Origin of the sequence: Leptolyngbya sp. GB1-A1, assembly GCF_039962475.1 — a bacterium.
Classification (GTDB): Bacteria; Cyanobacteriota; Cyanobacteriia; order Elainellales; family Elainellaceae; genus Leptolyngbya_A.
The window spans coordinates 1-57,671 of record NZ_JAMPLI010000022.1; the positions used below are offsets into that span (position 1 = coordinate 1).

General features: G+C 51.4%; 50 protein-coding genes and 2 pseudogenes (1 of these 52 running past the window's edge). 31 read left to right on the forward strand and 21 right to left on the reverse strand.

Features of this window, described 5'->3' with window-relative positions:
- Nucleotides 1-1,215: 1,215 nt before the first annotated feature.
- The 3 genes from dnaN to NDI45_RS18785 all read left to right on the forward strand — a co-directional run bounded on the left by dnaN (nt 1,216) and on the right by NDI45_RS18785 (nt 4,468).
- Entirely contained in the window at nt 1,216-2,349 is a 1,134-nt protein-coding gene (dnaN, locus tag NDI45_RS18775; protein WP_348248263.1) for a DNA polymerase III subunit beta, read from the forward strand.
- Nucleotides 2,350-2,398: 49 nt separating this feature from the next.
- Nucleotides 2,399-2,734 carry a nucleotidyltransferase domain-containing protein gene (locus tag NDI45_RS18780; protein WP_348248264.1) on the forward strand — a complete coding sequence of 112 codons (336 nt, stop codon included), beginning with the start codon at nt 2,399-2,401 and terminating at the stop codon, nt 2,732-2,734.
- Between the two features lie 213 nt (nt 2,735-2,947).
- The gene (locus NDI45_RS18785) at nt 2,948-4,468 is read left to right on the forward strand and encodes a hypothetical protein (RefSeq protein ID WP_348248265.1); all 1,521 of its coding nucleotides are present in this window, start codon (nt 2,948-2,950) and stop codon (nt 4,466-4,468) included.
- A gap of 892 nt (nt 4,469-5,360) precedes the next feature.
- On the opposite strand, the gene NDI45_RS18790 is transcribed toward NDI45_RS18785, so the two are convergent.
- Together NDI45_RS18790 and NDI45_RS18795 are read right to left on the reverse strand one after the other, a co-directional pair.
- On the reverse strand, nt 5,361-5,951 hold the full coding sequence (locus NDI45_RS18790; RefSeq protein ID WP_190792241.1) for a GAF domain-containing protein: 591 nt from the start codon (nt 5,949-5,951) through the stop codon (nt 5,361-5,363).
- A gap of 123 nt (nt 5,952-6,074) precedes the next feature.
- Nucleotides 6,075-6,389: a hypothetical protein gene (locus NDI45_RS18795; protein WP_190792240.1), complete on the reverse strand. Its 315-nt coding sequence runs from the start codon at nt 6,387-6,389 to the stop codon at nt 6,075-6,077.
- A 430-nt stretch (nt 6,390-6,819) separates the two neighbouring features.
- On the opposite strand from NDI45_RS18795, the gene acs reads away from it, so the two are divergent.
- Complete coding sequence (gene acs / locus NDI45_RS18800) at nt 6,820-8,790, forward strand: acetate--CoA ligase (protein ID WP_348248266.1); 1,971 nt, start codon at nt 6,820-6,822, stop codon at nt 8,788-8,790.
- 248 nt (nt 8,791-9,038) lie between these two features.
- Here the strand turns inward: acs and NDI45_RS18805 are convergent, their stop codons facing one another.
- Nucleotides 9,039-9,239 (reverse strand): hypothetical protein, encoded by a 201-nt coding sequence (locus tag NDI45_RS18805; protein ID WP_190792729.1) that lies wholly within the window; start codon nt 9,237-9,239, stop codon nt 9,039-9,041.
- 374 nt (nt 9,240-9,613) lie between these two features.
- Here NDI45_RS18805 and NDI45_RS18810 point away from each other — a divergent pair, with 374 nt between their 5' ends.
- The 4 genes and pseudogenes from NDI45_RS18810 to NDI45_RS18825 all read left to right on the forward strand — a co-directional run.
- A complete protein-coding gene (locus NDI45_RS18810; RefSeq protein WP_348248267.1) occupies nt 9,614-10,168 on the forward strand; it encodes a hypothetical protein in 555 nt (184 codons plus the stop codon).
- Nucleotides 10,169-10,369: 201 nt separating this feature from the next.
- Complete coding sequence (locus NDI45_RS18815) at nt 10,370-10,870, forward strand: hypothetical protein (protein ID WP_348248268.1); 501 nt, start codon at nt 10,370-10,372, stop codon at nt 10,868-10,870.
- Nucleotides 10,871-10,971: 101 nt separating this feature from the next.
- Nucleotides 10,972-11,202 carry a type II toxin-antitoxin system Phd/YefM family antitoxin gene (locus NDI45_RS18820; RefSeq protein WP_190792732.1) on the forward strand — a complete coding sequence of 77 codons (231 nt, stop codon included), beginning with the start codon at nt 10,972-10,974 and terminating at the stop codon, nt 11,200-11,202.
- 40 nt (nt 11,203-11,242) lie between these two features.
- Nucleotides 11,243-11,484: pseudogene (locus NDI45_RS18825) on the forward strand (hypothetical protein); the annotation flags it as partial.
- 105 nt (nt 11,485-11,589) lie between these two features.
- Here the strand turns inward: NDI45_RS18825 and NDI45_RS18830 are convergent.
- From NDI45_RS18830 to NDI45_RS18840, 3 genes are all read right to left on the reverse strand, one after another.
- Nucleotides 11,590-12,033, reverse strand: coding sequence for a GNAT family N-acetyltransferase (locus NDI45_RS18830; RefSeq protein WP_348248269.1), 444 nt, complete (start codon nt 12,031-12,033; stop codon nt 11,590-11,592).
- Nucleotides 12,034-12,038: 5 nt separating this feature from the next.
- On the reverse strand, nt 12,039-15,224 hold the full coding sequence (locus NDI45_RS18835) for an efflux RND transporter permease subunit (protein ID WP_348248270.1): 3,186 nt from the start codon (nt 15,222-15,224) through the stop codon (nt 12,039-12,041).
- Between the two features lie 136 nt (nt 15,225-15,360).
- Nucleotides 15,361-16,650: an efflux RND transporter periplasmic adaptor subunit gene (locus NDI45_RS18840; protein ID WP_348248271.1), complete on the reverse strand. Its 1,290-nt coding sequence runs from the start codon at nt 16,648-16,650 to the stop codon at nt 15,361-15,363.
- Between the two features lie 882 nt (nt 16,651-17,532).
- On the opposite strand from NDI45_RS18840, the gene NDI45_RS18845 reads away from it, so the two are divergent.
- From NDI45_RS18845 to NDI45_RS18880, 8 genes are all read left to right on the forward strand, one after another.
- Nucleotides 17,533-18,732, forward strand: a complete 1,200-nt coding sequence (locus NDI45_RS18845) for a BMP family ABC transporter substrate-binding protein (RefSeq protein ID WP_190793156.1) — start codon at nt 17,533-17,535, stop codon at nt 18,730-18,732.
- A 221-nt stretch (nt 18,733-18,953) separates the two neighbouring features.
- Entirely contained in the window at nt 18,954-20,048 is a 1,095-nt protein-coding gene (locus NDI45_RS18850) for an ABC transporter permease (protein ID WP_348248272.1), read from the forward strand.
- 29 nt (nt 20,049-20,077) lie between these two features.
- A complete protein-coding gene (locus NDI45_RS18855; protein ID WP_190793154.1) occupies nt 20,078-21,013 on the forward strand; it encodes an ABC transporter permease in 936 nt (311 codons plus the stop codon).
- 47 nt (nt 21,014-21,060) lie between these two features.
- Complete coding sequence (locus tag NDI45_RS18860) at nt 21,061-22,083, forward strand: formamidase (protein WP_190793153.1); 1,023 nt, start codon at nt 21,061-21,063, stop codon at nt 22,081-22,083.
- 309 nt (nt 22,084-22,392) lie between these two features.
- Nucleotides 22,393-23,100, forward strand: coding sequence for an isochorismatase family cysteine hydrolase (locus NDI45_RS18865; RefSeq protein ID WP_348248273.1), 708 nt, complete (start codon nt 22,393-22,395; stop codon nt 23,098-23,100).
- 38 nt (nt 23,101-23,138) lie between these two features.
- Nucleotides 23,139-24,689, forward strand: a complete 1,551-nt coding sequence (locus NDI45_RS18870) for an ABC transporter ATP-binding protein (RefSeq protein ID WP_348248274.1) — start codon at nt 23,139-23,141, stop codon at nt 24,687-24,689.
- 47 nt (nt 24,690-24,736) lie between these two features.
- The gene (locus NDI45_RS18875; RefSeq protein WP_348248275.1) at nt 24,737-25,399 is read left to right on the forward strand and encodes a LysE family translocator; all 663 of its coding nucleotides are present in this window, start codon (nt 24,737-24,739) and stop codon (nt 25,397-25,399) included.
- A 21-nt stretch (nt 25,400-25,420) separates the two neighbouring features.
- On the forward strand, nt 25,421-26,110 hold the full coding sequence (locus tag NDI45_RS18880) for a cysteine hydrolase (RefSeq protein ID WP_348248276.1): 690 nt from the start codon (nt 25,421-25,423) through the stop codon (nt 26,108-26,110).
- 129 nt (nt 26,111-26,239) lie between these two features.
- On the opposite strand, the gene NDI45_RS18885 is transcribed toward NDI45_RS18880, so the two are convergent.
- The 3 genes from NDI45_RS18885 to NDI45_RS18895 all read right to left on the reverse strand — a co-directional run bounded on the left by NDI45_RS18885 (nt 26,240) and on the right by NDI45_RS18895 (nt 28,351).
- Nucleotides 26,240-26,698, reverse strand: a complete 459-nt coding sequence (locus tag NDI45_RS18885) for an EVE domain-containing protein (RefSeq protein ID WP_348248277.1) — start codon at nt 26,696-26,698, stop codon at nt 26,240-26,242.
- A gap of 50 nt (nt 26,699-26,748) precedes the next feature.
- Nucleotides 26,749-27,291, reverse strand: coding sequence for a late competence development ComFB family protein (locus NDI45_RS18890; protein ID WP_190793147.1), 543 nt, complete (start codon nt 27,289-27,291; stop codon nt 26,749-26,751).
- Nucleotides 27,292-27,454: 163 nt separating this feature from the next.
- Nucleotides 27,455-28,351: a M23 family metallopeptidase gene (locus tag NDI45_RS18895; protein ID WP_348248278.1), complete on the reverse strand. Its 897-nt coding sequence runs from the start codon at nt 28,349-28,351 to the stop codon at nt 27,455-27,457.
- A 178-nt stretch (nt 28,352-28,529) separates the two neighbouring features.
- Between NDI45_RS18895 and NDI45_RS18900 the strand changes: the two genes are divergently transcribed.
- Nucleotides 28,530-30,911, forward strand: coding sequence for a cation:proton antiporter (locus NDI45_RS18900; RefSeq protein ID WP_190793145.1), 2,382 nt, complete (start codon nt 28,530-28,532; stop codon nt 30,909-30,911).
- A 33-nt stretch (nt 30,912-30,944) separates the two neighbouring features.
- On the opposite strand, the gene NDI45_RS18905 is transcribed toward NDI45_RS18900, so the two are convergent.
- Nucleotides 30,945-31,160 (reverse strand): RNA-binding protein hfq, encoded by a 216-nt coding sequence (locus NDI45_RS18905; RefSeq protein WP_190793144.1) that lies wholly within the window; start codon nt 31,158-31,160, stop codon nt 30,945-30,947.
- 215 nt (nt 31,161-31,375) lie between these two features.
- On the opposite strand from NDI45_RS18905, the gene dapF reads away from it, so the two are divergent.
- A complete protein-coding gene (dapF, locus tag NDI45_RS18910; RefSeq protein ID WP_348248279.1) occupies nt 31,376-32,230 on the forward strand; it encodes a diaminopimelate epimerase in 855 nt (284 codons plus the stop codon).
- 182 nt (nt 32,231-32,412) lie between these two features.
- On the opposite strand, the gene gap is transcribed toward dapF, so the two are convergent.
- A complete protein-coding gene (gene gap, locus NDI45_RS18915) occupies nt 32,413-33,438 on the reverse strand; it encodes a type I glyceraldehyde-3-phosphate dehydrogenase (RefSeq protein ID WP_348248315.1) in 1,026 nt (341 codons plus the stop codon).
- A gap of 253 nt (nt 33,439-33,691) precedes the next feature.
- A complete protein-coding gene (locus tag NDI45_RS18920) occupies nt 33,692-35,143 on the reverse strand; it encodes a phosphatidylserine/phosphatidylglycerophosphate/cardiolipin synthase family protein (protein WP_347277902.1) in 1,452 nt (483 codons plus the stop codon).
- 32 nt (nt 35,144-35,175) lie between these two features.
- On the opposite strand from NDI45_RS18920, the gene NDI45_RS18925 reads away from it, so the two are divergent.
- Both NDI45_RS18925 and NDI45_RS18930 read left to right on the forward strand, forming a co-directional pair.
- Complete coding sequence (locus NDI45_RS18925) at nt 35,176-35,307, forward strand: hypothetical protein (protein WP_348248280.1); 132 nt, start codon at nt 35,176-35,178, stop codon at nt 35,305-35,307.
- Between the two features lie 281 nt (nt 35,308-35,588).
- Nucleotides 35,589-36,014, forward strand: a complete 426-nt coding sequence (locus NDI45_RS18930; RefSeq protein ID WP_190793141.1) for a hypothetical protein — start codon at nt 35,589-35,591, stop codon at nt 36,012-36,014.
- A 57-nt stretch (nt 36,015-36,071) separates the two neighbouring features.
- On the opposite strand, the gene NDI45_RS18935 is transcribed toward NDI45_RS18930, so the two are convergent.
- A complete protein-coding gene (locus NDI45_RS18935; RefSeq protein WP_348248281.1) occupies nt 36,072-37,070 on the reverse strand; it encodes an AEC family transporter in 999 nt (332 codons plus the stop codon).
- 116 nt (nt 37,071-37,186) lie between these two features.
- On the opposite strand from NDI45_RS18935, the gene NDI45_RS18940 reads away from it, so the two are divergent.
- The 3 genes from NDI45_RS18940 (at nt 37,187) to NDI45_RS18950 (ending at nt 39,924) form a co-directional block, all read left to right on the forward strand.
- Nucleotides 37,187-38,008, forward strand: a complete 822-nt coding sequence (locus tag NDI45_RS18940) for a M15 family metallopeptidase (protein ID WP_348248282.1) — start codon at nt 37,187-37,189, stop codon at nt 38,006-38,008.
- Nucleotides 38,009-38,129: 121 nt separating this feature from the next.
- Complete coding sequence (locus NDI45_RS18945; protein WP_348248283.1) at nt 38,130-38,831, forward strand: ATP-dependent Zn protease; 702 nt, start codon at nt 38,130-38,132, stop codon at nt 38,829-38,831.
- Nucleotides 38,832-39,096: 265 nt separating this feature from the next.
- On the forward strand, nt 39,097-39,924 hold the full coding sequence (locus NDI45_RS18950) for an SDR family oxidoreductase (protein ID WP_348248284.1): 828 nt from the start codon (nt 39,097-39,099) through the stop codon (nt 39,922-39,924).
- A gap of 148 nt (nt 39,925-40,072) precedes the next feature.
- Here NDI45_RS18950 and NDI45_RS18955 read toward each other — a convergent pair whose 3' ends face one another.
- The 4 genes from NDI45_RS18955 to NDI45_RS18970 form a co-directional block, all read right to left on the reverse strand.
- A complete protein-coding gene (locus tag NDI45_RS18955) occupies nt 40,073-40,858 on the reverse strand; it encodes an HAD-IA family hydrolase (RefSeq protein WP_348248285.1) in 786 nt (261 codons plus the stop codon).
- Nucleotides 40,859-41,036: 178 nt separating this feature from the next.
- A complete protein-coding gene (locus NDI45_RS18960; RefSeq protein ID WP_348248286.1) occupies nt 41,037-41,564 on the reverse strand; it encodes a GNAT family N-acetyltransferase in 528 nt (175 codons plus the stop codon).
- 241 nt (nt 41,565-41,805) lie between these two features.
- On the reverse strand, nt 41,806-42,960 hold the full coding sequence (locus NDI45_RS18965) for a DUF4142 domain-containing protein (protein ID WP_348248287.1): 1,155 nt from the start codon (nt 42,958-42,960) through the stop codon (nt 41,806-41,808).
- A gap of 168 nt (nt 42,961-43,128) precedes the next feature.
- A complete protein-coding gene (locus NDI45_RS18970) occupies nt 43,129-43,278 on the reverse strand; it encodes a hypothetical protein (RefSeq protein WP_348248288.1) in 150 nt (49 codons plus the stop codon).
- A gap of 141 nt (nt 43,279-43,419) precedes the next feature.
- Between NDI45_RS18970 and ftsH3 the strand changes: the two genes are divergently transcribed.
- On the forward strand, nt 43,420-45,261 hold the full coding sequence (gene ftsH3, locus NDI45_RS18975; protein ID WP_190793134.1) for an ATP-dependent zinc metalloprotease FtsH3: 1,842 nt from the start codon (nt 43,420-43,422) through the stop codon (nt 45,259-45,261).
- A 220-nt stretch (nt 45,262-45,481) separates the two neighbouring features.
- Here ftsH3 and NDI45_RS18980 read toward each other — a convergent pair whose 3' ends face one another.
- Nucleotides 45,482-45,661 (reverse strand): tyrosine-type recombinase/integrase, encoded by a 180-nt coding sequence (locus NDI45_RS18980; protein WP_199296690.1) that lies wholly within the window; start codon nt 45,659-45,661, stop codon nt 45,482-45,484.
- Nucleotides 45,662-46,028: 367 nt separating this feature from the next.
- On the opposite strand from NDI45_RS18980, the gene NDI45_RS18985 reads away from it, so the two are divergent.
- The 7 genes and pseudogenes from NDI45_RS18985 to NDI45_RS19015 all read left to right on the forward strand — a co-directional run bounded on the left by NDI45_RS18985 (nt 46,029) and on the right by NDI45_RS19015 (nt 53,005).
- Entirely contained in the window at nt 46,029-47,045 is a 1,017-nt protein-coding gene (locus tag NDI45_RS18985) for an NAD(P)-dependent alcohol dehydrogenase (protein ID WP_348248289.1), read from the forward strand.
- Nucleotides 47,046-47,275: 230 nt separating this feature from the next.
- Nucleotides 47,276-48,028, forward strand: a pseudogene (locus tag NDI45_RS18990) (PhzF family phenazine biosynthesis protein); the annotation flags it as partial.
- Between the two features lie 195 nt (nt 48,029-48,223).
- Nucleotides 48,224-48,697, forward strand: coding sequence for a GNAT family N-acetyltransferase (locus NDI45_RS18995; protein ID WP_348248290.1), 474 nt, complete (start codon nt 48,224-48,226; stop codon nt 48,695-48,697).
- A 237-nt stretch (nt 48,698-48,934) separates the two neighbouring features.
- Complete coding sequence (locus NDI45_RS19000) at nt 48,935-49,606, forward strand: VOC family protein (protein WP_348248291.1); 672 nt, start codon at nt 48,935-48,937, stop codon at nt 49,604-49,606.
- Between the two features lie 251 nt (nt 49,607-49,857).
- Entirely contained in the window at nt 49,858-50,628 is a 771-nt protein-coding gene (locus NDI45_RS19005) for a carbonic anhydrase (RefSeq protein ID WP_190794649.1), read from the forward strand.
- 515 nt (nt 50,629-51,143) lie between these two features.
- Nucleotides 51,144-52,499, forward strand: coding sequence for a C1 family peptidase (locus NDI45_RS19010; protein WP_348248292.1), 1,356 nt, complete (start codon nt 51,144-51,146; stop codon nt 52,497-52,499).
- A 23-nt stretch (nt 52,500-52,522) separates the two neighbouring features.
- On the forward strand, nt 52,523-53,005 hold the full coding sequence (locus tag NDI45_RS19015) for a cupin domain-containing protein (protein WP_348248293.1): 483 nt from the start codon (nt 52,523-52,525) through the stop codon (nt 53,003-53,005).
- Nucleotides 53,006-53,090: 85 nt separating this feature from the next.
- On the opposite strand, the gene dxs is transcribed toward NDI45_RS19015, so the two are convergent.
- The 3 genes from dxs to NDI45_RS19030 all read right to left on the reverse strand — a co-directional run.
- Nucleotides 53,091-55,001 carry a 1-deoxy-D-xylulose-5-phosphate synthase gene (gene dxs, locus NDI45_RS19020; RefSeq protein ID WP_348248294.1) on the reverse strand — a complete coding sequence of 637 codons (1,911 nt, stop codon included), beginning with the start codon at nt 54,999-55,001 and terminating at the stop codon, nt 53,091-53,093.
- Nucleotides 55,002-55,106: 105 nt separating this feature from the next.
- On the reverse strand, nt 55,107-56,873 hold the full coding sequence (locus NDI45_RS19025; protein ID WP_348248295.1) for an RluA family pseudouridine synthase: 1,767 nt from the start codon (nt 56,871-56,873) through the stop codon (nt 55,107-55,109).
- Nucleotides 56,874-56,991: 118 nt separating this feature from the next.
- Nucleotides 56,992-57,671 carry the 3' portion of a DUF362 domain-containing protein gene (locus NDI45_RS19030; RefSeq protein ID WP_348248296.1) on the reverse strand. Its footprint extends 115 nt past the window's final position, so the window shows 680 of its 795 coding nt (coding positions 116-795); its start codon lies beyond the right edge, outside the window — the gene reads right to left on this strand; it ends in the stop codon at nt 56,992-56,994.

Below are 57,671 nucleotides of genomic sequence, written 5' to 3' on the forward strand. Positions count from 1 at the left end.
TGATCACCTTATGCTAACCGCAGCAGGATTATGGAACTTCTACCTGACTGCGGCATAGGAAGAACTTGAAAGGTCGCATTGGCTAGCTCTGTTCTTATTTCCCGACAACTCTACTCCCTACCTAAATGATGGAAGAGGACTACAGGTAGTCAAAGTCCGATCGCTACACTAAGCAAGGATTTCATCGCAATTTCATCACTGCCTACTATTGTAGAAATAACTAAATGGTCATAATTTTTGCCCTATTCCTTTCAGGAGGGGCTTTTTCTTTCTCTGAAGCTTGTGGGTACACGAGAACTACCAACAAGCTTGATTCCCTGGGGTAGAGCTAAGACCGGGAAACTTATACAGGGATGTTTCTGACAGGGATAGGTAATTGAACGAGAGCGCGAATTACAGCGTCTATTTCAAGCTATCTAATTAAAGATAGGAAAGAGAAAGCTTGCAACAATAGAAAGTGACACAAAAAACTGTGATTTGAGTACTTAACTCTGACACTTTCGCTGAAATTATCCGATAGGTTTGATAGAGCGTTTGATAGAAACAAGCACAATGGGCAATTGCATCGTCTTAGCAGCAGGTGAACTTTGCAATTGCAGCGATCGTGAACAACATAATAGCGATCGTTTAACCTGAGCGAGCAACTGTCACACTTCCATTTAAAAAGTTTTGGTGAAAACTACCATTACCAAAAACAAACTTTACCATAGAAGGTTAAGAAATGTTAAGCAAATCTGGCCTGTGGAAAACTTGCGTCTTTCCTGTGGAAAACTTGTTGAAAAGTAGTGGAAAAGCTATTCTTTAAAGGGGATAGCGAAAGTGAGTATAATTACCTATGTGATAAAAGCAGCAGTTTTCCCACAGGTTTTCCACAGGAACGATCACTTGAACCTCAACTCATCTAAGCATTTCGCAACTTTTCCCTATTTTCCACAGGCTCTATTACTGCTAGATCTCTTTAAAACTATTTAAGAATAATCAGATCAAACGATCGAGCGATCGAGCAAAAAGGCTTGATTGAATGCGAATCGACAAGGGTGTTACGATCTGCATCCAGATTGGAAGCGTGTAGGCAAACCCTGAGAAATCCTTTACTCACTTTCTCAGATCCACGCTATATTTCTGCCAGCATGGGTTCTTTGGCCTAGCAACCCGAAGTCAAACCGTGTTCCGCCTGTCTGCGATTTCCTCCCCCGTTTACGTTCACTTCCGTCCATGAAACTCATCTGCACCCAAAGCGAACTGAATACGCATCTCTCCCTGGTCGGTCGCGCGGTTCCTTCCCGTCCGAGTCATCCGGTTTTGGCAAATGTCCTGTTGACCGCGAATGACGAAACCCAGCAGGTCAGTCTAACAGGCTTTGATCTGAGCCTGGGCGTTCAAACCAGTTTTGCGGCACAGGTTCAGGAGGCAGGAACGCTAACGCTTCCGGCAAAGCTACTGTCAGACATCGTTTCTCGGCTGCCCGAAGGCGAAATTACCCTGTCTGACGAGGGCAACGAAGCTCTGGTGACGCTCACCTGTTCATCGGGACGCTATCAGGTGCGGGGTATGGGGGCAGAAGATTATCCAGAACTGCCTGCGATCGAGGATGGAAACATCGCCCAGCTTCCCGTCGAAGCACTGATTGAAGGGCTGCGCGGTTCGCTCTTTGCGACCAGTTCTGACGAATCGAAGCAGGTGCTCACGGGCGTTCACATTACCGCAGAAGCCGACGGATTAGAATTTGCCGCCACCGATGGACATCGCCTCTCCGTGGTGCAGACCGTTAGTGAGGATAATCAAAACGAGGCGGAGTTTGGCGTCACCGTGCCCGGCAAGGCACTGCGGGAGCTAGAGCGGATGCTGCAAACTAATGGAACTGGAACAGCGATTACGGTACGGTTTGACCAGGGACAGCTTGTCTTTGTCTGGGAAGGCAATCAACGCCTCACCAGTCGCCTGCTCGAAGGGCAGTATCCCAACTATCGCCAGCTTATTCCTCGCCAGTTTTCCCGCCAGATGACACTCGATCGCCGCCAGGTCATTAGCGCACTGGAACGAATCGCAGTCCTGGCAGACCAGAAAAATAGCATTGTCAAACTTAGCCTCAACAGCGTTGTGCAGGAGCTTGTCCTCTCGGTAGACGCGCAGGATGTAGGCAGTGGACGGGAAGCGATCGCCGCTCAAATTTCTGGTGACGATCTGGAGATTGCCTTTAACGTGAAATACCTGCTGGAAGGGCTGAAGGCATTGAATACCACAGAGATACAGATGCAGTTTAATACGGCAACTAGCCCCTCCATTCTGACCCCAGTGGGCGGCGTGAAAATGACTTATTTGGTCATGCCTGTTCAGGTTCGGAGCTAGTGCTTGGCGATCGCTTAAGTTGTGTCTAATTTAAGCTTGGGGAATACGAATGCCTACAGTGAAGCCTAGCCGTGGAACTTTGGATGTCCTGATTCCCTTACGGGACTATCTCAAGCAGGAATATCAAGATCGCCTCGATCGCATCATTCTCTTTGGGTCACAGGCAAGAGGTGACGCAACCGCAGCTTCAGATATTGATGTGCTGATTGTGCTGAAAGATCCGGTTGATGCGAGTGCAGAAATTGATCGAACCAGTCAGTTTATTGCTCAACTGTGCCTGGAACACAATCTGCTAATTTCTCGACTCTTTATGCCGCGATCGCGCTTTGAAACGGAAAACTCACCGTTACTGCGAAACATTCGCTCGAATGGGACTGTATTGTGATTTCAAAATCACAAGCCTTGATTGATAGAACTTATACCAGCGATAAGAGTGACCTTCTGACAACTCAGATGCCTCTAAATGCATTTTTTCCTTGACCTATTTGCACTTAGAAATGCTTGGATATCTTGATGAAGATGTCAGCTGTTCAATTCTATTGCTTGCGAAATATTGTATTAGTGCAGGCAGCTTCAGTATATTTTAGGAGACAATCTGATGTCAGCCAATCTAACTGTTTATTGTCTTAATAATCTCACGGATTATGCAGAATTTGAGCGACTGTGTAATGATTTAATGTTGTTACAAGGATACTTATCTATTGAGCCGCTTGGTGGTTTCAAAGACAAAGGACGAGATGCAATACATGTTAGTAAATCCCAAGAGATAACAATATTTGCTTATAGTGTACGTGAGGATTGGAAGGACAAACTCATGGAAGATGCAGAAAAGATTTATAAGCATGGTCATGTTTGTCATGAATTGATTTTTATTACAACTTCTCAACCAACTGCAACTGAACGAGATAAAGCCATCAATGATGTCCGTAGTAAATATGGCTGGAATCTAGAAGTTTATGGACTTGAACGTCTTAGAATGTTGCTAGACACAAGTTATCCTGAAACTAAAAATAAATATCCCCAAATCTTTCCTCCCAATTTTTTTGCTAATCAGACATCTCTTATGGGAAAGGTACTAGAAGCCTTTAATAGAGAGATGCTTATGCTAAAAGAAAATTTGGGGCATCCGAATGGAATTGCCTTATCAAAACTTGCTTGCATGGCAGTCGAACAAGAAGGAGATTTTAACGCTGCTATCGAAGCTATCGCTTTGCTGTTTAGACTGGCTTATGCAGTTAACGAAAAGAGATTTCTAGGTATGTCTTTTGAGGAAGAAGAAGAAGATGTAATCTTGCGTGGTTTACTGGTAGTTAAACCAATCACTAAAGGCTTACAAAGAGCAAATGTCATCAGCTCAACAATAAAAGCTCTAAAGTGTTTTATAGAAAATGACTACAGTTTACTAAAAAGAGCAAATGAATGGTCAAGAATGTTTGCTCTTGTAGGTGAATCACTATTATTTTCAAAATTATCGGATTACAGTCAAATACCACATAAATCTTTTGGTACAGTTGCAACAATCTGGAATGCAACATGCTTAGAATTCTATTCTGAAGGGATGGAATCGGAAGCAAAAGAGATGACCAGACTGTTGGTTAATACTCTAGTTGGATTAGCTTTTGCTGTTTACTCTAAGGGAGTTGTCTTTCCAGAGCCGCCAAAAGTTTTATATTACTCTGCCTGTGGTGAGAGACTGCTAGAACCAGGGCATCATGTAGACTTGCTTCCTATCATTTCTTTGCTCAATACAATTGCAACTCTACCGATTGAGCTATTTATCTACGCTTTTGAGTCACTGCAGCATTCTACTGGAATAGCTTCACCTCAGGAAGCTAGTGAGGGTATTATAGAGCTTTCAGATGCACTCGAAGCAATCAAACGATGGGCTGTTGTGCCGGGACCAGCAATAGTTTGCGGAGTTTTTCTGAAAACTCAACAAGATATAGAGACATTCAACCGTGAACTGCAAGTAGTACATGAACGTGGAATGCAGGTAAGCTTATGGCTTGCTGAATTTCTTATGGTGGAACGTGCTCTTGCTTTGCGAGAAAATTTTTGGGGAGGACTTGAACCCGAACAAGTCATTAATAGGCTTCGTCGCCCTGGTAGGACTTCCTAATCACATATAAATATCTACTAAAGTCAAGCCAAATCCCGATTACCACTGCCCCGTCTCCGGTAGAAAGAAACATTGGTATTGTTAGCAGAGAAGAATTTTGGTAGGCGTTAACGGATAGCTACCTTAAGTTCTTCGAATCGTCACGCTTGATCGAATTCGTGCTGATCTGGCACTCTTTTGCAGTATTCAAACAAACCCCAACTCTCGCTAGAGGAAAGCGGCGTTTTTGAAGCTTCCAATACCACTTAGAGCTTGGGCATTGGAGCGATCGTGGGCTTGCTGGGCAGTAAGGCAATCGACAAATCGCCTTCAGACGAGGACGAAGCAGAAAAATAGGCGATCGATTGAGTTCCAGGCTGCAATGGTTAAGCCTTAAGCTCAGAACTTGCAGCTTGGAGCTAAGAATTTTGGATGCTGGAGCCAAATGTGAAGCCAATCTTGCAATATTGCAAAACATTCAGATGACCCAGCAGGCAACGGAGTATGCTCAGCTCTTAAACGAAGCCCTGGCAATTAGTCAAAGTGTCCGTCATGAGCTTGAGCCATATCTGAATCTGCTGAAATCGTGAGTCTGAATCAGGAAAAGGGTAGGGTAACCCAGCTATCTGCTAGAGATTCATGATTTTCTTGCTATCTCTTTACGGCAACTTTGACTAAATCAGGGAGATGCCCATTAGGCTGATAGCAGGGTGAGTGACTACCCTACCCAAGACCGGGGCAGGCAGTTATGGGGGCTCATGGACTGCTTGCTTCCCCTTGGGTACTCGTCAAGAGTCGCAGAGCGATTTGAACGAGTGATATAAACTACCACAGCAAAAACCGATTCAATTTCGGTCATCTTCAAACATCGGCGCTAAGGTTTTGCAGTGAGAAAAGTATGCTGTGTTCCAGGCTAATCCTCAAGCAGAGCTGTTTTGCGGCGATCGATATTCACGATCACAGAAGACGTTGATAGCGTTTTTGCACCCTGCTGCATAGTCTGCACGTCGATTTCTCGCCAGTCTTTCGGACTCTGGCAGTGATGAGCAACCAGTAATCCCCACAGACGCACCTGCTGATTTGATTCATCTTGCAGCGGAACCAGAATCGGCACGACGAGATTCGCTCGTACCTGCATTCCTTTCAGGAAACTCCGATGGCACTCGGCGATCGGTTCAGTGTCAATATCAGATATGGCTCGAACTCTGCCTTTTAGATATTGCTCTGCATATTCGCCGTTAAAGCACTCGTCGGGTCCGGTTTCGCCGTAGATGGAATATTTTGTGTCGCTTAGAGCTTCAAAGGTGACGCGCCCTTCCCATTCTCGATAGAAGTAATAAAGGGCAACGCGATCGACTTGAAGCTGTTCGCGCAATTCGTTGGCTGTTTTTTGGACTAAATCATCGCGCTCAAGATTGTGCGACAGCCGTCGAATCAGCTTTTGCAAGCCCTGATCAAAGGAAGTCTCAGACGCAGACGATGAGCGATCGAAACGATTTTGCACAGACTTAATGATGGAAAACAGTAACAATAAACCAGCGTACTTCTAATCTAGCTCTGGTTTAGCTTTAGGGCAATCACTCGATAGCAAGAGGTTGATGCAAAGCAGTTTCCTGGCAAGAATTAACTATCCGGCAGTTTTTAAAAGCTGATTGAGCTGCTGCACGAGCGGATCGCGCTGCTGTTGCTTAATCCGTTTGTAAGCGATCGCTAAACCCATTGCGAGACGGTCTTCGATCGCGGCTGCGGTTTGCTTTGATCGACAGGAATTCGCTAGCTTCTGGTAACTTTCTGCTCGGAACAGCGTGATGACTAACTCTTGAAACAATGCTGCATCAAAACAGGAAATCGTTTCCCGCAGTTCTGAGTCAGCAATCAGCAGTTGCTTTGCCTTACAGCGAATGACTGCCCGCATTGGCTGAATCGGTTGAGCAAGTTCCATAAACTGTCTTTGCATTTGAAAGAATGCTGTGAAGTATATCGTCTTACCAAAATCAGACTCAATCTTCTCGCGATAGATCTAAGAGATCTCAACCTGTAGCAAAGGAGGGAGATTTGAATCGAGTGCTATTCAGATCTCGATTGCGACTTTTCAAATAGGCTCTGCCGGGCTGCTCGCACCGGTTAATGTCTCCTCACTTTAGGTTGAGGATGAGCGTTAGACATGACTAATGCCGATTAGTTTAGCCAATGCAACTTTACAATCTGCCAAACGCAAAACCTAATTCTCTGCTGCGTTCAGAACTTGAAGAATCCCTAATTAATTGACTCAAAAGGGACACCAGCCCAGTATGTTTTTAGATCGGGGCACTGCGGGCAAGACTCTAACTGTCCCAGCTTCGGCATTTTATTGCGTTTATTTTAGATGCGCTATGAGTGAATCCACGATCGAATCCATTCTGCAAGAAAATCGTTTATTCCCCGCGACTGCCGCATTTGCCCAGCAGGCCCAGATCAAGAGCTTGGAGGAATACCAGCAGCTCTATGATCGCGCCAAAGCTGACCCAGAAGCGTTTTGGGCAGAACTGGCAGAACAGGAGCTGCACTGGTTTCAAAAGTGGGACAAAGTGCTGGACTGGCAGCCACCGTTTGCCAAGTGGTTTGTGAATGGCAAAATTAATATCTCCTACAACTGCCTCGATCGCCACCTGACCACCGAGCGACGCAACAAAGCTGCGCTGATCTGGGAAGGCGAACCGGGCGATTCGCGCACGCTCACTTATGCCCAGCTTCATCGGGAGGTCTGTCAATTTGCCAATGTGCTGAAGCAGTTGGGCGTGAAAAAGGGCGATGTAGTGGGCATTTATATGCCGATGATTCCCGAAGCAGCGATCGCGATGCTTGCCTGTGCCCGAATTGGTGCGCCGCATACAGTGGTGTTTGGCGGATTTAGTGCGGATGCCCTGCGCGATCGGCTCAACGACGGCAAAGCAAAGCTGGTGATCACCGCAGACGGAGGGTGGCGGAAAGATGCGATCGTGCCCCTCAAAGAACAGGTGGATAAAGCACTGGCAAATGGGGCGGCTCCAAGCGTGGAAAACGTGCTGGTGGTGCAGCGAACGGCGCAATCGATTCAAATGGAACCCGGACGCGATCACTGGTGGCATGACCTGCGTCCGAATGCTTCGGCAGACTGTCCCGCAGAGCCGATGGACAGCGAGGATATGCTGTTTATTCTCTATACGTCGGGCAGTACGGGCAAACCGAAGGGCGTGGTTCACACCACGGGCGGCTACAACCTCTACACCCACATAACCACCAAGTGGATCTTTGATCTGCGCGATACGGATGTTTACTGGTGTACGGCAGATGTGGGCTGGATCACCGGACACAGCTATATCGTTTATGGTCCATTGTCGAACGGGGCAACCACGCTGATGTATGAAGGTGCGCCGCGTCCCTCTAATCCGGGCTGCTTCTGGGATGTGATCGAGAAGTACGGCGTGAATATTTTCTATACGGCTCCCACGGCGATTCGGGCGTTTATCAAAGCGGGGGAAGAGATACCGAATGCTCGCAATCTGTCTTCGCTGCGGCTTCTAGGAACGGTGGGCGAACCCATTAACCCCGAAGCCTGGATGTGGTATCACCGTGTGATTGGCGGCGAACGCTGTCCGATCGTCGATACGTGGTGGCAAACCGAGACGGGTGGTATCATGATCTCCCCGCTTCCGGGTGCCATTCCGGCAAAACCGGGTTCTGCAACTCGTCCGTTCCCCGGCATTCTGGCAGAGATCCTCGATCTGGAGGGCAATTCGGTTCCGGCCAATGAAGGCGGCTATCTAGCAGTCAAGCACCCCTGGCCTGGCATGATGCGAACGGTCTACGGCGACCCCGATCGCTTCCGACGCACCTACTGGGAACACATTCCGCCGCGAGAGGGCAACTACTTCTACTTCGCAGGTGACGGGGCACGGCAGGATGAAGACGGCTATTTCTGGGTGATGGGTCGTGTGGATGACGTGATCAACGTGGCAGGACACCGCCTGGGCACGATGGAAATTGAGTCTGCGCTGGTGTCTCATCCTGCTGTGGCAGAAGCCGCTGTCGTCGGCAAACCCGATGAGCTAAAGGGAAGCGAAGTCGTCGCCTTTGTCACCCTGGAAGGAACCCACTCGCCCAGCCCAGAACTCGCTGCCGAACTGAAAAAGCACGTCGGTCAGGAAATTGGCGCGATCGCCCGTCCAGGAGAAATTCGCTTCAGCGATGCCTTGCCCAAAACGCGATCGGGCAAAATCATGCGGCGACTCTTGCGCTCTCTGGCAGCTGGCGAAGAAGTTTCTGGCGATACTTCAACCCTGGAAGATCGATCGGTCTTGGACAAGCTGCGGCAGGGAGTTTAGCTTGAGGCTGTAGTTTGTTGAGTTTTAGAGTCTGTTTGATTAGTCGCAAAGCTCCTGCATCGCCCCCTAAATCCTCCAATGCTAGGGGACTTTGAAACGTTAAACCTATCTGTTGCAGAAGGATTGTCTGCGTTGGTTCGGTTTCCCTCAGAACTGGGGGGTTCGGGGGGCGGTTCGGCGCAGGGGGATGACTTTTAAGGTTCTTAAAGTTTTTGGGGCGATCGTCTCGCCCCTTTCGTTTTGCTAACTTATTGCTCCAGCACACTCATAAATTTTCCTGGGGCAAAGGGAGCCGGAATAATGGGGGTGAAGTGAACCCGGTCGTTCACCAATCGCCTCACATAGAACTCGTTGATCTTGTGATTCACCCAGTCCCTTGAGCCAACAATCCAGACCTGACCTTTTTCGTCAGGCGAAAGCGGCAGCAGTTCATTGAACTCTGTAGTCATGATATTTTTACCTCACTGATGCAGTGTGAACTGTAGAGAAGAAAAGCCTAAGGCGTGGTTCCCAACCACTCATTTCGCATCAGCGAGGCACGATCGAATAAAATCAATGCAGCCTAGCCTCCTGCCAACTCAGGAAGTTAGGTTAGCTGGTTAGGCAGTGTTCCCGCACTCCTAATCAGCGTCCTCACCTTAAGCTTTGTCTACTGGTACTGAAAAACCAGTGTTGATCAGGATAGGGCAAAGACTTGATACGCACAAGCGTACTGGAAGAATTTATCCGAACTCGCCCCCCTAGCCCCCTAATTCTGGGCGGAACCGGACTTTTGCTAAGGTGTCCTGATAGATGGGCGATCGTCCTGATTTTGGTAATAGCTATGAATCATCTTGGCACGAAGACTTTGCAAATAATTAACGATTCTGAAAAGCTAATTCAAATTGAGAGAAGCATTAGTCAGGTAATTCGTTCCGAACCTAAATCAGCATTGATTAGAGATTTAATTCTCATAAAAACAGCAGAATGGATCGCTGTTCCTACATTAAGCTTTCCAAATTTTAACTTGATTTTAGAGTATCAAAGTCAGACACAACTGAATACTGATAACAAGAATTTGTATGGTGTTATTCTACCGATATTTGGTATCCCTTTTTCTGTTTGTGAAGTTCCTTTATCATCCGAAGGAATTCAAGAATTCTACTCTATTTTAGGGGCTTCACCCTTTAGCCCTGTATTATTTAGTGGAGACCAAAAACCCAATTGGATGATTATATGCATGGAATCAGAGTTTTACATCATTGTAGGGACATTTGAAACAGTCGAACACTTGCTTGGATGCACATACGCGGAAGCCTTTAGACACTTTCGTACTTTCATCAATGGGTTTAACAGATCTGAGTCAGCATCCCCGCTATCACAAAGGTTCTACACCTAATATAGTTTTGTTAACAGTCAGCTTGAAAAGTATCAGCAGGCTAGTACCGGCACTGAACTGCTTCTAACTCTTAATGATGACGATCTCATCAAGGCTGTAATTGGCTAGGCTCTTGTAGAATGCGTTAGCGACAGCGTAATGCATGATCCCGCTGCCCTATATGACGGCTTGAGGAATTCGAGACGAACTATCGGAGAAATTATGGGAACAGCATACGAAGTTGCTTTAGTTTGTAACCTAAAACCTACTCTGTCTCCGCAAATTATGGAGACTTTAAACTATCTAACGCGCTCACAGGATTACGATTTTCCGAAAGCAATTAGCCACCTTTTTTTTGATGTTGACTTTGGCGACGAATGGAGAATTATCATTGCCAATAATTACCCACGGGGCGGAGAGGATTTTTCTCCTCAGGCTTGCAGAAGTGTACTGAGCAATAATCAGCTTTGCTTTCGAGTTTTGCTAGACGACGACACGTTCTACAACGTGGGATGGTTCCTCCTGGATTGGCTCGCAACGATTAGCGATACTCAGGGGCTTGTTGGCTACCGGATTGATATTGTACGTTCTGAATGTACACTCATCTTTTTTAAGAATGAACAGGTAATTGGACATCAATCATTGCCATCGGAAATTCCAGAGCCTCTGAAAGAAACTTTTAATAGAGTATTGGGGGGAACTGGATTTTTCCCGTATGAGTGAAGCGGTGAGAATAGTTTTAGCCAAGATATTGCTATCAGTCCTCAGACGCTTGCCTTCCAACCCCTTCGCTACAATAAAGCACAAAACAACTCTCCGCGCTTATGTCCATCAGCGTCAACCTACCTGAAACCCCTGAACAACTTGCGGCTTTAATCGATCGCATCCAGGCAGGCGAAGAGCTTTTGCTGATCAAAGAAGGAGTCGCAATCGCTCACCTGGTTCCCACCCATCCTCGGATTCCTGGACAGGACAAAGGCAGAGTGATGATTGCCCCTGACTTTAACGCACCTCTTCCAGAAGACATCTTGAATGATTTTGTGAATCCCACCTAACAGAATTGCATTGGGAAATTGTGATCAAATTGGTAGCGTAAAGCAACGCTTTTGGGAGCATACGATTCGGGATGAGGCGGATTGCGCGGCATTGTGATTATATTCATTACAACCCGGTGCGACATGGGTTATGCGGTTGCTTTGCAGTTCCCCTTCTGAGGTAATCGGGCAGTGGATTGGCAGTATTCGAGTTTTCACCGGTTTGTGGCGCAGGGGGTGTACTCGAAGGATTGGGGAATGCGGGGGGAATGGGTGCCGTTTTTGGAAGGGGGCGATGGATGATGAGAATGTTGCGCTAAGGGTTGTTGGATGTTTGAGGGGAGTGTTTGGGGTTTGGGTCATGCGTTACGCTGTCGCTAACGCATCCTACAAGATCTACGATCGGACTTAAACAGGTTTTCGCTTCACAAATTTGATTTGTCGATCGCTTTGCACTTCCCCAACTTCCCAGCCAAGATGCTGATAAAAGCCGTATGCTCTTAAGCTGGGCTGATTTCCGGTGTAAAGCTGAATTTTGGTTGTGCCTTGTGACCAGAGCCACTCTTCTGCTTGCTGCATCAGTGCCCGACCTGCGCCGCGACCTTCAAAAGCAGGTAAGACAAATAGCCCGAAGACCATTCGTTCAACCGCATTTGCAAAAGAGAAGCCCACTGCCTGCCCGTCGATTTCTGCAATCCAGGCACGGCAATGGGTTTGTAGCATTTGGGCGATCGTTTCAGGAGTCACGCCCAGCCCTGCCAGTTCCTCCCGCGACTGATGGTTTTCCACCACGCTCGTTCGGATGTGAAACAGCGTCTCAATGTCGTCTAAACGGGCAAGGCGGATCTGCATGGGAGCTAGACTTCCGACCTCACTGTTTCTGGCTGCTCCAATTCTGTCGCTGGCTCTGGGTCACGAAAATCGCGCTTGTGTTTCGGGAAGATGCGATCGGTCGCGTTCTTCGCAACGATGTACAGGATCGGCAGAATGAACAGACTGAGGAAGGTCGAGATTAAATAGCCGCCGAACAGGGCAGTACCGATCGATTGACGGCTGGCTGCTCCGGCTCCAGTTGCAATTAGGAGTGGGAAGAAGCCCACCAGACCCGAAAAGGATGTCATCAGAATCGGGCGGAGACGATCCTGGGCAGCTTCGATCGCCGCCTGGGTTGTCGTCAGTCCTTCTTCGCGGAGCTGGTTGGCATATTCCACGACGAGAATCGCGTTTTTGCTGGCGAGGCCGATTAGCACCACCAGACCGATTTGGCAGTAAATATCGTTCGACAAGCCCCGGAAATACTGCATTCCCAGCGCACCTAGCACCGCAAGCGGCACGGTCAGCAGAATGATCACTGGATCGACTACGCTTTCATACTGCGCTGCCAGCACCAGAAACACCAGAATAATCCCTAAGCCAAAGACGATCGGAGCCTGACCGCCCGATTCGACTTCCTCTAGCGCGGTTCCTGTCCACTCAAAGCCCATGCCTGCGGGAAGAACTTGCTGAGCGGTTTGTGCCATTGTGTCAAGTGCCTGACCGGAACTCACGCCCGGAGCCGCATTCCCCTGAATCGAAATCGATCGAAACAGGTTGTAGTGGGTAATGGTCTGGGCGGTCGTTGCCGGAGTCACCGTGACCAAGTTACTGAGGGGAACCATCTGTCCGCTTGCCGATCGCGCGTAGAACTGCCCAATGTCATTGGGGTTCGCTCGAAACTGCTGGTCTGCCTGGAGATAAACGCGATAGTTGCGCTGATCCAGGTTAAAGTCGTTGACGTACTGCGACCCCAGAAAGCTTTGCAGCGTGTTGAAAATATCGTCAATGTTGACACCGAGCGATTTTGCCCGTTCGCGGTTGACTTCGATCGTGAGCTGCGGTGTATTGGCGGAATAGGTGGTAAACACGCCCTGCACGCTCGGATTCTGGTTTGCCGCACCCAGGAATTTTTGCATCTCGCCCAAAAACGCCGTTAGGGGCAGGTTGCCGCGCCGATCCTGCAACTCCATCTGGAAGCCGCCAAAGTTGCCGACTCCCTCGATCGACGGTGGATTGAGCGCAAAGATTCTCGCTTTCGGGATGCCAAAGTAGCCCATTTGCGCTTTTTGAATCACTGACTCGACGCGCTGTTCGGCGGCGGTTCGCTCTTCCCACGGTTTCAGCAACGTGAACATAATGCCCTGGTTCGACGCGACCCCGGCAAAGCTGAAGCCTGTCACCGCAAAGTTAGACTCGACTTCGGGCAACTGCCGCACCTGCTCCGATGCCTGATCCATAATGCGCTTCGTGTAGTTGAGCGACACGCCTTCGGGAGCCTGCACCAGCGTAATAAAGTAGCCCTGGTCTTCTGCAGGTAGAAACGCCGAGGGAACGAAACGATAGAACCAGGCAGTAAAGGCAAGTGCCGCCACAAAAAAGACCACCATTAAATAGCGGAAGCGGATCACGCTGTGCAACAGGCGACGATAGCGGCGGCGATATGCTTCCTGAAAGCGGTTAAACCCTCTAAAGAATCCGGCTAAAGGTCCGCGACCTTCACGACGCTCTCGCAGCAGCAGAGCAGACAGCATCGGCGACAGCGTGAGCGCGTTAAAGGTAGAAATCGTGATCGAAAAGGCGATCGTCAAGGCAAATTGCCGATAAATTGCCCCGGTGGTTCCTGGAAAAAATGCCACGGGAATGAAAACTGCCATCAGCACCAGCGAAGTTGCAATCACGGCTCCGCTCAGTTCCTTCATGGACTGCACGGCAGCTTGATAGGGAGTCATGCCTCGATCCTGCACTTTGGCGGCGACGGATTCGACAACCACGATCGCATCGTCCACCACAATCCCCGTTGCCAGGGTCAAGCCGAACAAGGTTAGCGTGTTGATGGAAAAGCCAAAGAGTTTCGCAAACAGGAAGGTTCCCAGCAGCGAAACAGGAATTGCCACTGTCGGCACGATAATGGTGCGCCAGTCTTGCAGAAACAAAAACAGCACCAAAACGACCAGAATCACCGATTCGACCAGGGTTTGCACCACGTCGCGCAGCGATTCTGACACAAACATAGTGGTATCAAAGGCGATCGCGTACTTCAAGCCGGGCGGAAAGGTTTTGCTGAGCTGCTCTAGCTCTCTACGGATTGCTTCGGCTGCCTGGATTGCGTTTGTGCCTGGACGCTGAGTGACCCCCAGACCCACGGCTTCCAGGTTGTTATAGGTGAGGAACGTGCCGTAGTTTTCCGCGCCCAGTTCGACCCGTCCGACATCTCTAAGGCGAGTCAGGCTGCCGTCATTGCCCGTTTTCAGCACCAGATTTTCAAATTCGCTAGCACTATTCAAGCGGCTCACTGCCCGCAGGCTAAGCTGAAAGTCCTGGTTATCCGCCGCAGGCTGCTGACCGATTTGTCCGGCTCCGACCTGAATATTTTGTTCGCGGATTGCGCTTGCCACATCCTGCACGGTGAGACTGCGACTTGCCAATCGATTTGGGTCAAGCCAGAGCCGCATTGCATATCGCCGTTCCCCGAAGATCTGGATATCGCCCACACCGTCGATCCGCCGCAGCGCGTCCAGCATCAGCAGATCGGCATAGTTGCTCATAAAGAGGCTGTCGTATTCGCCGTTCTCGCTGTAAAGGGCGATCGCCATCAAAAAGTTGCTTTGCTGCTGGTTAACCGTCACCCCGGTTTGAATCACCGATTCCGGTAGAAGCGGTTCAACTCGCGATACCCGGTTTTGTACGTTTACCGTGGCAATGTCCGGATCTTGGTTGGCAGCAAACGTAACCGTAATCTGGCTAGTGCCGTCACTGCCGCTAGACGAGCTGAGGTAGCGCATTCCCTCAATCCCGTTGATTTCGCGCTCCAGTACGTTAGTGACGCCGCTTTCGACTGTTTCTGCGTCTGCGCCCTGATAGTTTGCCGTAACGACCACCTGTTTGGGGCTGATGTCGGGGAATTGGGCGATCGGCAGTGTGGGCAGCGCGATCAGCCCCAGAAACACAATGACAATGGAACAGACAGCGGTAAAGATCGGACGTTGGATGAAGAATTTGGCAAACATGAGGATTGCGGGTGAGAGGTCAGAAGAGCCAGCGCATTGGAAAGTTGAGGATTGCGGATTGAATCTCTTGTGGGATGGGAAATAGTGGGATGGGGAATATATGGGATAGGGAATAAAGGGATGGAGCGTGAATTCCTTATGGGCTTGGGCTGGTGGCAGGACTGGGAGACGGGCTGCCTGCGGGAGCGATCGTGATGGGTGCGCTATCGGTCAGGTTCAACACGCCAGAGACAATTACCTGATCGCCCGGATTCAAGCCCGATCGCACCTGGTAGGCGTTGCCTTGAATGTCGCCCAGTTCGACTTTGCGCTGACGAGCAATTTGCTGGGGTTGTCCATCGGGTCCGGGCTGACCCTGTTCTACCACAAATACAAATGTTTCACCTGCAATCCTCGTTACTGCATCGGTTGGAACTAGCACGCCAGGCTGACTGTTCCAGATCACGCGGGCACGCACAAACTGTCCGTCGCGCAACTGACCTCCGCTCGGAAAACTCGCTTTTGCCAGCACCGATTGCTGTGCCGTATTAACCTGCGGCGAGATAAAGCTAATTTGTCCAGAGCCGATCGCCTGTCCCTGCTCGTTCACCAACTGCACCGGCAACCCGATGCGGAGTTCAGGCGCACGCTCGATCGGTACAGAGATATTCAAATCCAGATTTTGATTTTGAATGATGTTGGTGATCACGGTGCTCGACGTTACAAAGTCACCCACCTTGACCGGGATGGTGCTGACTACTCCAGCGATCGGGGCAGTCACCCGACTTTCACTCAAATCCGCTCCGGCAGTTGCCTGATCTGCCTGGGCACGACCGACACGGGCATTTGCTTCATTCAAAGCAGCCACCACCGCCCGCACGTTTTGTTCTGCTGCTTGCAGGGCAGCCACCGCCGTATCGCGGTTGTTCCGGGCACGATCGAGGTTTTGGCGTGACTCAGCCCCTTCTGCAGTAAGCTGCTGGAACCGGGCAAACTCCGATTCTTGCAGCCGCACATCTGCCTGGGCACGCTGTCTTTCTGCCTGGGCTGCACTCACCTGGGCCTGTGCCGTGGTGCGAGCTGCCTGAGCTGCTGCTACATCTGCCGCTGCGCCGCTGACTTCGGCTTGATTTTGCTCTGCGCTCAGCTCCACGATCGGTGTACCGGGTTGCACCCGATCGCCTGACGCGACAAAAAGATTCACAATTCGCCCATCGGTTTCGGGACGCAGCTCAACTTTACGCTGGGCTTCTAACGCGCCGACAAACTCAGAAGTGGTCTCAACCCGGTTGGTTTCGATCGGTTGTACCTGAACGGGAAAAGCGGGGGGTCCTTGAGGTCCGCCTTCGCCGCCACGACTGCATCCAGTCACGATCGCAGAAATCATTAGCGTTGCGCCGAGGATCTGACGCGACAAAGAGAGGGGGAGCCTGCTCAATTTAGCCATGCTGAACACCAGAAGAAGAAATGAGTGCGATCGAAACTTAAGGAAAAATCGAACTTAAGGAAAAAGCAGAGGGAAAAGCGGTTTGCTGGGCAGATTCCTGGGAGAGAATTGGGCTGACCCAAAATGGTCCGAGTTGCCAAACTTGTCCGGGTTGAAAGATGCGCTAGCTCATAACATCGTCCTTTGTGAAAGCTTTTGCGGTGCTTCTCTCAAACCATTCTCAAACGATGATTAGTGATGACTTAGGAGTGATTACTTGAGGAAATTGACTGCAATAATTCGCAGGGAATGAGTTTCGTAGTCTGACCGAGCCGAAGAGCGTTTTTTACAGTTTATGAATCTCTTTATGAATCTTAAGGTTTTTAACAGAAAGGCTCAACACCTCGATCGCTGCATAAACTGACATGTTCCAAAGTGCTTCTCAGAATACTGGATGCCTGAACTGTTACCGCTACACCCGAATGGAGGATTCTGAATTACTGCCTATTCGATTACCTAACGGGGAACCGCTGCGATCGTTTCTGGATAAGGATTTACTGTCTCCTCTTTTAGATTGTGCTCTCTGCTACCGAATCTCACTCTGCTTTAGAGGATAACGAACAAGGACAGCATAAATATAATGCTGCTGTAGAAATGTCTGGATACAGCAGTGTGGGGTCAGGCTTTGAAAGAGGTTGCCATGAGCCCTGTGAGGTCGGAATGAGAGCGAGGCAAAGCAGTTTCCCTTAAGGGCAATTGGCTGAAAAAAAGTCGCGTCGGGCGATCGGCGAGAAGAGTTTAGGGAAGCTCTAATCCTGAAACCATAACAGTGAATCGGGACAACAGGCAGTCGGGAGCAAGTTTGTCGGGATCAGTATTGCAAGCACATTGGAGATTGGGCTAGTGAGTAGTAAAAAGTATTTTGGTCTATCGCGTCGTCAGGTTGTTCGGGGTCTGCTAGCAACCACTGCCTTTGGCATCACTGCAAAGTTGGGCACGGGCTGTAGTCCGTCTGGCACAACGAATCAGGCCAGTGTGGGTGGCAGTGCAGCCGGGGGCGCTGAGGAATTGCCCGTTGGTTTTATCTACGTCGGCCCCAAGGATGACTATGGCTATAACCAGGCACATGCCCAAGGCGCGGCAGGCACGGCGAAGGCAGTCCCAGGTGTAAAGCTGCTCGAAGAAGCAAATGTGCCTGAAACCACAGCCGTTGCTGAATCAATGCGCAACATGATCGATATCGACGGCGCGAAGGTGCTGTTTCCAACCTCCTTTGGCTATTTTGATCCCCACATTCTCAAGATGGCAGCGGAATACCCAGATGTACAGTTCTTCCACGCAGGCGGGCTCTACAAAGAAGGGACGCATCCCAAGAATGTCGGCAGCTATTTTGGCTACATCGATGAAGCGCAATATGTGGCAGGTGTTGTTGCCGCACTGACTTCGAAGACGGGCAAACTGGGCTTCATTGGGGCAAAGCCGATTCCGCAAGTACTACGAAACATCAACAGTTTTACCCTGGGAGCGCGGAGCGTCAAGCCGTCTGCCACGACGCAGGTGGTCTTCACAGGCAACTGGGCAGAGCCGATCAAAGAAGCCGAAGCCGCAAACAGCATGGCAGACCAGGGCATTGACGTGATCACCTGCCACGTGGATAGCCCCAAAGTTGTGATGGAAACCGCCGAAAAGCGCGGCATTTTCTCTTCGGGCTACCATGCTAATCAGTCTGCGCTGGCTCCCAAAGGCTATCTTACGGGCGCAGAGTGGGACTGGACGAATATCTACTCGCGCATCACTCAGGATGTGAAAGCAGGCAAAACCCTCAGCGATGGCAGCATTCCCCATCTACTGCGGGGCGGCTTGAAAGATGGATTCTGTAAAGTTTCAGACTATGGTCCGGCAGTCAGCTCGGAAACAAAGCAAAAAGCCGATGCCGTGAAAGCCCAGTTTATGGACGGCAGCATGGTCATTTATAAGGGCGGACTGAAGGACAACAAAGGCAACGTGATTATCCCTGCCGGACAGGACCAAAAGCAGCAAGATCCCAAACTGGAGGAAATGAACTACCTCGTGGAAGGAGTGATTGGGTCGATCGGCAGCTAATCAAGCCTCTGCTCGGTTAGTAGGTTGTAGTCGCAGGATGGGTTAACGCAGTGTAACGCCTCACCCGCCAAGCATTAACGCACCCTTACAGATCGTGGGATACATCCAAACAAGCCCGCTTTTTTATCGCTTGGAAGACCGATGGGTTAGGCATTGCCGTAACGCATCCTGTGAGACTTCAGAACTCAACATTTCACTCAGTTATCATTTCCCTTAACCCTATGCAAAGTTGGCGAAGAACGCTCGAAGCAGTCTGTTTGCCGATCGCTGCCATTCTGGTGGGGCTGCTGCTGTTTGGTGTCTTTTGTACGGCAGTGGGCGCAAACCCGATCGCCGTGTATGGTTCGATCTGGAAATCTGCCTTTGGTCGATGGAATACGTTTCAAAATACGCTGATCCGGGCGGCTCCGCTGATGCTGTCGTCCCTCTGTACTGCCTTACCCGCTCGACTCGGACTGGTGATCATTGGCAACGAAGGGGCACTCGTGGTCGGCGGACTGGCGGCAGTGGCGATCGGTTTAGGACTGGGAACCTCGGTTGCGCCCACAATCGTTCAAATTGGCATGGCGATCGCAGGCATGATCGCAGGTGGTATCTGGATTGCGATTGCAGGTGGGCTGCGCCACTACCGCGCGGTAAATGAAACGATTAGCAGTTTGTTGCTGAACTATATTGCGATCGCCCTGCTGAATCATCTGGTGGGCGGACCGATGCGCGACCCCAACTCGCTCAACAAACCCTCGACCTATCCCTTGGCAGAAGTGAATATGCTAAGCGTGATGCCGGGAATGCGAGTTCACTGGGGCTTGGTGTTTGGCGTGATCGCCTGCATCATTACCTATTTTCTAATGCAGCGCACGGTGTTTGGCTTCGCGGCACGCACGGCAGGCGGCAACATTCGAGCGGCGCGGATTGCAGGTCTTCCCGTCGGCAAGCTGACGCTGATGGTGTGCTTTCTGGCAGGAGCCTGTGCTGGACTCGCAGGCATGGTGGAAGTCGCAGCCGTGCAGGGCGCAGCGAATGAATCCCTGAACGTCGGGTATGGCTATGGCGGCATTCTCGTCGCGTTTGCGGCAAGACACAATCCCTTAGCAGCGGTGCTGGTGTCGCTGCTAGTGGGCGGCATTCTGGCAAGCGGCGGCATTCTTCAGCGTGCCCACAATCTACCCGATGCCACCGTGCTGGTGTTCCAGGGGATTATCTTCCTTTGCGTGCTGTACAGCGATTCCCTATTTGGCAAGTTTGCCTTTTTTAAGGAGCGTCCGGCTTCCCCGCCCCCTGCCCCGACTGTGCAAAGTCCCACTGTTCCCACCTGAACCCCGCAGCATCTAAAAGGAGTCGATCGATGACTACAGAAGTTACGCAGGCACTTGGCTGGTGGGGCGTTCCGCTGGCGATCATTGCAGGAACCATGCGCGGCGGCACACCCTTTCTGTTTGTCAGCCTGGGAGAATGCCTGACCGAAAAGAGCGGCAAAATTAACCTTGGCTTAGAAGGAACGCTGCTGCTGGGTGCAATGGCGGCTTACGGCACATCCTATCTCACAGGTTCGCCCTGGCTGGGAGTGCTAGCGGCAGGATTAGCAGGAGCGTTTCTGGGCTGCATTCACGGCTGGCTATCGCAGCAGTTTCGGGTCAACGATGTGGCGGTCGGCATTGCCATGATTATTTTTGGCAGCGGACTCGCTTTTTTCTTTGGAAAGCCGTTTATTCAGCCTTCTGCACCGCAGTTGCCCACCTTTAATCTGGGAGCCTGGAGCGGTAATCCGGCAGTACAGTCTGCGCTGGCAGTTAGTCCTTTGTTTTTGCTGGGGCTGGCGATCGCTCCTGTAATGCGCTGGTTTTTTCGATCGACCCGCTGGGGCCTCTACATCCGGGCAGCCGGGGATAGCCCTGAGGCAGCGAAAGCAATGGGCATCTCGATTTTCAAAGTGCGGCTAATCAGCGTGATTGTTGGCAGTTTTCTCGCAGGCATCGGCGGCGCGGCACTATCGCTCTACTATCCGGGCGTGTGGACAGAGCGCATTTCAAGCGGACAAGGCTTGATGGCGGTCGCGCTGGTGATTTTCGCCCGCTGGAATCCAGTCAACTGTCTCTGGGCTTCGCTGCTGTTTGGCGGCGCACAGGCGCTTGGACCGGCCCTGCAATCGGTGGGCATCAAGGAAGGCTATTACCTGTTCAATGCCGCGCCCTATGTACTGACGTTGTTCATTATGATCTTCACCTGCTCTCCCAAACGATCGCTCTTTGGCGCACCAGGGGCATTGGGCATGGAGAATTAGCGGGGCGATCGATCGAATTCATTCTTGTAACTCTGAGGAATCCAATCATGAGTGGACTGGGTGGCTTAAACAAAACTCCGAATGGTGTCGTGATGGGACTGGTGCAGCTTCAGCTTCCCGTCGTCGTCACGCCCGCTGATCTGGCAGCGCAAACGCAGCGCATCTGCCACATGGTGGCAAAAGCAAGACGAAATATGCCGACGATGGATCTGGTGGTCTTCCCGGAATATTCGCTGCATGGGCTCTCAATGGACACTAATCCAGAAATCATGTGTCGGCTGGATGGCGCAGAAGTTGGGGCATTTCAGCAAGCCTGCCGCGACAACAAAATCTGGGGCTGCTTCTCGATCATGGAATACAATCCGCAGGGCAACCCCTACAACAGCGGCATCATCATTGACGACAAAGGCGAACTTAAGCTCTACTACCGTAAGCTGCATCCCTGGGTTCCGGTTGAACCTTGGGAGCCAGGCAATTTAGGAATTCCGGTCTGTGAGGGACCCAATGGCAGCACGATCGCCCTTATCATCTGCCACGATGGAATGTTCCCCGAAATGGCGCGAGAATGTGCCTACAAAGGCGCAGAAATCATGATTCGCACCGCAGGCTACACAGCTCCAATTCGCCACTCCTGGCAAATCACCAACCAAGCAAACGCTTTCTGTAATCTGATGTACACCGCTTCGGTCTGTATGTGTGGCAGCGACGGCACGTTTGACTCGATGGGCGAAGGAATGTTTGTCAACTTCGACGGCACGCCGCTCGTGATGGGCAGCCACCGCCCGGATGAGATTATTACCGCAGAACTGCGCCCCGATCTGGTACGCGAAGCCCGTCAGCAGTGGAGCGTCGAAAATAACATCTACCAGTTCGGACATCGTGGCTATGTGGCAGTTAAAGGCGGCGCACAGGACTGCCCCTACACCTATATGCAGGATCTTGTTAACGGCAACTATCGCCTTCCCTGGGAAGATTCAGTCGTCCACACCGACGGCACATCCTGTGGCTTTCCCGCTCCCACCCGCACCTACGAAGGAATGCCTGCTTCGGTTCCAGAGCCTTCTCACTAACAGAAATCTCCAGGGAAGATGTTTCAAAAAGGGATGATCCTGACCCGCGCCGCCCCCTTCGTTTCCCAATTCTGGGGGGAACCGAACCAATGCAGGCATTCCTTTTGTAACGGGTAGTTTGTAATAGGCAGTTCTAACTGTTTCAAAGTCCCCCAAAGTTGGAGGATTTAGGGGGCAATGTAGAACCGCTAATGCTCCATCTAACTCCTGCTTAGTCCGATCGCCCCCAAAGCCCTAAAACCCATACGTTACGCTTCGCTAACCCATCCTACGAACTAAAACTTCTGCCAACTAAAACTTTTGCCAACTATGGGTATCTTCCTCCCCGCCGACCCTTATCCCTACCCCTACAACGGTGACTTCCGCCCTGCTAACACCGCCCTGATTATCATCGATATGCAGATCGACTTCTGTGGTAAAGGTGGCTACGTCGATCGCATGGGCTATGATTTGTCCCTCACCCGTGCACCGATCGCCCCTCTCCAGCGATTGCTTAAAACCATGCGCGAAGCGGGCTTTCACATCATCCATACCCGTGAAGGACACCGCCCCGATCTATCTGATCTGCCGGAGAACAAGCAGTGGCGATCGCGGCAAATCGGTGCAGGCATTGGTGATTCCGGGCCCTGCGGCAAAATCCTGGTCAGAGGCGAACCTGGCTGGGAAATTATCCCCGAACTCGCTCCCCTTCCCGGCGAACCAATTATCGATAAACCGGGCAAAGGCTCCTTCTACGCGACCGATCTGGATCTGCTGCTGAAGCGCAAAGGCATTCAAAACCTGATTCTCACGGGCATCACCACTGATGTCTGCGTCCACACAACGATGCGCGAAGCAAACGATCGCGGCTACGAATGCCTTATCCTCTCCGACTGCACAGGTGCAACCGACTATGGCAACTACCTCGCTGCCCTCAAAATGGTGATGATGCAGGGCGGGGTCTTCGGTGCGGTCTCCACATCCGAGGCTGTCCTGGAAGCGATCGAATCCTCCATCCTCCTTTCCGTCTCCCCCTAACTCCCCTCTCTCCCTGAATCCATTCCCCCACTGACCCCATGACAACCACTATCTCTGCCCTTGAATCGATCGCCGAAACCGAAAAACCCCCCCAACTCGAAGTCGTCAATATGACCAAACGATTCGGGAGCTTGGTTGCCCTCGATCGCGTCGCCCTCTCGCTCAAATCCGGCACATTCCATGCATTGTTGGGTGAAAACGGAGCCGGAAAAAGTACGCTTGTGAAGTGCATTATGGGCTTTTACCGCGCTGATGAAGGCGAAGTGCTGATTCAAAAACAGGCGCGATCGATCGAGAGTCCGCGCGATGCCCAGCGATACCACATTGGCATGGTGTATCAGCATTTCACGTCGGTTCCGGCGATGACCGTGGCAGAAAATCTGGTGCTGTCCCAGGCAGACGGTTCGCGGCTGATCAACTGGAAACAGGAGTTCGATCGCCTGCAAGCATTTATGGATTGTGCCCCATTCCAGGTTCCGCTCGATTTGCCGATCGCCCAGCTTGCTGCTGGACAAAAGCAGAAGCTTGAGATCCTAAAGCAGCTTTACCTGAAGAACAAAATCCTGATTCTGGACGAGCCGACTTCGGTGCTGACCCCCGACGAAGCGGATGAAGTGCTGGGGCTGATTCGCCAGGAAGTAACCGCCGGAAAGCTGAGTGTGCTGCTGATTAGCCACAAGTTCCGGGAAGTGACCGCCTTTGCCGATGAAGTGACCGTGCTTCGCAAAGGCAAGTTTGCCGGACATGGCTATGTTTCTGACCTGACCGTGGCAGATATGGCAGAAATGATGATGGGGGAACGTCGCGAACCGCGAGAAGTGCCCAAAACGCCTCAGGAACAGAAAACTCCTGTGCTGCAAATCATCGATCTGCACGCAGATAAAGACAGCGGCGTCGAAGCGGTCAAAGGAGTCAACCTGACCGTTCACAAAGGCGAAATCGTCGGCATTGCAGGCGTATCGGGTAACGGACAGAAAGAACTGGTGGAAGTGCTGGCAGGTCAGCGATCGGCAACCGCAGGACAGGTGCTAGTCAACGGAAAACCCTACCGCGCCACCCGCACTGACATTGCCCAGCAGGGCGTTTTTGTGCTGCCCGAAGAACCCCTTCGCAATGCTTGTGTGCCTCACATGAGTGTGGCTGAAAACATGGCACTCCGCACCTTCGATCGCCCCCCGCAATCCAAAGGCATCATGCTCATTCTGCGGGCAATTCGGCAGTCGGCAGTCGGGCTGATTCAACAGTTCTCTGTCAAAACCCCCTCTCCCGAAACGCCAATTCACAATCTCTCCGGCGGCAATGTGCAAAGGGCAGTTCTGGCACGAGAGTTATCCTCAGAGCAAATCAATCTGCTGATTGCGGCAAACCCCTGCTTTGGCTTAGATTTCTCTGCTGTCGAATTCATTCATGCCCAGATCGTTGAAGCCCGAAATCGCGGTGTCGCAGTCCTGCTGGTCAGCGAAGACCTGGACGAGTTGCTCACCCTCTCCGATCGCCTTATCGTGATCAGCGGCGGACAGTTCGCCTACGAAAGTCCCACTGCTACTGCCGATTTTGCCCAAATCAGCCACAGCATGGCAGGACACTAACCCTAACCCTCTAAATTCCTCCCCTCTCCATCTCTCCATCCTCATCCATGTCCCTTCCCCCCACCTCCCTCCATCTCTTCTCCCTGGCTGCCATGACCCTTGCCCTCATCCCCGGGCCTGCAACGCTCTACATTGTGGCGCGAGGCATTCATCAGGGACGATTAGCAGGCATTGTCTCAGCCTGGGGCATTGCTTCGGGGAATCTGGTGCATATTGCGGCAGCCGCACTCGGGATCTCAACATTGCTGCTGTCCTCTGCTCTGGTGTTTAGCGTCGTTAAATATTTGGGTGCGGCGTATTTGATCTATCTGGGAATTCAGCAGTTCCTCGATCGATCGCCTCAAAGGGGGAATGGCTTCCCATCGCCTGACCCCACCCTCCAAACGCCAAAACCCCAAAGCCTTAAACAAATCTTTGCTCAGGGATTCGTCGTCAACGCCCTGAACCCGAAAGCCGCTCTGTTCTTTGTCGCGTTTTTGCCGCAGTTTATTGATCCAACGAGAAGTGTTTTGGCGCAGGTGCTGTTCTTGGGCGCAGTGTTCACCCTCGTCGCTAACGTAATTGACAGCGGTTATGCCCTCATTTCAGGAACGCTGGGCGGCTGGCTCAGCCAAAATCGCCGCTTTCGTAAAACGCAAAAGTATGTCGCAGGCGGAACCTACATTGGGCTGGGCATGGCAACCGCTCTGACAGGTTCTCCCAGCAAATAAAGTTTCTTTTCTGGAAACAATATGACCTTAATTAATGCACAGCCCTATCCGTACAGCCTTCCTGATGAATTAAATCGTCTGGCACTTGTAATCATTGACATGCAGCGCGATTTCTTAGAGCCGGGCGGCTTCGGTGATGCCTTGGGTAACGATGTCACGCGACTTCAGGCGATCGTCCCTACGCTCAAATCGCTGCTGACCTGTTTTCGGGAAAACCGTCTACCTATAATTCACACGCTGGAATGTCATCGATCGGATTTATCCGACTGTCCTTTGGCAAAGCGCGATCGAGGCAAAGGCACACTCAAGATCGGCGACGCGGGACCCATGGGACGTATTCTGATCGCAGGTGAACCGGGAAATGCCATTATTCAAGAGCTTCAGCCGCTCCCTGATGAAATTGTGATTCAAAAGCCCGGAAAAGGCGCATTTTACGCGACGCCGCTTCAGTCGATTTTGCAGGAGCGCGGCATTACTCATTTGCTGGTTACAGGGGTTACAACCGAAGTCTGTGTGCAAACGACGATGCGCGAAGCTAACGATCGTGGCTATGAATGCCTGATGGTTGAAGACTGCACCGAAAGCTATTTCCCCGAATTTAAGCAGGCGACGCTAGAAATGGTTCGCGCTCAAGGGGGTATCGTCGGCTGGACAGCGATCGCTTCAGCCGTGATGACAGGACTCCAAACCGCAAGAATCGCAATGGTTTGATTAAATCGCGTCTGAAAATTCTGATTGCCTTGCTTGCTCAAAGTTTGGGGATTTAGGGGCGATGCAGGGTTTCCGATACTTCTTAAACAGCTTCCAAAAGCCAGTCAATCAAAAGCTAGTGAACTGTGCCTAAACGATCTGCACCTGACTCAGAATTTTTTGCGCGATCGCCCTTTCCACCGGCATGACTGACAATCGATTTCCCTGACGAACAACCGAGAGTTCTTCGGGGGTGAACTGCTGCCGCAGCATTTCCAGGCTGAGGATTTGGGTAAACTCTTTTTCAAACTCCACCTGAACGGTTTGCCAGCGGGGACTATCGGGGGTTGACTTGGGATCGTAATATTCGCTTTGCGGATCAAACTGAGTGGGATCAGCGAGATTCGCTTGTACGACTTGCATCAGCCCCACGATGCCGGGCGGCGTGGTATTGGAGTGATAGAAAAACACCCGATCGCCCACCTGCATCGACCGCATAAAATTACGCGCCTGGTAGTTTCGCACCCCGTCCCACAGGGTTTGGCGATCGCGTTTTAGGTCGTCAATGCCGTAGACCGACGGCTCAGATTTCATTAACCAGTAATTCATGCAGTCGTTGACAGCCCGTGCAGGATCAGAATGGCATCCAGATCATGGCATTAAGATGCTTTTGCCTCAAACTGATAGGCATAGGTCTTGAGCAGGTCGCTCACCTGGTCTAAAAGTTCTCTACCGCTATTTTTAGCGATTGCCTGCCGCTCTGGGAAGAAGACAGGCTGATTCAGGTTGCAAGCGATCGCCTCTTTGACTTGCTCTTCAATCAGGGGTTGAAGCTCCTCTCTGGCACGGAACCGCTGATAGTCTGCGCCTTCTTCGGTGGTTGCATAGAGCGGCGGCAGGCGGTTGAGCGCATAGGCAGCAATATCGCCCAGATCGAGGGTGCAATCGCTGGCAGCTTCGATTTCGGCAACGCGGGCGATCGCTTCCGTGAGCACTAGCTCTTCCATCAAGTTAATAAACTGCTTGCGCGGCACTGCCACCACTTCTCCGGTGAGTAAGGCTCCCATTAAGCGATCGAGTGCCATGTACTCTTCGATCGACAGTTCAGCCGTCGTATCGCAGATGCGCCCCACTTCAGCCTCCATTGCAGGCGTGAGATAGCCATCTTCAAGAGCCTGTTCAACAATTTTCTCGATACTCATAGAATTCTTCCTGGAAATGCGGTAGTTTCAGCCTGGTATTTCAATTCGAGCCGTTATTGAGTTGATCGCGAGCTGCTTGAAAGCTTGCTGTGCTTCTAGCTTGCCCGCCTCCTAGCAAAAATCACATCGCTAAAAACCGCATTCAGTGAAGATTAAATGAGCATTACTCAAAGCCCGTGTATCGCCAAGGCACGGGATCTACGGATTCGCCATGAACATTTAGCCCCCAGTGCAGATTCGGTCCTGTTGCCGATCCGGTTGCGCCCAGTGCGCCAATGCGCTGACCTGCCTGCACAAAGTCGCCTTCTTTCACGTCGATCCGGCTGAGGTGAATAAAGATGCTCGTCACTCCCTGACCGTGATCAAGGCCGATCGTATTGCCGTGCAGCCGAAAACCCTCAGCTTCACGCCCGACCAGCGCAACTCGCCCCGCCGCTGGAGCCACTACCGGATCACCTGTGGGAGCGGCGTAATCTACGCCCCGGTGATAGTAGTCCTGAGCAAACTCGCCATTATAGTAGCGGCGAACTCCGTACACGGACGTAATTTCCCCCTGGTTCGGACGCACAAATGCTCCGTTCCAGAATTTCTGCGGAGAGACGATCGCCTTAAACGCATCCACTCGATCGAATTCAGCATTCGTGCCATCGGAGCCGCCGCCGCTCACCCAGATACTCTGACTCGGAAACGATCGACTGCGGAGCTGGACTGCCAGATTTTGCACGGCATCGCCTGCTTTCACCTGGATCGTCAATTGTCCGGGACGATCGAGCGGCGTGGTTGCCAAGAGTGCTCGGTAGCGGTTATTGCCGATCGCAAAGGTGGGATAAGTTTTTTGCTGAAAAGTGACGGTGGGAACAGTTGCCCCATCGCCCTGCACAACAACGGAAAGGGTATCGCCAAGCTGAGGATTGGTTGGAGTGATCTGCGCCTGGATTGCGTGCGCCGGAGTGGAAAGCCAGAGGACGATCGCCGCACTGCTCAGCAAAATTCCAAGCTGAAGCCGAAATTTCCACAGAAAACGCCGAACTGAGCCAGCGCGAGAAGCAAGGTAGGACATAGGGTGTGAGGAGGGATAGGGCATTTTGGACAGAAGATTAGCATTTTTGCCCCAGAGTTCCAACCAGAATGCAGGTTTTGTCACGCAATCCTTGTGAGCGAGATCCCCAGGGCACGGAAAAGTCTGTATGCTTTAGATTAAAAGACTTTAACTTTTTTCTCACTCTGATAAGAAACCTGTGCAAGAAGACTTTCGGCTAATTGTCGATTTGGTGGTGGTACTTGCGGCTGCGGCAGGCGGGGGGCTGCTGGCAGCATTACTAAGACAGCCCGTGCTGCTTGGGTATTTGCTGGGTGGAGCGATCGTTGGTCCAGCGGGACTCGGCTTGGTGAAAGAACTAATTCAGGTGGAAACCCTGGCACAGTTTGGCGCGGCGTTTCTGCTGTTTGCGCTGGGCGTTGAATTTTCCTTTGCGGAGCTGAAAAAAGTTCAGGGCATCAGTCTGGGCGGCGGCGGTCTGCAAATTCTCACCACAATCCTAGTAACGACACTGGTTGCGATCGGTGTGGGCTGGGTGGAGTCTCCAACCCAGGGAGTCTTTTTGGGCGCGATTTTGTCGCTGTCTTCGACGGCAGTGGTGCTGAAGTGCCTGATGGAAAAGGGTGAAACCGAAACTGCTCACGGGCGCGTCATGCTGGGAATTCTGGTCGTGCAGGATCTCGCACTGGGGCTAATGCTGGCGGTGTTGCCCGCGCTTAACCGTCCGTCTGAGGAAATTGGGCTGGCAGTGGGCATTGCCCTGCTGAAAACGGCTCTGATTGCGGGTGGGGCGATCGTTGCCGGGATCTGGCTGATTCCTCCCCTGCTGCGCCTTCTGGCAAAAACCGAAAGCCGCGAACTCTTTCTGCTGGGGGTAGTTGCCCTCTGTCTCGGCATTGCGCTGATGACTGAGTACCTGGGGCTATCGATCGAGATGGGAGCGTTCATCGCTGGACTCATGATCTCGGAGGTGGAATACGCCGACCAGACGCTCACCTACGTGGAGCCGATTCGGGATATTTTTGCCAGTCTGTTTTTTGCGGCGATTGGGATGCTGATCGACCCAGTGTTTATCTGGAACAACCTGGAGCTGATTCTGGGACTGGTGACGATCGTGTTTATTGGCAAATTCCTGATTGTAACCCCGCTGGTTCGCGCTTTCCGCTATCCGCTAAAAACCTCGCTAATTGTGGGACTGGGGCTATCGCAGATCGGGGAATTTTCCTTTGTGCTTGCCAGTAAGGGTCAGGTTTTGGGATTGGTTTCTCGCCGCGTCTATTTGCTGATTCTGGGAACGACTGCGGTAACGCTGGTGATTACGCCCTTTGTGCTGCGCCTGGTGCCTCAGTTGGTCGTTTGGGCAGATGCAGTTCCCTGGTTGAAAGCGTTGCTGGATGGGGGCGAGGAGCCAATGGAGGTGCCTGAGAATCTGCCGCGACAGGGGCATCTAGTGATTTGTGGCTATGGTGGTATCGGGCGAAATATTTTGCAGCTTTTGCAAAGCCATGACCAGTCTGTGGTGGTGATCGACCAGTCGGAGCAGGTGATTCAGCAGCTTCGGGACGCGGGAATTCCTTATGTTTATGGCAATGCTGCCAGTTTGCATGTGCTGGAGGCTGCCGGAGTCGAGCAGGCAAAAGGATTGGCGATCGCCCTTCCTGACCCGATGAGCATTCGCCTCACGATTAAGCGTGCCTTGGAACTCGCGCCGGATCTGGATATCGTTGTGCGAGCAAACCAGGATAAGGATATTGAACTGCTGTATCAGCTTGGCGCAAAAGAAGTGGTGCAGCCAGAATTTGAAGCAAGCCTGGAGCTATCCAGCCATCTTCTGACTGGGCTGGGCATCCCCCTGCCGATTATTCAGCGCGAGGCACAGCAAATTCGCAGCTCCCACTATCTCGATCTGCGATCGGAGCGATCGCCCCGTCAAGTGTCGCATGATTTGGAAGTGGCAGCCAGAGATATGAACAGCAAGTGGGTCAGTCTACCTGCCGGGTCACCCTTAGCCGGAATGACGCTGGAAGAAACCAATTTGCGCCGCCTTACAGGAGTCAGTCTGATGGCAATTCGTCGCGCCCACGGCGAAGAAATTGACTATCCAGAACCCAAAACTATTATCGAAGAAGGCGATCGGCTTTTGATAGTCGGCGAACCAAGTGAGCTGGTAGCACTGACTGAATTGGCACGAGGCGAGGCAGCAATTCCGACCGAGAATGCGTCCTGTCAGTGGCTGCTGGTTCCTGAAGACAGCCCGGTGGTTGGCAAAACGCTGGCAGATCTGCATATCCGCAGACAGTTTGGCATTCTAGTGCAGGCAATCCGGCGCGAAGGTAAGTTCATCAGCTTTCCCCACGGCGAGAGCGACCTGCAAATTGGCGATCGGCTTCTCCTTTGCGGTAAGTTTCATGCTCTGGCTGAAGCGAGTCGGTGGATTGCTCCCAGCCGCTCTGAAGCCTCGGTGCTGCCAATCTCGGCTGCGTCGCAGTTCTCCGACGGGACAATCGCCAATACACCTGTGGCAGAACTGCTATCGATCGATGTACCCCTAACAGAAGAAGAGTCTAAGCTCTCGGCCTAAGGGAGACAAAGCCTGCGTCAATTATGGATAACTCTACGCTTTCGGCTTCAGGTAAACGATCGCCTGCTTCCAGATAATAGTTGGCTGATCGTAGTGGTCTACCAGACAAATGCAGTCGGTATCCTGCCAGCGAATCTTGCCCACAAGCAGATCTTTGGTGCTGATCATAATTTCGACTTCGCTCGTTTCGCGGATCAGGCTTTGAATCTGGCGGACGCTTGGTAATCCAGTAGGCAGGTCGGTAGTCATAAAAAAGTGGGGCTAATACGATCGATGATGTGTTTATTCTAAGTTTCCCGTTTTATAAAACCCAGATTCACCGCAAAAATACAAATTTTCGTTACCGTCTTTCCCTTCTCTTGGTCTGAATTGGGTCAGAATCCTGTTTGTGCAACAATAACTTTTGATCCTGATTACTCGACAGGAGACGCATCACCTCCTGCAATTTCTAACCGGAGTCGCCCATGACCTCTCAGTTTGCGAAATATCACGGCTTAGGCAATGACTTTATTTTGGTGGACAATCGCCACCAGAGCGAACCCTGCATTACGCCAGAGCAGGCGGTGAAGTGGTGCGATCGGCACTTTGGAATTGGTGCAGACGGCGTAATTTTTGCGCTACCCGGACAGGGCGACACTGATTACACCATGCGAATTTTTAACTCAGACGGCTCTGAGCCTGAGATGTGCGGCAACGGGATTCGCTGTTTGGCTCGTTTCATTGCCGATCTGGAAGGACGCTCCGCGACGGATACAATCGCCTATCAGATTCATACCCTCGCAGGCGTGATCATCCCTAAACTGGAAGCCGATGGACGGGTGACGGTGGACATGGGGCTACCACGCTTGCTGGCAAAGGAAATTCCTACAACGCTAGCGGAAGCAGAAGAAAAGGTGATTAGTCGATCGCTTGAGGTGGCAGGGCAAACCTGGGAAGTCACCTGCGTCAGCATGGGCAATCCTCACTGCATCACCTTTGTTGACGATGTGGCCGCAGTTCCTCTAGCGGTGATCGGACCTCAGTTTGAGCATCATTCAGTATTCCCTCAACGCACCAATACCGAGTTTATCGAAGTTGTGAAGTCTGACTATCTAAAAATGCGCGTCTGGGAGCGAGGAGCTGGGATCACACTGGCTTGCGGAACTGGAGCCTGTGCGTCGCTGGTGGCAGGCGTGCTGACTGAACGATGCGATCGCCGCGCAACGGTGGAACTGCCGGGTGGCTGTTTAGAAATTGAATGGTCTGCGGCAGACGATCGGCTATATATGACTGGACCCGCAGAATTAGTGTTTACAGGGGAAATGGGCTATCCCAGTTAAATTGCATTAAATTGCGACCTGACGCGGTGTAAGCTCGCTCAGCATAGCGATCCCCCTAGAGAAGTGATGAAAAAAGGCGATCGTCCCACAAGTAGCGATCGCCTTCTGCATAGAAATTAGATTTTTCCTGCGTTCTAGCCTGGCTCTGCGATACGACAACGGCTAACGCGAGCTAAGTAAGCCTAGAGCAAGCCTTCTTTGCCTGCCATCGACAGCATCAGATCAATCACGCGGCAAGAGTAGCCCCACTCGTTGTCATACCAGGACACAACCTTGAAGAAATTGGGATTGAGCTGGATTCCTGCCCCGGCATCAAAAATGCTGGAATGGGGATCGGTGATGAAATCGCTTGAGACCACTTCCTCAGTGGTGTAGCCAAGAATGCCTGCCAGCTCGCCTTCGGCTGCCGCTTTGACTGCTGCGCAAATCTCCTCATAGCTGGTGGATTTCTCAGTTTTGAAGGTCAGGTCTACGACAGACACATCGGGCGTGCCGACGCGCAGTGCCATTCCGGTGAGCTTGCCTTTGAGGGCAGGCAGTACCAGCGTGACAGCTTTTGCGGCTCCGGTGGAGGCAGGAATGATGTTTTGGGTCGCTCCCCGTCCACCGCGCCAGTCCTTTTTGCTGGGACCATCGACCGTCGGCTGAGTGGCAGTCATCGAGTGAACGGTGGTCATCAAGCCTTCTGCCAGCCCGAAGTTTTCATGGATGACTCTGGCAACAGGGGCAAGGCAGTTGGTGGTGCAGCTTGCGTTGGAGACGATCGTATCCTTTGCGGGGTCAAACTCCTGATGATTGACGCCGACCACAAACGTTTTCACTTGATCCGGGTCTTTAGTGGGAGCTGAGATAATCACCCGCTTCGCGCCTGCCTGTAGATGCTTGGATGCCCCATCGTGGGTCGTGAAAAGCCCGGTTGACTCCACCACATAATCCGCACCCAGCTTGCCCCAAGGCAGTTCTGCGGGATCGCGCATCGCCATACAGGGAATAAATTTGCCGTCTACGACAATGCCGTCTTCTTTTGCCTCAACTGTGCCGTCATAGCGACCGTGGGTGGAGTCATATTTCAGCAAATACGCCAGGTTGTCCGGCGGAACCAGATCGTTAATGCCGACAAATTCAATGTTCGGGTTTTTCGCGCCTGCCCGAAAGACGAGTCGCCCAATGCGACCAAAGCCGTTAATTCCCACTTTAACGGGCATGATTCAATCTCCTTGTAACTAAGTTCTTCTCGTTAAGTTCACAGTCAAGCTTTTGATCAGGCTTACAGTCTCAAAGCTTTGAGTCAATCGATACTGATTTAGTTTTTGCAGCGACGATCGTTCTTTTCTCAAGCCTTCTTTTCTTATGTAAGATTGCCAGCAGTCTAACATCTGCTGATTTATAGACATCTGGCTCTCTTAATTTCCTTTAGATTTTCAGGCGATCGATTAATACTCTGGAGGAATTTGCATTCGATCAGGTCTGCACTCGACACTGTTCCCGCTCCCGGAGTCTGCGCTGAAGGGAGGGCGATCGACCTAAGATTGCGGTGCTGTAAAGGCGATCGAACTCGCGCTGAAAGTGGGCTGCGACGGTAGGATTGTCAATGACCAACAGCGTTTCGTCGTTTGTGGCGTTTGCGGCTTCACTCCAGTTTTGCGATCCCGTAATGATCCAGCGGCGATCGATAATGCCGACTTTGTGGTGCAAGATATCGCCGCGTGTCAGAGCTGGAATGCCGACGGTATTGATCCCCGGCTTCCAAGGGCGATTTCCGACTTCGGTACGGCAGTTTTTGTCCGGTAGCGAAACGCCCATCAAGTCTAGTCCCTCGCTGTATTCCCGAAAAGCAAACTGGGGATCGATCAGAGCGCGAATTTGGACTCCCCGCTGACGATCGGCTTCCAGAATATTGCTCAGTTGCTGATCTGAGAACACAAACAGAGCTAGGTCAACGGCTTGAGTCGCTTGGCTGAGGGCACGACCGATCAGCCCATTCCCGCTCTGTTGCCAGGGTTGACGAGTCGAAGTGGGCGAAAACTGCACAGTGATTGAGGAATTGGGAGCAAGGGAAATAGTTTGCGGCGGACGGTAGAGCTTTTTTAAGCCAAACTTGCGACTGGTGGGGGTGCCGTTTCCCCACATCTGGTTAAATTCCTGGGTGAAGAGTTGAGCGACTCTGCCGCTCTGGATTTTGAGCAGATGGTTTGCGTTGCCTAAACTTTCTGGCGTGAGGAAATCCCCGTGAGCCTCGCTCCATGACCAGTTCACTGATCCCGTCAGCACCATTTGCCCGTCGATCACCAGGAACTTGTGGTGCATCAAGCCACTGCCGCGCGAACCGTCTTGCATGTCATCAATCAGGGGAATTTTGGCGGTTTCGAGCATCCCGATCGCATCGCGCTGCGCCAGTTCTTCAGGGGCAAGCTGACCGTCTCGATTCAGATCGACTAACTGCACAAACTCCTGATATTTCTTCTGGGCGCGATCGTCTAACCGAGAAACCTGCTGGGGTGTAAGTTTGCTCAGGGATTGGCGATATTCATGTTCCACAATCACCCGTACTGGAACGCCTGCCTGCTGCCGCGCAATTAAGGCCTGAGCAATTTTCGGCAGATTAAACTCTTGCACTGCCAGATCTACAGAGACTTGAGCTGAATCGATCGCCTCCACAATCACCTGTTCGAGGTCATCGCCCAATCGCTGCTGCTGTCGATAAGGTTCTGTGTAAAACGAGGATTGTGACTGATTGAAATACACCTGAATAATCGGATCTTGCGGCAGGGGCGGCAAAGGGGGACGAAAGGCAGCGACCGGACGACGGGCAGAGACGAGCCACACGAGCAGTAGCCCCAACCCAAACAAAACCAACCCGCGAAACCAGAGCGAATTCAGCAGACGTGAAGGAGGAGGTGAAGGAAGAGGCACGATGCAGACCCGACAAAACATCCTGCTTAGTCATGCCCGATCGCCCAACTGAACTAACACGCGATCGAATTTATACACGCATTCATCCAGTTTCATCCAGTGACGATCGCCTTGTGCGTCAAAACACCAAGAAACAGGGTGTGGAAACGATGCCCTTGCTCTGATGCCTTCGGTCAAATTGTATAGATTACTATTCTGTTCTTCTCTGTCCTCATCCAGATGTTTATACTTAGATCCCTAATGGTATAAAAACTAGAAAGCTCAGTAGTATTGCGGAGTGCTTAGCTTAACTTCATTCTTCTTCTTTCCGAAAAGATGAACTGTAGCTCAAGTCGAATAAACAGAGTTGCTATACTAGGTAGAATCTCTTAAACCAGTTCTTAACCTTTTTGTTATCGGGCATCTGCTCCCTCAATCGCCGCTCTAATTTTTCCCGGAGTGACCCATGCTCAATTCCTCACTCTATCAAGGCTCACCGGGTGGGCTTTCAACGCCAAAGCGAATCGGCAGCTATCTGACCGAAGCAGGGCTGTTGACGGCTGACCAGATTCAGGTCATTTTGAATGACCAGCGGGCAACTGGAATGCGGTTTGGTGATATTGCTGTTGCCAGAGGCTGGCTCAAAGAACAAACGATTGAATGGATCATGGCAAAGGTGATCGAGCCTGAGCGTAAAGCAATCCAGACTGTGCTTTCTCAAAAGGCAAAACAACAAGCAAAACAACAGTCTTCCAGAGCCACTGCTCAACCACCAAAGCCCTCTGAAACCACAGCGAATGGAGCAAGGCCCTTTGTGCGTCGAGATGCACCGATCGCCAAACCCCTGCCGCCTATAAATTCCTCGGATAGTGAAGTGAACTGGGTTGGTTAAAACGCGAGTTAAAACGCGATAGGTTAAAACGTGATAGTGGCGCAGGCAAAAAGAACATCAAGGCGCAAATAGCCAGAGCCAGAGCGGTAAAACAAGCAGTAGCGCGATCGATCCAAGTGCCAGCGTAGTTACAGTAAAACTGCGATCGAGGTCATAAGCCTCAGCAATAAACAGCGTTGCAAACGCAGGCGGCATTGCCATTTGCAGCACAATCGTTAACTGTGGCAGTTCAGACAAGCCTAAGTGCGACAGTTCTAGCCCCAGCACCAGCGGTACGATCAGCATCTTAATCACCAGGCTGACGATCGCAGGCTGAATTTTTTGCCACGAAGCCAATTGACTTAACCGCATTCCCAGCAGCAGCAACGAGAGAGCGATCGTGCCCCAGGCGAATCCTTTCAGTCCCAGTTCGACTGATTGGGGCAGTGCAAGCGAGCGACCTGCTAAGCCAATCCAAAAGCTCCAGAGTGCCGGATTGTTAATCAAAGCTTGCCCGATCTGTTTCCAGCGAGTCTGGTTTGGCTGCTGCGCTCGATCGCTAAAGTAGGCTGCCAGCAAAACGCCAAGCCCGTACGCGCCCAGGGTACTGCCCAGCGTGTCATAGAAAACCGCCCAGCCAAAATATTTCTGTCCCACTAGCGTCAGCGAAATCGGATAGCCTAAATATCCTGTGTTGCCCAGCATTGCTGCCAGCAAAAAGCTGCCCTGCGTCGATCGCTGCTGCAACTGATCTGAAATCAAATATTTTGTCCAGGGATGCGATTGCTGGGGTTGAATCCTCTGTGACAGGTAGTTTTGTGCTTTAATCCAGCCCCATGCCAACAGCACAGCAGACAGCATTGCTCCCCAGGCGGCAATCGGAGCCAGCCACACCGAAGCCGATAGATTTGCCTGCCGCAAAAATGCAAAAATCCCGATCGGGATACCCACCCAAAACAGAAACTTGCCCATCAGAGCAGGAATGCGCGGGGGCAGCACCCGTCCTAGAAATAAGCCAAAGCCGACCCAGCCCACCAGGGGTAGATAGAGTCCGAGCAGGCGCATCATTTGGTTCATGAAGTGATCCTAAGAACTTGCGGCTCGTTTGCATTCCTCCATTACGGTAAAGTGGTACGAAAACTAGCTCGGTTTAGAATAAGCAGGATTGCCACCAGATATAGGAGGAATGGCCTGTGAATAATGCAGGATTACCCCCAGGAATACCGCAAGAATCGGCTGAAATCCCCGATTATGCTGATCTGCCGCACTCAGATATTCCTGAGGCAGTGCGGGAAATGCCGCTCGTAGAAATTTCCTCCTCTCATAAACAAACAAAAGTTCTGTGGGGATTAGGCTCAGGCTTGATTGCCCTGCTGCTGCTTGGGCTGTGGCTCGTGCCACGTCTGCTGCGAGCGGCTTCTGCCCCGATCGAACCTCTCGCAAACATCACTCCGCAGATTATGGGACAGGCGATCGTCCTACTCAACGGACAGGCTGCCCCTTTACTGAATCATCTGCCCTATGCAGAGGCACCCCGCGCTGACCTGAAGCCCATTTCATCCGATGGACAGGTCTTACTTCGGCGCTCGGCGGCAGCTAAATTCAAGGAAATGGCGGCAGCGGCAAAAGCAAACGGAGTCATCCTGGCTCCCCTTTCCGGGTTTCGGTCGATCGCAGAGCAAGATCACGTCTTTTTTGATACGAAAGCACAGCGCGGTGAAGATCCCGAAAAACGGGCAGCCGTCAGTGCCCCTCCTGGATACAGCGAACACCACACTGGCTATGCGATCGACATCGGCGACGGTAAGCGACCTGCCTCTGACCTGCAAACAAGCTTTGAGACCACGGCTGCCTATCGCTGGCTCCAGCAGAATGCCGCCTTCTATAGCTTTGAGCTATCCTTTCCTAAAAATAACCCGATGGGCGTGAGCTACGAACCCTGGCACTGGCGATTTGTCGGCGATCGAAACAGCCTGGAAACCTTTTACCGCGCAAGAGAAACCCCTCAACCTTAACTCCCCCTCACCCCTCATCTTTCTGCTCCCTCACCTCCCCACTCTCCCACCAATTCCTCTACTTCCTCTACAGTAAGAAAAGCAGACCCCAAGAAAAGCAGACCACCCCACCCAAACCCCAATGAGCCAGACTACGCTAAACCTGATTGCGATCACGATCTTTTCCCTGGTGATGGCGAGTCTGCTGGGTCCATTGCTGCATTTGTCTCCAGTCGTTCCGGCAGTCGCGGCATTTAGTCTGCTCAGCATTGCCACGCTCGATGCGTTCTCGCTTCAGGGCAGATTAGGAACACTGGTCGTAGACACGATCGCCCAATTTTCCGAGGAACACCGATCGCGGATTGTGCGCCATGAGGCAGGACATTTTTTGGCGGCGCATTTGTTAGAAATTCCGGTGACAGGCTACACGCTCAATGCTTGGGAAGCTTTACGGCAAGGGCAAGCCGGACAGGGCGGAGTCAGTTTTGGTGCAGCAGAACTGGAAGCACAAATTACGACTGGGAAGCTTTCGACTCAGCTTATCGATCGCTACTGCACGGTTTGGATGTCGGGCATCGCAGCGGAACAAATCGAATACGGTAATGCTGAGGGTGGCACAGACGATCGCCAGAAAATTCGACTGCTGTGGATGCAACTTCAGCGATCGATGGGGGAAGCCGATCTCAAACAGCGATGGGCACTGCTTCAGGCAAAAACACTGTTGCAAGACCAGACGGTTGCGTACAAGGCTCTGGTGACGGCAATGGAACAGCGTCAACCTGTGGAAGTTTGCCAGCAGGTGATCGAAGCGTCGCTGAAGTCAGCAGAGTTGCCAGGGCGATAATCCAGGTAGAACGGTTTGAGTTGCCATGCTTTGATCGATCGCAATCCAGAGATGCGGTGTTTGTGCAAGCGGGGCGATCGGGAGCTCCACCATCGACACTGCCTCAAATTCTGCGTCGGATTCACAGCGTTTTATCGCGTTAGCTTCGTGCAGCTCACAAATTCCTATCAACAAAAAGATCCCGCAAAAGTGAGACGGTTTCCGATCGTCCTTTGCGCAGACTAGAAAGATAAAGTTTGTTGTAGTATTATTCCTCAAGAATTTTATGGCTCCCACCGTTCTCATTACTGGCGGTTCGCAGGGCATTGGCAAAGCGACCGCAAATCTGTTTGCCCAACATGGTTACAATCTTGTTCTCACCGCACGTCGAGCTGAGCTCCTCGAAGAAGTAGCGCAAGGCTTTCGCGCCGCAAATCATCCCGTTTTTGCCATGCCTGCGGACACTCGCAACCCCGATCAAGTCAAAGATCTAGTCGAAAAGGCAATTCAGCAGTTTGGTGCGATCGATGTGCTGATTAACAATGCCGGAATCTTTGCGACTGGACCGGTTGATCATTTCTCGCTGGAAGACTGGCATACGATTATCGATATCAATCTCTGGGGCTATATCCACATGGTCCATGCGGTTGTGCCTCACATGATTGCTCGCGGCAAAGGCATGATTGTGAATCTCAGCTCGATCGCTGGCAAATCTTCCTCGGCGTATCTCGTTCCCTACGTCACCAGCAAGTATGGCGTGACAGGACTCACTGAATCCCTCCATGCAGAACTGTCGCCCAAAGGCATTACGGTTTGTGGCATTTACCCCAACATCATCAAGTCCGACTTTATAGGGAAGGCAGTGATTCGGGGCATTGATGAGCAGGACGAAGCCGATCGCCGCAGACAGCTTGAGCAAGTGCTGCAAGTGCCCGTGGTGGAAAAGCCGGAAGATGTGGCAAAGTCTATCTGGGATGCGGTGAAAAATCAAAAAACAGAAGTGGTCGTCGGTTCAGCAAAGCTATCGCTGGGTGTGAGCAGCATTCTCCCCGGCGTGATGCAGTGGATTACCCAAAAAACCTTCCAGAACCGCGATAAAAGCAAGTCGGCGTAGACTTTTGGACTGGAACGATTCCTGCATTTTCACAACCTACTGCGCTTTGCGGGGTTGGCATCTTGCCTGCCCTGCCTAAACAGGTGAAATGCCTATCCTGCAAGAGCAGTAAGAATGTTCTGGCGTAAGGCGATCGTCTTTATCTGAACTACGCCCTATTTTGAAACGATAATTTGAAACAGGCTTCAATCTCTGCAAGCGTCAGGTAATCTCCGGGCTGAGCAGCACTGCGGTTTTCAATCACTTGCATTGGTAGAGCCGGATCGCCCAGGCTTGAAACCACCATGATCGCTTCGTGAAAATCTTCCTGCTGCGTATAGCTGCTAGTCGTTACCAGACAGCGGAATCCTGCCGCGATCGCTGCCACCAATCCATTGCGCGAATCCTCAATCACTAGCGTACTTTCTGGCAATAAGTTCAACTGCTCCTTTGCCAATAGGTAAATATCAGGGGCAGGTTTTTTGCGCGGCACCATATCCCCGGCATAAACCTTGAAGTGGTTTGCCTGCTCTGTTCCCACCACAAACCCCAGCACCGATCGCACCGATTCTTCTGCAGAAGTGGAAGCAACAACAAGCGTCCAGCCTGCGTCGATCGCTTCTTCTGTAATTCGCTTAATCCCCGGTCGGGCAGGCAGTTTGCCGCTCTGCACCATTTCTTTGTAAATTGCAGTTTTGCGCTTGTGCCATTCAGCAAGCAATTGACGCTGTTCTTCTGGGTTTGTGGGCAATCCAGCCTGTGCTACAAACTCCGGCGTGAGCAAACTTGCCATACGCTCTTTGCCGCCGCCGATTTTGAGCTTCTCGGTATAGTCGGACTCTGACCACTGCACAGGCAATCCGTACTCCGCAAACATCTGATTAAATGCAGGCAGATGTCCATCGCGCTCGGTATCCGCTAACACGCCATCACAGTCAAAAACGATCGCGCTCATATCTTCTTTCTTGTTAGTGGTTAATTGATTTAATTGCTGAAATTCGCTGCGAATTTAACTACCGAAACAGAGTAAATTCTACAGTATTAAACTCTCCTGTATTGGCTAACAATAGGGCAGTGAATCGATTTTAGCTGCAATGGCTCTATGGTGAATGGTACGTCTAGCCGAATCAGAACTATAGCTCGAGTTGCATTATCACTCGATCGGAGATTGGTAATCCGGCTTCCCTTTCTTGAAGTCTAATTTGCTGTAAACCAATTGTTAGTTCTGATTCGTCAGAAATGCGAAATCCCAGTTTTGAGTAGAAGGGCGCATTCCAGGGGATATGCCGAAAAGTCGATAACGATACCGCCCGATAATCCTGAAGTTTTGCCCAGGAGCAAACCGCATTCACGAGTGCTGATCCGATGCCTTTTTGTCCATGTTCAGGATTCACATCAATTTCCTGAAGATAGAGGGTGTCATCAACTTCGCGAGTAATGGCAAACCCAACCACAGCATCCTGATTATCGATTGCAACCCATACCTGCCCTGCTTGAAATCTTTCTCGAATCAAGTCGAGTGGCAGGGGTTCAGCATTCACTAGGAAAGAATAGGGAGTGTCAAGAAATAAGCGATTGGCTAATTGCTCAACCTGAGACAGTAGGGTTAGTTGTTCAGCACGAGCAAAACGAATTGTATAACCTGATTCAAGAATTCTCATGGTGTTTTACACCTCACGGGGCTACGCGATTTATCTACCCGCTTTAGACTAATAAAGATCAGTTCAATCCTTAAGGTCAATATTAAAGAAAATTGCCGGAGCAGAAGACAAGATACGTCCTCCGTTCCGGCTGATTAGCATTGCGATCGATTTTTCCTTGCCCCTAAATTCCATCAGGATTACATCAGGAGATGAAAGGCTCGATCGATCGCTTCATTTGGCGAATGAGCCTGACAAGTTCCTATCGCGTAATGCGCTGAGCACTAAACGTATTGCTCATGGCGTTTGCCATCTGGTAGTGATCCTGAATGTTGGGCAGCAGGGTAGAAGCATAGGCTTTTGCTTCGGGTGCCTGTCCTTGAGCAATTTGAGTTTGGAACAGAGCAACCGTCCGCAGGTGAGCCGTGGTCTGAGCTTCCATATATGCCCGATCGAACTCTGCACCTGACAGTTGGGACAGACGCTCAGAAATAGCAGCACTCAGAGGGTCAACACCCGTCGGAAGCTGAACACCATACCGAGCTGCGATCGGCTGAAGTTGCTGGTTAGCAAGGGTGTGCTCATCGATCATGCGCTGGGCGTATTCACGCACTTCCTGGTTGTTCGACTTTTGCAAAGCGAGCTGAGAAGTTGCGATTTCTGCGTTATTGCCCTGCGCTGCCATACGGATGAACTCGCGATCGAGGCTGCTCACGGTCATCATGCCGTTTTGCATCATACCGCCGGAAGAAGTGCGATCGACACCCTGCTGGTTCATCGGCATATTCATTTGCATGCCCCGATTCATTTGCATGCCCTGGTTCATTTGCATGCCCCGATTCATCTGCATGCCCTGATTCATTTGCATACCCTGGTTCATTTGCATGGAGCGGCTGTTATTCTCTTGGGTTTCAGATGCTCCTGAGCCTGGGTTCATGTTTCGCGCTTCAAGCCGTCTTTCTGCTTGCTCAACCCGATCTGCACTGCTTCGATCGAGCGTCCGTGCTGGGTCATCAGAGGAGTTACTGCCAACGACCGCAGGCGAACCCGAAGGGGTTTCACTCGGTCCCGGAATTGTGCGGAACGGCAGGGAGCGAACCTGATCACCTGACTGGATCGATCGCGATGAATTTCTCTCTACTCTGTTAGAAGACTCGCGCTCCATTGAGGAACCATTATTCATCCCGTTGCCCATGCCAGGATTCGTTCCATTGCCCATACCGGGGTCATCGACCGAGGAAAAACCAGGAACACTGGGGCTGCCCGAAGGAGATTCACTGGGACCAATCGGAGATTGGAACGGCTGCTCGGTACGGCTTTGTGCCAGCGCAGGCAAGCTTACTGCCGAAGCAAGGGCAGCAGCACTGATAACGCCTGCAAAACGCTTCACAAAAGCAATACGATTAAAGTCTTTCATTGTGATAATAAGCCTTGATTTCGAGAGTGTAGTTTCAAACGTCGATCGCTCCTGAAGCCGCTTTCTCAACCAAGCTTTCTCAAGCTATAAGAAGGCAAACCAATAAGAAGGCAAAGGGATCGAACTTTTATCTCTAGGTACATTGGGCAGTGTAAAGAGTTATGCCCGCTACAAACCTCTACCAAGGGAATTGGGAAACCGACCGCCCCGTCTATCTTCAGGACGAATTCCCCACCCAATGTTCATATTGCCGTTACACCTTGCCTTGGCACGGCTGCCTGCCCCTGCTGCAAATCCCTGCCTTTCTGCGCCTACCATCCTTTATTTCGAGTGGCAGAATAGGAATAACAGAGAGTCCAACCCACTTTCTGAGAATCCTGATAGGATTGAGTTACATTAATTAATATTAAGAGGTTAGATTCCCCCCTCGCACGGACATTTTAGGAGGAAGAACCCCCGGTGAATAACAAACGGTGGAGAAATGCGGGGCTTTACGCGCTTTTAATTATCGTTGTTCTGTTTTTGGCAACGACGTTAATCGAGCGGCAGCCCCAGTCAGCAGTAACCTGGAAATATAGCCAGTTTATCGACCGCGTCGAGGCTAGTCAGGTTGAGAAGGTCATGATCAGTGCCGATCGCACCAAAGCTTTGGCACAAACCAGCGATGGTCAGCGCGTTGCGGTGAATTTGCCCAACGACCCCGGACTGCTCAATATTTTGCAAGAGAATGGTGTCGATATTGCCGTTTCTCGTCAGGCAGACGACAATATCCTGGCACGAGTCCTCAGCACGCTGCTGATTCCGTTCCTGTTGCTAGTGGTGCTGTTCTTTGTGCTGCGACGGGCACAGGGCGGTCCTGGCAGTCAGGCAATGAACTTTGGCAAATCAAAAGCTAGAGTCCAGATGGAGCCGCAAACGCAAGTCACGTTTAACGATGTGGCAGGCATTGAGCAGGCAAAGCTGGAACTAGCAGAAGTTGTAGATTTCCTCAAAAATGCCGATCGCTTTACAGCTGTAGGCGCAAAGATTCCGAAAGGTGTACTGCTTGTCGGTCCGCCCGGAACGGGTAAAACGCTGCTGGCAAAGGCAGTTGCAGGCGAAGCAGGTGTTCCTTTCTTCAGCATTTCGGGTTCTGAATTCGTAGAGATGTTCGTTGGGGTGGGCGCATCTCGTGTGCGTGACTTGTTTGAGCAAGCAAAAGCCAACGCTCCCTGCATTGTGTTTATCGATGAGATCGACGCAGTGGGACGGCAGCGCGGCGCAGGCTTAGGCGGCGGCAACGATGAGCGTGAACAAACTCTGAACCAGTTGCTCACTGAAATGGATGGCTTTGAGGGCAATACGGGCATCATCATCATCGCGGCAACGAACCGTCCCGATGTGCTGGATGCAGCTCTCCTGCGCCCCGGTCGCTTTGACCGTCAGGTCGTAGTCGATCGCCCCGACTATGCCGGACGACTGGAAGTGCTCAACGTTCACGCTCGCGGCAAAACCCTGTCGAAGGACGTGGATTTAGAGAAAATTGCCCGCCGGACTCCCGGCTTCACGGGTGCGGATCTGGCTAACCTGCTGAATGAAGCCGCAATTCTGGCAGCTCGTCGCAACTTGACCGAAATTTCAATGGATGAAGTCAACGATGCGATCGATCGCGTCCTGGCAGGTCCAGAGAAGAAAGATCGCGTCATGAGCGAAAAGCGCAAAACCCTCGTTGCCTATCACGAAGCCGGCCACGCGCTCGTTGGTGCCCTGATGCCGGACTATGACCCGGTACAAAAAATTAGCATCATCCCTCGTGGACGCGCAGGCGGTTTGACCTGGTTCACTCCCAGTGAAGACCGGATGGACTCTGGCTTATACTCTCGCTCCTACCTGCAAAACCAGATGGCAGTTGCCCTCGGCGGACGCATTGCGGAAGAGCTGGTATTCGGCGAAGAAGAAGTCACCACCGGCGCCTCGAACGACCTGCAACAGGTGGCACGGGTGGCACGGCAAATGGTGACTCGCTTCGGCATGAGCGATCGTCTTGGACCCGTTGCTCTTGGTCGCGCTCAGGGCGGAATGTTCCTCGGACGCGACATTATGGCTGAGCGCGATTTCTCCGAAGAAACGGCGGCGGCGATCGATGACGAAGTGCGAAACCTGGTAGACCAGGCATACCGTCGAGCAAAGCAAGTACTGCAAGAAAACCACGCGGTGCTAAACATGCTGGCAGATATGCTGATTGAGCGGGAAACCGTAGACTCGGAAGAACTGCAAGAGCTGTTGGCAACCAGCGATGTGAAAGTGGCAGCGATTCCTTAATGAATCTGATACCACTTCGCTAATTTCATAGATTAAATCAGGGGGCGGCTTGACCGTCCTCTTTTTTTTAGGGGGATATGGAAGGGTCGCGAGTCAGACCAGTTGCAGGCAATACAAACTGCCAGATCCATTTGCGATCGGCGTTCGGATATTTATGCTCAAGCACAAACGGCAGATTCACGGCTCCAAACCCTCGGCTCAAGTCCCGCTGGTGCTGTAGTTAGACACCCACTAGATGATCTCGCAATTCCTCTGCTACGCTCGATAGCGGTATCGTCACACGACTTTTGCTATCTTTGCCGTCCCTGACTACAATTTGCTGTTGAGCAAAGGCAACATCCTTGACTCGCAATCGCAAACCTTCAATTAAGCGAAGCCCGCTCCCATACAGTAGCTTCACGACCAGTTAATAAATATCGTCACACTGTTGGATCACGGCGGTGCGAAGCAGTTCCCCTGCGGGGTAATCGCCTCCATGAGGAATCTGAAAATATGCGGAAAGATTCTGGCTATTCAGCTTAAGCCGCGTACTATGCGGAAATAATCTGCATAATTAGTAAGTTTGGGATGTTATGCAGAATCATTCTGCCTATCCACCTACTATGGGATTTTAGGCGGAAATCTTCAGTCTATGAATAGTTCTGCTGCTTGCGTCCAGTGTTGCCTTTATAGAATCACAGACCCAATGTGACAGCCTAATCTACGCTTTACGGTCGCGTTACGGTGTGGTTGCAGGTGTTTCTTGAATTGTTTAGTCTTAAATCGTGATGAAAGCCTGGATTATTGAAGCGCATGGAAATACAGATGGCCTAGCTCTTGTGGATTGGCCGCAGCCTGAACTCGGTCCCCATGATGTTTTGGTCGCGATGAAAGCGGTCTCGCTCAATTACCGCGATCTCGGCACCCTACGTAACGCGCGGCCGGGCAATCTGGCACCGCCGCTCATCCCCTGTTCCGATGGAGCGGGTGAGGTGGTCGCAGTCGGCACCCAGGTAACTAGATTCCAGGTAGGGGACCGAGTCGTCGGAGGCTTTTTTCGCGATTGGATAGAAGGTCGCTTCTCGCTCGACTATCACAAGGCTTCTGGTGGTGGCTCGATTCACGGCGTGCTGCGCGAAACGATCGCGACCCCGGAATGGGCGCTGGTGCCAGTTCCGGAGACTTTCTCTTATGCCGAGGCTGCCACATGGCCAGTGGCAGGCGTGACCGCATGGGCATCACTCTTTACACGCGGTCACTTGCAAGCAGGCGCCACGGTTCTCACATTGGGCACTGGTGGCGTCTCGACTTTCGCGCTGCAATTAGCCTCCGCTGCCGGAGCCAGGGTTATTACGACCTCAAGCAGCGATGAAAAGTTGGCCAGAGCAACCGAAATGGGGGCCTGGGAGACAGTGAACTATAAGACCACCCCTGAGTGGGACCAAGAGGTGCTGCGCCACACCCAGGGCCAAGGTGTGGATCATGTGATTGAGGTCGGGGGCTCTGGTACCCTCGAAAAGTCGACGAACTGTGTCGCAGCAGGAGGCCAAATTGGTCTCATTGGGGTGCTCACCGGATTTGGCCCGCCAAGCGGGAGTTTGTTTCCTCTCATGGTGGGCAATGTCCGCCTTGATGGCATCTACGCTGGCTCACGCTCCGATTTGGCAGCCCTCATCGCTTTCTCAGAGGCTCATCAGTTGCATCCCGTCATCGACTCGACCTTTGGCTTCGCTGATTCTAAAGCGGCCTTTGAGTACCTTGCAAGTGGACAGCATTTCGGCAAAGTCGTGATTGACGTCGCGTAGGACGTACATCCGACACAGAATTGAGGATTCGCAAGAGTCACTATCAAGCAGCAGAACCAGGCGCTGCAGCCGACCGCTTACAGCTTCGTTTGTTCCTCACTACGCTTCCAGCGGCGGCTGAGCTGTATCGTTATGCCGCCTTTAGTTATTGGTAAGGTAGTGTTCTGAAAAGTGTCTGCCAGTGCTTCAGGTTTGCTATGAAATTGCCAATATTCTAAGTTGATGCTTTTACAGACAAAGTGTTTGGTGGCAATCCTGCTGCTGTTTGCCCTCTTGAACAGTGGCTACCTGATGATGTTATGCAGCGAATAGCAATGGAGAATTCTATTGCTGAGACAGCATTCTTCATTCAGTTAGATAAGGGCTTTGAGATACGTTGGTTTACACCAGAAATTGAAATGGATTTGTGCGGACATGCAACATTGGCAACAGCACACGTCATAGCAAGGCATCTCAATTTCTCACGACCTTTCATCCAGTTTCGATCGAAAAGTGGAGAGCTTACAGTGGCAGTTGAGGAGAAGTTACCAACCTTAAATTTTCCTTCTCGTAAACCTGAACCGAGTGAAGCTCCACAAGTAATTTTGGATGCGCTTCAGCGTGAGCCTGTAGAGATTTTGAAGTCTAGAGACTATATGCTTGTGTTTGAAGATGAAGAAGTGATTCGACATCTAGAACCCGATCAAAGCCTTCTTAACCAAATCAATCTTGACCCCGGTGGTGTCATTGTGACAGCCAAAGGAGAAGGGGTAGATTTGGTATCACGTTTTTTCACACCGCAGGCGAGTATTTTTGAAGATCCCGTAACAGGGTCTGCTCATTGCTCGTTGATTCCCTATTGGAGTGAGAAACTTGGTAAGGATTCTATGGTTGCCTTGCAATTATCATCGAGAGTTGGAAAACTGTTTTGCAAAGATGTAGGTGAAAGAGTTTTAATCTCAGGAGAAGCAATAACGTATCTGGAAGGGCATATTATAATCTGACTATCTTGGAAAATACTCTTAGCAACGGACAGCATAACAATTCGCTTGGAGTGGATTGACGAGAGGTCTTAGTGCATTGCTCAGATTGTTTGCAACCGCTGACCAGAACCGTTCGGCTGCTGCGCACGGCCTGGCTGCACCAGAAAACTCAGTGTGTAACATGCGAAAGGACTTGATGAACTGCAAATCCCTTCCATGTCTATTGGGCTATTTGAAATGACATTTTCCATTCGAGAACTTGGCCCAAACGATTTGGCAACGGCACAGCAGCTTTTTGAGATGTGGCGGCAAGAGGACAACGTGACCAAACCGCCGCCTTCGTCTGAAACTCTGCTGCGCTTGCTGTCACGCCCCGATTTTCACGCCGTTGCTGCGTTGCGCGAGGATGAAGCCATCGGCGGACTGACAGCTTATGAGTTGGAGATGTATACCGAAGCGGCTACGGAATTGTTCGTCTACGAGGTCGGCGTTGCCACCGCGCATCGGCGGCAGGGCGTGGGGCGTGCCTTGATTGAGTTCGCCAGAAATCTATGTCGTTCGCGCAACCTGAGCGCACTCTATATTCCTGCAATGGCCGATGACGCTCGTGCTGTTGCGTTTTATCAAGCGACCGGCCTCAAGCGCGAAGATGTTGCGTGGTTCATGCAGGAGTTCGAAGACAACTTATGAAACTTCACTCTAAACATCGGCAAAAGACATTGCTGAACTCACCAACAGCTGCCGAACAACAGTGCTGCACCGGAACGTAGCAATATACTCGGTTAAGTTGCAAAGGTTATTTGCGGCGGGTGAGCAGGGTCGTTAGGTGGCTTCAGTTATTGGTGTTGACGGTACTTGGAGTTTGTTGATTAGACTCATTAAACTTGAGAAGCTGAGTAAGCTTATCCTTAAAGTAGCTTTGAAACTATGGCGTTTGAATTTGACCATCTCTTTATCTGTACTGATATTGGTGCTGACGAAGCTGATCGTTTAGTATCATTTGGCTTAGTGGAGGGGGCATCTAATACACATCCTGGGCAAGGAACAGCCAATCGCCGTTTCTTCTTCCACAACGCAATATTGGAATTGTTGTGGGTTCACGATACAGAAGAGGCGAAATCAGAGCCAATTCGCCCTACTCGTCTTTGGGAGCGATGGACAAATCGGAAGGATGGCACATGTCCATTTGGAGTTTGTTTGCGTTCAGGAACAAGTGATGGTGACACCGCTGCATTTTCCAGTTGGGCATATCGTCCACCTTATCTGCCTGAAACACTAAGTATTGCGGTGGGTACAAATAGTGATGTGCTAACAGAGCCAATGCTCTTTCAAACTCCATTTGGTAAACGTCCAGACCAATACCCGGCTGAAGAAGCACAGCCTCTAAAGCATCATGTTGGTTTGCGCGAAATAACTCGTGTAGAGTTGGTCAGTCCTACCGCAGATAATCCGTCACCAGAATATCAAACGGTGATCGACACCAATCAGGTCAGGGTACGATTAGGAGCAGAATATTGCGTAGAGCTTGGTTTTGATGAGGAAGTGCAGGGGCATCAAATAGATTTTCGCCCTGGATTGCCACTTATCATAAGTTGGTAGCCGTAACCCGCCATCTAACAATCCGCTTGCACACCGACCGTTTAGATATGATTGGTTGAGTTCGAGAAGTTACTGGTGGCGGGTGAAGCGGGTCGTTAGCCTGCGTGTCCCTTCAGAACTTTCGCTTGAGTTTAAAGATTTACTTCAACAGCAGTTTTTGTGTCACCTGTACAGAGAAGATTCAATTTAAGAATGAGCTTTAAACGATTTGCGCTTGTTCTAAAAATGCTTTCGTTGTTCAAGACACAATTATGAAACAATCCTCCAATCAACAAAGGCTTTCAAGAAGAAATCTTCTTCAATTTAGTGCAGGACTGATTGGTACAGGTTCGCTAACAGCTTGGTTGGGAACGGGCGCATTAGCCCAAGCTGCCGAAGATCAGTCATCCCGTACTAAGCAAGCCCAATCTGTTAATGCTGATCCTGGGAGTGCCCATTCCCAAAGTACTTTGACTCCTGATCAGGCGCTAGCGCAACTTATGGAAGGAAACCAGCGATTTGTTCAAAGAAGGCGGCTCAATCCTAATCAAGATGCTGCCCGCCTAGCTGAAGTTGCGTCACGGCAAGCACCCTTTGCCGCTATTTTGAGTTGTGCAGACTCACGAGTAGTGCCAGAGATTGTCTTTGATCAGGGAATTGGAGATCTCTTTGTAGTTCGTGTTGCTGGTAATATTGCTATCACTGAAGACATTGCTAGTGAAGAGTATGCGGTTGGTGTCTTGAGAACACCCCTACTGATGGTTCTGGGACATGAGCGATGTGGTGCCGTGGCAGCGGCTCTGGAAGGGGGAGAATTGCCAGGTGTCATTGAATCACTGGTATTTGCAATTCGACCAGCAGTTCAAGCTTCGGAGGGGAAATCGGGCGATCGCCTTACAAACGCAATCAAGTCAAATGTGAGCTTACAGGTACAGCGGCTGCAAAACTCTTCTGTAATTGCTTCAGCCGTACAAGAAGGTAAACTCAAAGTTGTGGGTGCCTACTATGACCTGGATACAGGCGAAATCAGTTTAGTCAACTAGGACGCACAGAGGTAACTATTGCTGCAAATTGCGGTTGCAGCTAACAACCCGCTTGAACCCGACCGTTGAGGGCTAATCTATAAAGTGTTCAAGCTATCTACGGCGGGTTAAGCAGAACGTTAGAGAAGTCTTTGTTTCTGGTTGTGGCAAAACAGGCGTTGCTGAATTGAAGGATGAAGACACAACTTGAGACCCTGCATCGCCCCCTAAATCCCCCAATGCTGGAGGACTTTGAGGATCAGTTTCCCCCAATTTTGGGGGGCTAGGGGGGCTAACCATACTCCAATTCAGCAACGTCGTGGCAAAACACAAAAGGTGTTTGTCAACGTGCAAGACTAAATTGCGGGAAGAGTGCGTCGTCTGATGCTTGGGGTAGGGCTTCAGTTCCCGCTCATTTTAGAGCGATCGGTTCAGATAGGTTTTTAAACTAGAACTGTGGCTTGTGTGATCCTGCGGAAATTGAACAGGTTTATTACGATCACTAACTTTCGCAAACAAACCTTCACAAACAAATCGTGAGCCATGTTACCCGTCCGGGCATTTTAGCGTTAGTAGAAATACTCAATGCTGAAGAAGGAGCCGCGAGGATGGTGCTGAGTTCACTGCAGAATCGGAAGTATCGCATCGGGGGTTATCGTCCTGGGCAGAAGCCAGAGAATACGAAATATCATCACAGCGATCGCTTTCAGGCGGATCAGCTTCCCCGCAAAGTCGATCTGCGAAAGCACATGACCGAAGTGGAAGAGCAGGTCGGCAATAGCTGCGTTGCCAATGCCTTTGCCGGTGCATATGAATATCTTGCCAAACGGGATCTGGGCGAAGCGGGCAATGTCAGCCGTCTTTTTGTCTACTACAATGCACGGGCACGAGAAGGCTATGAAAACGACGATTGCGGCTCACAAATGTATTGTGCGATCGATAGTCTGATTGAATACGGGGCTTGCTGCGAAGACATTTGGGCAAATGATGAATCGCTAATCTGCGAAGAACCCGATACAAATGCCTACGAACACGCTGCAAACTTCAAAATTACAGAAGCAGAGTTTATCGAAACTGATTTAGATCTCTGGCGGCATACCTTAGCAGAAGGATATCCGATCGCGTTTGCGTTAAACACCTTTGAGTCATTTGATGATGCCACCCAAAATCGGGGTCGCGTTCCCATGCCCAAGCGATTGGATAACGTGCGGGAAACGCATGGATGGCACGCGATGCTATGTGTTGGCTATTCTGACAAAGATCGAATGTTTATTGTGCGAAACTCCTGGGGCGTAGCGTGGGGCGATCGAGGCTATTGCTACATTCCCTATGACTATGTGATGCACCTGGATTACAACGGTCACGACTCCTGGATTATTAAAGCCGTAAACGATCTCGATTTTAGTGTGGATGTTTGGGAAGAAGGAGACTCTGTTTTTGCAGATGAAGGATCACTCCTCCTCTACGATTTTTACATTCGCACCACCGATCCTGAAGGCTTTATTGAGGAGCTTGACGCATTGTGCCAAAACTATGTTGAAACCGAAGAAGATTACTACTTCGATTACGAAGAGGAAGAAACCGAAGAGGAATACATCGTTCACGTCAATAGCTTTGATTTGACGATCGATGACCCAGATGAATTTCTTGAGGAGTTAGACACTCTCTGCGAAAATTACGCGAGCGCTGAGGACTATGGCTACTACATAGAGTCAGACGCAAGCGAGGAAGAGGAGGAATACAGCGAGGAAGAGTCAGACGCAAGCGAAGAAGAGGAGGAATACAGCGAGGAAGAGTCAGACGCAAGCGAAGAAGAGGAGGAATACAGCGAGGAAGAGGAGGAATACAATGAGGAAGAGGAGGAATACAGCGAAGAAGAGTACGAAGAGTAGACACCTAGAGAGGAAGATATTTTATGACACTGCAAAAAAATTCATCTTCTAATCATTCCGATACCGATTACCCCGAAGGGGGAACTGCTTCGCATCGCCAATCTGCTGGCAAGCCAACCGAAATCGTCACTGTACGCCCTGATGCTGAAACCCTGACCCGTCAACGACTGCCCTACTTTATCGGCATCTCTGAAACCACAGCAGGCGCAAAGGGAATCTCGATGAACCTGGTAATCATTCCCCCAGGGGGTTCAGCAGAACCGCATTTACACCGTGACTATGAGACAGCGATTTATCTGATTAAAGGTCGCGTTGAAACTCGCTATGGTCAGGGGCTCAAACAAACAGTTATCAACGAAGCAGGTGATTTTATCTTCATCCCTCCTGGCGTTCCCCATCAGCCTCATAACCTGAGCGACACTGAACCTGCTCACGCGCTGGTTGCTCGAAACGATTCCAATGAGCAGGAAAACGTTGTTCTCTACAACCCAGTTTCAGAGCGTTAAAGCAAAGACGCAAAATTAAGGAAACGCTGAATTACTTCAGACAATCACCCCAACTCTGCGTCTCTGATTTTTGTGAATCGTACTTTTAGCTTGCAGTCTCACTCAGCACTGCCGAGGGAGCCATCAGCTTGAGAATGCGATCGGCAATCTGGGGTGAAGTCAGACCTAGATCGGTGAGGGATTCATCCGGTGTAGCATGGTCTACCAGCATATCGGGAACACCCAGGCGCGTCACGGGAACCATGACCTCGTGGTCGAGCAGCGATTCAGCAACCGCAGAGCCAAAGCCGCCCATAATGCAGCCTTCTTCCAGGGTTACGACGTGCTTCATTTGACGGGCGATCGGCACAATCAGTTCGGTATCGAGCGGTTTAGCAAATCGGGCGTTGATGACCGTGGCTTCGATGCCGTGTTCACCCAAAATTTCCGCCGCCTGCATTGCCGGGTAGACCATCGAGCCGTAGCCCAGCAGCAGCACATCGTCCCCGGTTCGCAGAATTTCTGCTTTACCAATCGGCAGCGATTCCCAGCCTTCCTCCATCAGAGGCACGCCAAAGCCATTGCCGCGTGGATAGCGCATTGCGATCGGACCGTCAGTGTACTCCACGCCCGTCACAATCATCCGCTGAAGCTCGGCTTCGTCTTTGGGAGCCATCAGCACCATGTTGGGGATGCAGCGCAGGTAGGCAATGTCATACATTCCCTGGTGGGTGGGACCATCTGCCCCGACCACGCCCGATCGATCCAGGCAGAAAAAGACGGGCAGATTTTGGATGCAGACATCGTGGACGATCTGATCGTAGGCGCGTTGCAGGAACGTGGAGTAGATTGCCACGACCGGACGCATTCCTTCACAAGCCATCCCCGCTGCCAGGGTAACGGCGTGCTGCTCGGCAATGCCCACATCAACGTATTGCTTCGGCAATTTTTGCTGGAGTTTGTCCAGCCCGGTTCCGGTTGCCATCGCTGCGGTGATGCCGACAATGCGCGGGTTGTTTTGCGCCAGCGTAGTGAGCGTATGGGCAAACACCTTCGAGTAGCTAGGCGGTTTCGGTTTGCTGGCGGGGTGGGGTTTTCCGGTTGCCAGGTTAAAGGGCGTTTGGGCATGGTAGCCGACCTGATCTTGCTCGGCGATCGCATAACCCTTCCCTTTCGTCGTTGCGACATGAACCAGAACGGGACCGCCGTGCTGATGCGCCAGCTCAAACGTGGTAATTAGCTCTTCCAGGTTATGACCGTCGATCGGTCCCATGTAGGTAAAGCCTAGTTCCTCGAACACTGCGCCCACTTTGGAAACCGCTAGCCGCTTCATACCTTCCTTCAGGCGAGACAGTTCCGGTTTGAAGGAACCGCTAAACGGCAAATGCTTGAACTGCTCCTCCAGGTTGTCCGTAAGGAACTGCATCGGCGGGCTGAGCCGCATTTTGTTGAGATAGCGCGAAATCGCTCCCACGTTGGGCGAGATCGACATCTCGTTGTCGTTTAAGACCACCAGCAGATTCGTCTTCGGCAGATGTCCGGCATGGTTGATTGCCTCCAGAGCCATACCGCCCGTCAGCGCACCGTCGCCAATCACCGCTGCCACTTTGTAGTTGTCGCCCTGCATATCCCGCGCCAAAGCCATTCCCAATGCTGCCGAAATGCTGGTCGAAGCGTGACCTGCGCCAAAGTGGTCGAACTGATTTTCGCTGCGCTTCAGATAGCCCGCCACGCCGTTTTTTTGCCGCAGCGTATGAAACTCGTTGTAGCGACCTGTGATCAGCTTGTGAGGATACGCTTGATGCCCCACATCCCAGAGCACCTTGTCGCGATCGAGATCCAGTGTTTGATATAGTCCGATTGTCAGCTCGACGACTCCCAGCCCCGGCCCCAAGTGTCCCCCACTGGTTGCCACGGTTTCCAGGTGCTTTTCGCGAATCTGTCGAGCGATTTGCTTAAGCTGATGAATCGATAAACCATGCAACTGGTTGGGGTGGGTAAGTTCGCTCAGATGCATATCAAGTGAATACCTTCCAGGCTATAAAATGGGCTATTGAATATTGTCACTCTAATCCGAATCGGGACCCGGTTTCGCAATTCTCATCCTGCGAAGTAGGAATTCTTAAAATGGCAAAGCTGCCGTGACTTGCAGCCAGCGTCCTGATCGCGGATGCTGAATCTGCAATGTCCTGGCGTGGAGGAGAAGCCGTTCGTCCCCATCATTCCTACCATAGAGCCTATCGCCCATAATTGGCATATCTAGCCCAATCGCCAGGTGTACCCTTAACTGATGAGTTCGCCCGGTCAGGGGAAGCAGTTCGACCCGCGTTTGATCATTGGATCGCTCCATAACGCGAAACTGAGTCAAACTCGGCTTGCCCCGCTCCCAGTCCACTTTTTGGTAGGGTCGATCGTCGGGGTCGCTCCACAGCGGTAAATCAATCGTTCCTTCCGTCTGAGTCAGCACCCCGTCCAGAATCGCCTCGTAGGTCTTCTGCACCCGTCGCTGCTCGAACTGCAAACTCAACGCCCGATAACTCTCCCGATCCTTCGCCAGGAGCAAGACCCCGGATGTATCCTGGTCTAGCCGATGCACCGCCCACAGTTTCCCCCCATCCCTCCCTCTCGCGATCAATTGGGTTAGTACACTATCTTGTCGATCGCCATACCGTCCGGGAACGGAGAGTAGCCCCGCGGGTTTGTCGATCGCAATGAGATACTCGTCTTCGTAGAGGATGGTTAGAGGGTGTTGGAGGAGTGGGAGAGATCCTGCATTGCCCCCTAAATTCCCCAGAATTGGGGGACTTTGAGCTGTGAGAACAGTCTTTTGCAAAAGGAATGCCTGCGGCTCGGTTTCTCCCAAGGTTGAGGAACTAGGGGGGCGAATCCCTGGTTGAACTGACTGTGACAACCCTGACAGCAAAAATCCCATGATCGGCTGACATCGCTCTGCACAGGCTCCGTAGAACTGTCCCTGCACTTTGTCGCCATCGGCAGAGGGTTCGCCCCACCAGAATTCGGCTAGGGCGATCGGCTTTAGGTCATGGGTCGCGGCATAATGCAGCAGTTTGGGAGCGCAGCAGTCTCCGGTTCCGGTGGGAAGATAGCCCTGGGACATCAGGGAGTTGAGTGAAACGGTTTTCCCGGCGAAGTTGGTCAAATAATATGCGGTGTAGAGCTGGGCTTGCAGGTTGCGCGATCGATCTTTGCGCTGTCGTCTGAGTTCTGCAATTCGGGCATCGGCGCGGTCGATGATTTGCTTCAACGGCTGAAGCTCTGCGTCGCGCTGCTGTTTTAGATAGTGGCGATCGCTTTTGTCGCGGCGGCTTTCGTTATCCAGCGTTTCAAGTGCCTGGGCTAATTCGTTATCTGCAAGAGTCGCTTGCAAAATTTCACGCTTTGATTGTCTTGCCTGCTTGCGCTGCTGCTGTTCTGTGGTGAGGTTTGCGAATCGCTGCTGCCAAATTTGCGATCGATCCTGGTACTCCTGCCGCTCCGGGATTTCTTGCAGGGCGATTAACTCTTGCTTGATTGCCTGAAGCTGTGACAGCGTTTCTGCTTCACGAAATGCCACTGAATCGCGTCCCGGAATTGGGGGAACCCAGCCTGCGATCGTGCTTTTGCCATTGAGCAATCCTGAGAAAGCTTTCAGAACTGCCCTTTCTCCGGCTGGCGTTTCCACCAGCAGCACGCCGTACATTTTGCCTGCTTGATGTTCGGACTGGCTCAGCTGCTGCATCAATCCTTGGGCGATCGACTCTACCCATTCCGTTCGCGGAAGCTGCAATAACTTTCCCGTACGGGGACAGTGCCCCCTGTACCAATAGGACGGCGAGCAATCGTCTGATAAATCGGTGGAATGGGTCAATGAGGCGATCGGATGAAGCATTGTGGAGAGGAAATTTGAGAAGTGGTTAGTCAGTGCTGGAGCTTGTGGAGATCCCCCTACTACTTTTTGTCTAAGGAATTTATTTAAATTTTTTATTTAAGTAAGGAGAACTTCAAGGCTAGCTTCTAGTCTCATCCCTCATTCTCTCGATCGCCTCTACATAGTCCGGCGTTAACTCATCTGCAATCCGGCAGGCTTCCCGATCGACCACTAACAAATCATTACCCCAAATCACCTTGCCGATTGGAACGGCACTGCCACGATCGGGCTGCCAATCAACGCTGATAAATTTCTCGTTTGCATCGACCACTGCTCCGTCGAACAAGTGACCGATTGTGAAATAAACGTCCTGCAACACAAGGGGCACGGAGGGGCGATGCAACTGTCCGCGTGAATGGGGACTTCGGGCTTTGTAGCGATCGCGGGGAAATAGCCCGTACAGATTTTTGAGCGACGCAGAGATGAGCGGCTCTTCTTTCAGAACTGTTCGCTTCAGCGCACCCACACTAATCCGACAGTCTACTTCTTGCAGCAGGGTGGGAGCCAGCATTGAGGGAAATCGGGCAGGGTGAGGAGATTGATTGGGGTATTCCTGCATCGGCAGCGTATCGGCATCAATGAGCTGCATTCCCTGATCCATCACGTCATACAGTCCATTGCGACTGGCAATCTCACCAAGGGAAACGGGGGAACAAACGCCTTCCACAATCAAAATTTCTGCATTGGGGCTTGCCTGCCGCAATCCGCGCAGCACTGTACTCAGTACCCCCATACTTACTGTGACTGGCGGCTTTTTGG

What these genes read in the sequence shown, in the direction of transcription:
- NDI45_RS18930 (WP_190793141.1), top strand. Translation starts at nt 35,589, where the DNA reads ATGCTCAATTCCTCACTCTATCAAGGCTCACCGGGTGGGCTTTCAACG.
- NDI45_RS18905 (WP_190793144.1), bottom strand. Translation starts at nt 31,160, where the DNA reads ATGACTACCGACCTGCCTACTGGATTACCAAGCGTCCGCCAGATTCAA.
- NDI45_RS18835 (WP_348248270.1), bottom strand. Translation starts at nt 15,224, where the DNA reads ATGTTTGCCAAATTCTTCATCCAACGTCCGATCTTTACCGCTGTCTGT.
- NDI45_RS18850 (WP_348248272.1), top strand. Translation starts at nt 18,954, where the DNA reads ATGCAAAGTTGGCGAAGAACGCTCGAAGCAGTCTGTTTGCCGATCGCT.
- NDI45_RS18855 (WP_190793154.1), top strand. Translation starts at nt 20,078, where the DNA reads ATGACTACAGAAGTTACGCAGGCACTTGGCTGGTGGGGCGTTCCGCTG.
- NDI45_RS18945 (WP_348248283.1), top strand. Translation starts at nt 38,130, where the DNA reads ATGAGCCAGACTACGCTAAACCTGATTGCGATCACGATCTTTTCCCTG.
- NDI45_RS18795 (WP_190792240.1), bottom strand. Translation starts at nt 6,389, where the DNA reads ATGGAACTTGCTCAACCGATTCAGCCAATGCGGGCAGTCATTCGCTGT.
- NDI45_RS19000 (WP_348248291.1), top strand. Translation starts at nt 48,935, where the DNA reads ATGGCGTTTGAATTTGACCATCTCTTTATCTGTACTGATATTGGTGCT.
- NDI45_RS18820 (WP_190792732.1), top strand. Translation starts at nt 10,972, where the DNA reads ATGTCCATCAGCGTCAACCTACCTGAAACCCCTGAACAACTTGCGGCT.
- NDI45_RS18870 (WP_348248274.1), top strand. Translation starts at nt 23,139, where the DNA reads ATGACAACCACTATCTCTGCCCTTGAATCGATCGCCGAAACCGAAAAA.
- NDI45_RS19025 (WP_348248295.1), bottom strand. Translation starts at nt 56,873, where the DNA reads ATGCTTCATCCGATCGCCTCATTGACCCATTCCACCGATTTATCAGAC.
- NDI45_RS18830 (WP_348248269.1), bottom strand. Translation starts at nt 12,033, where the DNA reads ATGCAGATCCGCCTTGCCCGTTTAGACGACATTGAGACGCTGTTTCAC.
- NDI45_RS18970 (WP_348248288.1), bottom strand. Translation starts at nt 43,278, where the DNA reads ATGGTAGGCGCAGAAAGGCAGGGATTTGCAGCAGGGGCAGGCAGCCGT.
- dnaN (WP_348248263.1), top strand. Translation starts at nt 1,216, where the DNA reads ATGAAACTCATCTGCACCCAAAGCGAACTGAATACGCATCTCTCCCTG.
- NDI45_RS18865 (WP_348248273.1), top strand. Translation starts at nt 22,393, where the DNA reads ATGGGTATCTTCCTCCCCGCCGACCCTTATCCCTACCCCTACAACGGT.
- NDI45_RS18780 (WP_348248264.1), top strand. Translation starts at nt 2,399, where the DNA reads ATGCCTACAGTGAAGCCTAGCCGTGGAACTTTGGATGTCCTGATTCCC.
- NDI45_RS18935 (WP_348248281.1), bottom strand. Translation starts at nt 37,070, where the DNA reads ATGAACCAAATGATGCGCCTGCTCGGACTCTATCTACCCCTGGTGGGC.
- NDI45_RS18985 (WP_348248289.1), top strand. Translation starts at nt 46,029, where the DNA reads ATGAAAGCCTGGATTATTGAAGCGCATGGAAATACAGATGGCCTAGCT.
- dxs (WP_348248294.1), bottom strand. Translation starts at nt 55,001, where the DNA reads ATGCATCTGAGCGAACTTACCCACCCCAACCAGTTGCATGGTTTATCG.
- NDI45_RS18805 (WP_190792729.1), bottom strand. Translation starts at nt 9,239, where the DNA reads ATGACTACAGAGTTCAATGAACTGCTGCCGCTTTCGCCTGACGAAAAA.
- NDI45_RS18950 (WP_348248284.1), top strand. Translation starts at nt 39,097, where the DNA reads ATGGCTCCCACCGTTCTCATTACTGGCGGTTCGCAGGGCATTGGCAAA.
- dapF (WP_348248279.1), top strand. Translation starts at nt 31,376, where the DNA reads ATGACCTCTCAGTTTGCGAAATATCACGGCTTAGGCAATGACTTTATT.
- NDI45_RS18895 (WP_348248278.1), bottom strand. Translation starts at nt 28,351, where the DNA reads ATGTCCTACCTTGCTTCTCGCGCTGGCTCAGTTCGGCGTTTTCTGTGG.
- NDI45_RS18890 (WP_190793147.1), bottom strand. Translation starts at nt 27,291, where the DNA reads ATGAGTATCGAGAAAATTGTTGAACAGGCTCTTGAAGATGGCTATCTC.
- acs (WP_348248266.1), top strand. Translation starts at nt 6,820, where the DNA reads ATGAGTGAATCCACGATCGAATCCATTCTGCAAGAAAATCGTTTATTC.
- NDI45_RS18960 (WP_348248286.1), bottom strand. Translation starts at nt 41,564, where the DNA reads ATGAGAATTCTTGAATCAGGTTATACAATTCGTTTTGCTCGTGCTGAA.
- NDI45_RS18875 (WP_348248275.1), top strand. Translation starts at nt 24,737, where the DNA reads ATGTCCCTTCCCCCCACCTCCCTCCATCTCTTCTCCCTGGCTGCCATG.
- NDI45_RS18965 (WP_348248287.1), bottom strand. Translation starts at nt 42,960, where the DNA reads ATGAAAGACTTTAATCGTATTGCTTTTGTGAAGCGTTTTGCAGGCGTT.
- NDI45_RS18785 (WP_348248265.1), top strand. Translation starts at nt 2,948, where the DNA reads ATGTCAGCCAATCTAACTGTTTATTGTCTTAATAATCTCACGGATTAT.
- NDI45_RS18925 (WP_348248280.1), top strand. Translation starts at nt 35,176, where the DNA reads ATGCCCGATCGCCCAACTGAACTAACACGCGATCGAATTTATACACGC.
- NDI45_RS18815 (WP_348248268.1), top strand. Translation starts at nt 10,370, where the DNA reads ATGGGAACAGCATACGAAGTTGCTTTAGTTTGTAACCTAAAACCTACT.
- NDI45_RS18810 (WP_348248267.1), top strand. Translation starts at nt 9,614, where the DNA reads ATGAATCATCTTGGCACGAAGACTTTGCAAATAATTAACGATTCTGAA.
- NDI45_RS18995 (WP_348248290.1), top strand. Translation starts at nt 48,224, where the DNA reads ATGTCTATTGGGCTATTTGAAATGACATTTTCCATTCGAGAACTTGGC.
- NDI45_RS18885 (WP_348248277.1), bottom strand. Translation starts at nt 26,698, where the DNA reads ATGAATTACTGGTTAATGAAATCTGAGCCGTCGGTCTACGGCATTGAC.
- NDI45_RS18955 (WP_348248285.1), bottom strand. Translation starts at nt 40,858, where the DNA reads ATGAGCGCGATCGTTTTTGACTGTGATGGCGTGTTAGCGGATACCGAG.
- NDI45_RS19015 (WP_348248293.1), top strand. Translation starts at nt 52,523, where the DNA reads ATGACACTGCAAAAAAATTCATCTTCTAATCATTCCGATACCGATTAC.
- NDI45_RS19005 (WP_190794649.1), top strand. Translation starts at nt 49,858, where the DNA reads ATGAAACAATCCTCCAATCAACAAAGGCTTTCAAGAAGAAATCTTCTT.
- NDI45_RS18860 (WP_190793153.1), top strand. Translation starts at nt 21,061, where the DNA reads ATGAGTGGACTGGGTGGCTTAAACAAAACTCCGAATGGTGTCGTGATG.
- NDI45_RS18880 (WP_348248276.1), top strand. Translation starts at nt 25,421, where the DNA reads ATGACCTTAATTAATGCACAGCCCTATCCGTACAGCCTTCCTGATGAA.
- NDI45_RS18840 (WP_348248271.1), bottom strand. Translation starts at nt 16,650, where the DNA reads ATGGCTAAATTGAGCAGGCTCCCCCTCTCTTTGTCGCGTCAGATCCTC.